This is a genomic window from Curtobacterium sp. PhB115, from assembly GCF_003752025.1.
GTDB lineage: Bacteria > Actinomycetota > Actinomycetes > Actinomycetales > Microbacteriaceae > Curtobacterium.
This window is the reverse complement of the sequence record NZ_RJKR01000006.1, coordinates 775,134-818,018: the sequence shown is the minus strand read 5'-3', so window position 1 is coordinate 818,018 and position 42,885 is coordinate 775,134. Positions and strand designations below refer to the sequence as shown.

Genomic DNA, 42,885 nt, shown 5'->3' with positions numbered 1-42,885 from the left:
GACGAGCTGCTGGACCTCGCGTCGACCAACGCGCGGCAGCTGCTGTAGACGCGACCGGATGACGGACTGGAGGCGCGGTGCCAGCTGGCACCGCGCCTCCAGTCCGTTCTGTGGTCACCACCCGAGCGGCTGGCCGTCCTCCAGGAACACGCCGGTCGGGCCCTCCGGGCCCACGCTCGCGGCGGCCCGGATCGTCGCCGCGCTGACGTCGACGGGGCGACCGTGCGGGTTCGGCACCCCACCCAGCTCGGTCGCGGTGTAGCCGGGCTCGAGCACGACGAACCGCACCTCGGGTGCGATGCGGGCGTACTGCACCGTGAGCATCGAGACGGCGGACTTGCTCGCGCCGTAGACCGCCGCCTGCACGGTCGACGCGGCACTGTCCGGGTCGTGCACCGCCGAGAAGGACCCGAGCGCACTCCCGACGTTGACGACGAGCGGAGCACCTGAGCGGCGCAGGATCGGCAGCGCGGCCTCGGTCGTGCGGACGATCCCGACGGCGTTCGTGTCGAACACGGCGAGCGCGTCCGGCCCGTTCAGTCCCCACATCGCGATGCCGGCGTTGTTGACCAGGACGTCCAGGCCGCCGTTCGCGTCGATGTGTGCGAACGCGGCGGCGACCGAGTCGTCGTCGCGGACGTCGAGCTGGACGGAGCGTGCGCCGATCTCGGCGGCGACGGCTGCTCCCTGGTCGGCGTCGCGGGCGCCGATCCAGACGGTGTGGCCCGCCTCGACGAGCTGGCGGGCGGTTTCCTTGCCGAGGCCACGAGTGGCGCCGGTGACGAGTGTCGTTGTCATGGGTCCAGCGTCGCGCTCGGCGTCCGCCCCAGGGAGTCACCCGGTTGTCGTAGGACTGGTGGGGCCAGGACGCGATCGGGGCGTGCGCGCAGACTGGTGGCATGGCGGACACGGACTTCGGGCACACCCTGCGACGGCTCCGCGACCACGTCAGCCCGGCGGCGGCCGGCCTGACCGTCGGACCTCGACGGCGGGCGGCGGGACTGCGGCGCGAGGAGCTCGCGGGACTCGCGGGGATCTCCGCCGACTACCTGACCCGGCTCGAGCAGGGCCGAGCGACGTCCCCGTCCGCCCAGGTCGTCGAGGCGTTGACGCGTGCGCTCCGGGTCTCGGACGCCGAGCGAGAGCTGCTGTACCGGCTCGCCGGACACGCGGCACCGGGCGCCGACGTCGTGCCGTCGCGGATCCCGCCGAGCGTGCAACGGCTCCTCGACCGGTTGGCCGACACCCCCGTCGCGGTGCTCGACGCAGCCGGGAACCTTCTCGTGGCCAACCGGCCCCACGAAGCCCTGATGGGACCGATCGACGGGATGCGCGGGATCGAGCGGAACACCGCGTGGCGCCACCTCGTCGGCTCAGGCAGCCGCGCGGTGCACTCGGCCCAGGAGCAGGCGGCGTTCGAGGAGAGCCTCGTGGCCGACCTGCGGATGACGGCAGCCCGGTACCCGCTCGACCGGCAGCTGCAGCAGCTCGTGCGGGAGCTGCGGGCGGCGAGCCCGCGGTTCGTGGAGCTGTGGGACTCGGGCACGGCCAGCGTCGGCGAGCTGGCTCGGCGGAAGGTCATCGACCACCCGGACGTCGGGCTCATCACACTCGACTGCGACACCCTCGTGGTCGGGTCGGACGACCTGCGGATCCTGGCGTACACGGCGGTGCCGGGCTCGGTGGACGCCGAACGGTTGGCGCTGGCGATCGTGGTCGGGACGCAGTCGCTGGTCGAGTAGCGTGGCCGCGCGGGCCGTCAGTGCTCGGCGCCGCCGACGGCCACCGCGTCCGGTGCGGGGTCGAGCGTGGCCAGCACGGCGATCGTCAGCGCGTCCGCGATCGCCGCGAGCTCGAGCGTCGGCACGTCGCCGGTCGCGGACTCCGGCGTCGCCGGCACGTGCACGAACCCGGCGCGGATGCCCTCACGACCGGCGATCGACATGAGGTCGTAGAAGACGTGGTTGCACGTGAACGTCCCCGCCGTGTTCGACACCGCTGCGACGCCGCCGGCCGCCCGGATGTCCCGGACGATGCGCTTCACCGGCAGCCCGGTCAGGTACGCCGTCGGTCCGTGCGGGTCGATCGGCTCGTCGATGGGCTGCGCGCCGACGTTGTCCGGGATCCGGGCGTCGTCGACGTTGATCGCCACGCGCTCCGGGGTGACCGCCGCGCGCCCCTCCGCGACGCCGGTGGCGATGACGATCTCCGGGCGGTGCCGCTGGATCGCCGCGGCGAGCGCCGGCCGGACCTCGGCGAACGCGACGGGGAGCTGCTCGACGACGACCGTCGCCGGGCCGTCCCACGTCTCGGCCACCCGCTGCACGGCGTCCCATGAGGGATTCCGCTCGGCGCCACCGAACGGTTCGAACGCGGTCAGCAGGACGGTGCGTCCACTCGGGTCGGTCACGCCCTGATCGTACGACGCGGATGTGAACGACATGTGACGCCGTCAGGCGGCAGCGTCGTCGTCCGCGGTGTCGAACACCACCACCCGGTCGCTCGCACCGCCGATGAACTCCGCCACCGGCCGGTGCTCCGGGTGCGGCAGGTAGCCCTCGAGTGCCGCACGGTCGCGGAACCGGACCGTCAGCATCCAGTGGAACCCGCCTTCGAGCCCTTCGGAGCTGATGCTCCGGCCGGAACGGACGGACTCGACCCCCTCGATCCTCGGCAGGTGCTCGCGGGACAGCGCATCGGCCTCGGCCGACCGGTCCTCCCCGCTCCACTCGACCAACACGACGTGCGTGACTCCGGATCCCATCAGAACGCCGGTGTCCCGCCGGCGATCGTGATCGTCGAGCCGGACTGGTAGCTCGACTCCGGGCTGACCAGGTGCACGTACGCGGCACCCAGCTCGGCGGGTTGTCCGGGGCGACCGAACGGCGAGCTCTCGCCGAAGTGCGACACGGTCTCGGCGTCGTCGGAGCCCGGCTGCAGCGGCGTCCACACGGGGCCAGGAGCGACCGAGTTCACGCGGATGCCCTTCGGCGCGAGCTGCTGCGCGACGGCTTCGGTGAAGAGCTTGATCGCACCCTTCGAGACCGCGTAGTCGATCTTGTCCGGCGAGGGCGTCGACGCCTGGATCGAGCCGGTCGTGACGATGGTGGAGCCCGGCTCGAGGTGCGGCACCGCTGCCTTGGTCAGCCAGAACAGCGAGTAGATGTTGGTCTTGAACGTCGAGTCGAACATCGACGTGTCGAGGGTCAGGATGTCGTCGTTGCTGTCCATGCGGCCGGCGACCATGACCAGGGTGTCGAGACCGCCGAACTCGTCGACGCCCTGCTGCACCAGGTCCTTGCAGTACTGCTCGTCGGAGATGTCCCCGGGGAACAGCACGGCGCGACGCCCCTCGGACTCGAGCAGGTCACGGACCTGTTCGGCGTCCTCCTGCTCGTCCGGCAGGTAGGACAGGACCAGGTCGGCGCCTTCGCGGGACAGTGCGATCGCGGCCGCGCGCCCGATGCCGGAGTCGGCACCGGTGACGATCCCGCGGTAGCCGGTCAGTCGTTCCCGGCCGACGTAGCTCTCCTCGCCGTGGTCGGGCTTCGGGTCCATCTTCCACGCGGCACCCGGCAGGGACTGCTCCTGCTCCGGGTACGGCGGGGCCGGGTAGAGGGTGTTCGGGTCGCGCTTGTCGTACTGGCTCATGCGCTCCATCGTGCTCGGAGGGACCTGCCCGGAGACCCAGCCCTGAGCCACGGAACGCAGCGCGCGCCGAACCGCCGTCCGCTGATGGGATGATGCAACTTCCCGCCCCCGCCGACCGAGAACGAGGCATGCATGGTCCCGACGGAGGAACACGACGCGACCACCCCGTTGATCGCCGACCGCTACCGGCTGGAGTCCGTCGTCGGACGGGGCGGCATGGCCGTCGTCTACCGGGCGCACGACGAGACCCTCGACCGTCCGGTCGCGGTGAAGCTGTTCCACCCGGGCACGGTCGACATCGCCCGGCAGGAGGCCGAGCAGGGTGTGCTCGCGTCGCTCGAGCACCACAACCTGGTGAGCCTGCTCGACGCCGGGGTCGTCGGTGGTCAGGACGGGCGGCGGCAGCGCTTCATCGTGATGGCGCTCGTGACGGGACAGGACCTCGAGGAGCGACTCGCGGCTGGGCCGCTCGCACCACGCCACATCGCCGAGGTCGGCTACGACATGGCCGAGGCCCTCGACTACATCCACACGCGCGGCGTCGTGCACCGCGACCTGAAGCCGTCGAACATCCTGCTCGTCGACTACGGCAACGGTTCGGACCGCGCCCGTGCGACCCTGACGGACTTCGGGATCGCGCTGGCCGAGGGCGTCGAACGCCTCACCGCCGACGGCGTCACGACGGGGACCGCCGCGTACCTCAGTCCGGAGCAGGCCCGCGGTGCCGAGGTCGGGCCGCCGAGCGACGTGTACTCCCTCGGGCTCGTGCTGCTGCAGTGCTTCACGCGGCGGCAGGAGTTCCCGGGGTCGATCGTCGAGTCCGCGGTCGCGCGGCTGTCGCGGGACCCCGTCGTCCCGGAGCCGCTCCCCGCGCACTGGCGGACCGTCCTGACCGCGATGACCGCTCGGGACCCGCACGAGCGTCCCGCCGGTGCCGATCTGGTCGCGATGCTCCGCGACGTCGTGATCACCGAGACGGCGGGTGAGGACCACCCGGCGCCGACACCGGGCGACCTCGGTCCCCGCGCCGTCGAGCCGGCACGTCCGGCCACCCTCGACCAGCTGCCCGACGAGGCCCTGCAGCGCACGACCGCGATGGCCGCACGACTCTTCGACGCACCGATCGCCCTGGTCGAGGTGCTCGACGACGACCGGGAGTGGTCGCACTCGTACATCGCGGAGGGCATCGACGAGTCGGCGCGGAGCATCAGCTTCCGGAACGGGTTCGCGCCGGTGCCGGAGCCGGTCGTCATCCCCGACGGTGCGGCGCACCCGGAGATGCGCAACAGCCCGCTCGTCACCGGTCCCCTCGGGATCCGCTTCTACGCGAGCGTGCCGATGGTCCGGCACGACGGCGCGACGATCGGGACCCTCGCGGTGCTCGACACCCGTCCGCGCACGGCCACCGACGCGGACCTCGCGAACCTGCGGGACCTGGCGGCGCTGGCCGTCACGCAGCTCGAGCTCCGTCAGGAGTCGCTGCGGACGACGAGCGACGCCCTGCCGCTGGGCGGGGCGGCCCGGACGGACCGGCCGGGCCGGCACGCGGCGGTCGACGACCTGGTCTGACGGCCTGGAGGCGCGGTGCGGGCTGGCACCGCGCCTCCAGTCCGTCGGGTGGTTCAGACGCCTGCCGTGGACCGGATCCAGGCGGACGCCTGCGACAGCAGCGCGTAGTTCGATCCGGCCGTGGTGTTCGCGCCGGGATCGGCGCTGTCGCCGGTGGAGCAGACGGCGACGACCTTGCCGCCGACGAGCAGCGGTCCGCCGGAGTCGCCGTGGTTCGAGGCGCCGGTCACGCCGGTGACGTGCTGGGCACGCCCGGAGTACGCGTCGGTGCTCGCGCCGGTGAGCGACACGGACGCCTGGTAGAGCGCGTCGGACTGGACGGCGTTCGCGCGGAGGCCGTAGCCCTCGATCGTGCCGGTGCCGCTCGACTTCGCCGTCGCGGTGAGGTCGAGCTGCGCGTAGGACGAGAGCGCGTACGCCGTCCGGAGGTGCACGAGCGCGACGTCACCGGCCGGTGCCGCACTGACTCGGTCGACCGCGACCGCGGCGCCCCGGTTGGTGGTGGAGTTCGAGTGGTAGACGTTCATCGCACCGATGCCGTCGATGCAGTGGCGGGCGGTGAGGATCCACGAGGCGGTGATCTGCTCGCCGGTGCAGTTGCTGACGTACCCGGACGGGATGGAGCCTCCGGAGGCCTCGAGCTGGACCGCCCACGAGGTCGCGGGGGCCTTCTCGCCACCGACGATCTTCGTACTGGCCGGCAGGGCCGAGGCAGGTGCGGCGACGAACACGCCCGCGGTGACGACGGCGACCGCGGCGAACGCGGCTGCGATGGACTTCTTCATGACGACTCCTCTGTCGGGGGAAGCACCTGACCCGTTGCGCTGTGCAACTGAGCAGTATCCTCACCCCCGTTCGGGGGTCGCGCCAGTCCGCACTTCGCAGGACGACGGGTGTGCTGCGGTGTCCCGTCGCCGCCACCTGCACACGCGGAAGGGCCCCGCGACCGGAGTCGCGGGGCCGTTCGTTCGTGCGGGTGCTACTTGACGACGATCGACTGCACCGGGCTGGTGCTCGTCGAGAGTTCGGTGGTCCCGGCGAAGACGGCGTGCAGCTTGTGCGTGCCCTTCTTCAGCGGGAGCGCCGAGGTGACCTTGCCGTTCTTCACGGTGACGGTCGCGAGACGCTTCGTGCCCTGGTAGATCCGGGCGGTGCCGTTCACGGTGAAGCCCGTGGCCTTGACCTGCACGGTCGCCTTGCCACCGGTGTACTTCAGCGCCGTGCGGGACGTCGCCTTCGTGACCGTGACGGTGGACGCCTTCGTGGTCTTCGAGTCGGTGCCCGAGAAGGTCGAGTCCGCGTTGACGAACGAGGCCGTGAGCGTGTGCTTGCCGATGGCGAGGGTGCTCGGCAGCGTCATGCTCGCCGTGCCGTCCTTCACCACTGCCGTGCCGAGCACCTTCGCGCCGTCCGAGACGGTGACGGTGCCCTGCTGCTTGCCGATGCCGCCGGCGACGGTCGCGGTGACCGTTGCGGGCTTCGCGGCCTTGTACGTCTGCGTCGCGGCGGACACGGCGAGGCTCGTGGTCGTCGCCGGCAGGGTGGCGTGCAGGTCGAACTCGTCGACCGTCGAACCGATCGCTGCCGGGTCGGCAGAGGCGGTCGGCTGGAGCGTCACGCCGCAGCTGTCGACGTTGCCGTGGGTGACGGCGGAGTTGAGCGTGGTGCAGTCGCTCGCGCGGATGTCCTGCACGGCCAGCTTGTCGTCGGTGACCGACACCTTCACGAAGGTGCGGACGTGCTCCTGGTTCTCGACCGAGTTGGCCCAGTGACGCTTGCCGGTCGGGTCGAGCGGGTCGGCGCCGTAGTTGCTCTTGGTGGCGTCCGGGGTGGTCAGGTCGTAGTACTTCGAACCCGACGCGGAGTTCGCGGTGATGTAGATGACGCCGCCGGGGCCGGAGAAGACCTCGGGAGCAGCGGGCTGCTCGTTGACGTTGGCCTTCTTGCCGTTCTTGATCGCGTAGCTGCGCGAGTAGGAGTGGTCGTGGCCCTGCAGGACGATGTCGACACCGAGGTCCGAGAAGGCCTTGGTGAAGTCGACGCGGCGCTGCTGGTTGTCGGTGTCGTTCGCGTGGTCGGCCGGCGAGTAGATCGAGTGGTGGTAGACCAGCGCGGTCCACTTCGCGTCGTCACCGAAGCGGTTGATCACGTCACGCACGTAGGAGACGTGGGCCGCGTCCGAACCGCCGGCGTAGGCGTTCGAGTTGATGTCGATGAACAGGACGCCCTTGTACTTGTACCAGTAGTCGCCACCGGAGTTCGTGGTGGTGTTGCCGGCCGGGTAGTAGTCGGGGGCCTTCAGCGAGTTCGGCACCTGGTTGTGCTGCTCGTAGGCCTTGCCGCCCACGTCGTGGTTGCCGATGGTCGATGCCCACGGGTAGCGCTTGAGGACGTCGCTGCTGTCGGCGAACGCGCTCCACTCGTACTCGTTGTTGGCGTGCTCGACCTGGTCGCCGCCGGAGACGAGGAGCTCGGCGTTCGGCTCGGTCGTCGTGGCGTACTGCAGCGTGTCCGCCCAGCCGGCGCCGTCGTCGTCGACGTAGCCCGACGAGCCGATCTGCGGGTCACCGAAGAACAGGAAGTCGAAGTCGCCGGAGAAGCTCTTCGTGGTGAACGTGTACGAAGCAGACCACGCCGAGCCGTCCGCCGCACCGACGTGGTACGTGTACGAGGTGTTCGGCTCGAGGTCGGAGATCGTCGCGTGCGCGTTGATGTAGCCCGACTCGGCGGCGATGCCCGCGATGTTCTTCGTGTTCGAGTCGGTCGCGCTCGTGTCCGCTGCGGTGTTCGCGGCCTTCGCCGCGGCGATGGTCTTCTTGGCGTCGGTGAAGACGCCGTCCGTCATCGACGCGGTCTTCTGGATCTCGAGCGACTGCGCCACGTTCGTGGGGAAGTACCACGAGGCGATGCGCTGGCTCTCGGTGGTGCCGACGCCCAGCAGGACGTGGAGCGGACCGCCGGTCGAGATGTTCGTCGTGGGGGTGTTCGTCGCGGCGGACGCGACGTTCGTGCCGACCATCGAGGCGCCGGCGATGAGCGCGGCCCCGAGGACGGCCCCGCAGACGCGGAGAGTGGTGGTTCTGCGCCGAGAGGCGGCGCCGGACAGGAGACTCATGGTGTTCCGTTTCTCAGACGTGGGATGTGCAGCACACGTGACTCTGCATGCACTGCAAAAAGTCTTGGTAAACGCTGAGTGACGAAACGTCGTCAGCCTGCTGCCAGCCGCTCGACGAACCAGATCATCCCCATCACGAACACCCCTGCGGTCACGGTGCCGGTCACCCAGAGCGAGACCCGGTGCGCCCTCCGACGCAGGAGCGACAGCGGCGGGAACACGATGACGACGATCGCGAGCTGCACCGCCTCGATGCCCACGTTGAAGATGAGGAGCGACACGAGCAGCTGCCACGAGAACGCCTCGTGGATGCCCAGGGCGCCGGCGAACCCGAGCCCGTGGATGAGTCCGAAGGCGAACACCACGGCCAACCGCGTCCACCCGGCACGGTCGAGCGAGAAGTGCCCGTGCGCCCCCACCACCAGCTCGTCCGCCTTCGACCGCCGCCGCCAGAGCCGCCACAGGTACCAGCCGGCCACGGCCGCGATCGACAGGGCGATGAGCGGCTCGACGACGATCGCCGGCGGGCTGACGACGCCGAGCGCCGCGAGGATGAACGTGATCGAGTGCGCGATCGTGAACGCCGACGCGGTGAAGACCACTTCGCGCAGGCGCCTGGACCCGGCGATGAGCGCGACGAGGAACAGGATGTGGTCGATCCCGGTCAGCAGGTGCTCGGCGCCGAGGCGGAAGAACTCCCAGAAGCGCTGGCCGGCGGACTGCTCGGTCGAGAACGACGGCTGCGCGGCGTCGAGCGTCGCGGAACCCTGCTTCGCGTCGACGTCGTAGGTGACGATCGTCTTCGTGTCGGTGACGAAGGACTCGCTGTCCGGGAACAGCGACGACGTGACGACGTGCCCGGACTCGGTGTGGCCGGCCTCGGGGCAGGTGAAGTCCGCCGACACGTGGGCGTACGGCACCTCGTCCTGCAGGTCGACCGTGATCTCCTTGCCGAGCACCCCGGTACAGGACTGCCCGCCGGAGGTCACCTCGAACCGGTCGAACACGTACTTCCCGAGGGCGGTGGCGTGTTCCTCGGCTGCGGACACCATGCCCGGGAAGTCACCGTCGTCCCAGGCCGCCTGGCCCTGCTCGTGGAACGGGTCGTCGTGCTCGCTCGTGGCGACGGAGACGAGCATGAGGTCGTACTCGAGCCCGAGTTCCGCGTGCACCACGGTCGGGTTCGTCGGCGTCTCACCCGTCGACGTCGTGTCTGACGTCACCTTCGCGTAGACGACGGAGCTGAAGCCGTGCGCGCTCGCGGAGCCCGCACCGCCGAGGGCGCCGACGACGACGGCTCCGAGCAGGACGAGGGCGGCGACGGTGCGCGCGATCCACGAGGTCGGGTGGGAGGGGCGTCGACGCACGGGCGCGCTGGTGGTTCCGGAGATCACCGAGCAGACGATGCGGCGTGCGGACGACCGGCAGGTGAACAGCCGGTGACCAGCAGTGGGACAGGTCCCGGACAGCCACGGGCACCGGCCCGGCGCACCCCGCCGACGTGTTTCGATGATCCGGTGAACCGCTCTGCCACCCGGACCACCGCCCTGTTGACCGCCGTCGCACTCGTCGGCGCCGGCACCGCGCTGCTGGCCGGCTGCTCCACCGCGGCGGGGACCGGACCGTCCGCGACGGCCTCCGCGCACGCGTCAGCGGGAGTCCTCGGTGCCGGCTTCTCCGACCCGGACCAGCCGCCGGCGCCCGAGGCGACCATCCACCCGGAGCCGGGCTCGTGGTCCGGGGTGCACGCGCCCGACGACTACGACGTCGTGCTCCTGTCGGACGCCGGCGACACCGCCGACGACGCACCGACCCGCACCCTCGTCGACGCCGTCGAGTCGTGGGCCGCTGCCGAGGACGTCCACGTCACCCGGGTGACGGCGGAGGACGTCGACGACCGGATCGCCGCAGTGACCCGTGCGATCGACGACCAGGCCGACCTGGTCATCAGCGTCGGCAACCACATGGTGGACCCGCTCGCCGCCGTGTCACCGACGGCGCTCCACCAGCAGTTCCTGGTCGTCGGTGCCGAGATCGCCGAACCGACGTCGAACGTCACGGCCGTGGACTGGACCGGCGGAGGCTTCCGGGGCGAGGGCCTCGGCCCGTCGAGCCACTACGACCCGGACACCTTCACCGACGAGCGCGCCGACCGCGCACTGCGGGCCGGCCTCGCCGCGGTCCTGCACGACCTGCGCGGCATCGTCGTCTGGGTGCGCTGAGGACGGTCGGCCCTACGCCGGCTCGGTCTCCGGCACCAGTGCCCGCACCTGCGCGGCCGCCCCGAGCGCCACGGCGTCCGACCCGAGGGTCGACTGCGCGAGCCGGATCGTCGCACCGCTCACCGGCGGCTCCGCGGCGATCGCCTCGGTGATGGCCGGCTCGAGCAGGTCCCAGGACCGCGCGATGCCACCGCCGATGACGACCGTCGTGACGTCGAGGATCCCCGCGGTGAGGAGCGCCGCACGGGCCAGCCCCCACCCGGCGGTCGCGAAGACGGCGGCGGCGTCGGCATCGCCCGCTCGTGCGGCGACGGCGACGTCGCGCGCCGACACCCGCCGCCCGGACCGTTCGGCGTAGCGGTCGGCGATCCCCCGCGCACCGGCGAGGGTCTCCAGGTGTCCGACCTGTCCGCAGGTGCACACCGCGTCGCCGAAGCCCGGCACGTGGCCGATCTCACCGGCGGCGCCGCGCGGCCCCGCGAACAGCTCGCCGCCCAGCACGAACGCACCACCGACCCCGGTGCCGAGGGTCATGCCGAGCACGTCGGACTCCCCCACGACGGCTCCGGTGGCGATCTCGCCGAGCAGGAACGCGTTCACGTCGTTGTCCAGGGTCGCAGGCACGCCGAGCGCGTCGGTGACCGCGCGGGTCACGCCGTAACCGGCCCAGCCGGTGAACGAGTTGCCGGTGACCAGGACGGTCCCCGTGGTCGCGTCGACCACGCCGGCCGCGCCCACCCCGACACCCGCCAAGGAGGCCCGGTGCGTCTCGAGCAGACCCGTCACCGCCCCGACCGCGGCCGTCACGATCGCCGCGCCACCCGCGTGGGCGGGCGTCGGCAGGTCGACACGGTCGATCACGTCGAGACCGAGGGTCGTCAGGACGACCTTCGTGTTCGTGCCGCCGACGTCGACGCCGGCGAGGACCCGGGTCACGCGGTCACCGCCGCGAGCGATGCGAGGCGCTCGGCCCGGCGTTGCCGTTGCAGGACCGGGTCCGGCACCGGGACGGCGGCGAGCAGACGTCGGGTGTAGTCGGTCGTCGGGTGCAGCAGCGTCGTGCCGGTGGTGCCCTGCTCCTCGACGACGCCCTGGCGCATCACGACGACGCGCTCGGCGAAGTGCTGCACGACGGCGAGGTCGTGCGAGACGAACAGGCACGCGAACCCGAGGTCGTCCTGCAGTTCGCCGAGGACCTCGAGGACGGTCTCCTGCACGCTGACGTCGAGCGCCGAGGTGGGTTCGTCGGCGACGAGCAACCGCGGCTCGAGCACGAGGGCACGGGCGAGCGAGACGCGCTGGCGCTGCCCGCCGGAGAGCTCCCGCGGCGCTCGGGTCGCGAGGGCGCGGGGCAACCGGACGGCGTCGAGGACCTCGTCGATCCGACGACGACGGTCGGCCGAGGACATGCCACGGCGGTGCACGGCGAGCGGCTCGGCGATGCACTCGGCCACCGACATCCGAGCATCGAGCGAGGCCACCGGGTCCTGCAGCACGACGCCGATGCCGGAGCGCAGTGCCCGCCGGTCCCGGCCACGGGCCGTCCGGAGGTCCTGCCCGAACAGCGCGACCGTACCGGAGGTGGGCTTGATCAGTCCGAGCGCGACCCGTGCGGCGGTGGACTTGCCGGAGCCGGACTCGCCGACCAGGCCGACGGTCTCACCGGCGTGCACGGCGATGTCGATGCCCTTGAGGGCGTGGACGGCTCGCGCCCCGCGCCCGAACGTCACCGTGACGTCCCGCAGGTCGACCACCGGGGCCGCACCGGGCCTCCCGGCTTCCTCGGCACCCGTGTCGACGACGGGAGCCGGCGGACGGTCCCCCGCCACGTCGAGCCGCGGCACCGCCGCGAGCAGCCGCTTCGTGTACTCGTGCTCCGGACGGAGCAGGACGTCTTCGACGCTGCCGGTCTCGACGATCTCGCCCTGGAGCATCACCGCGACCCGGTCCGCGAAGTCCGCGACGACACCCATGTTGTGGGTGACGAGCAGCACGCCGGTGCCCGACTCGACCGCGAGCTTGCGCAGGAGTTCGAGGATCTCGGCCTGCACGGTGACGTCCAGTGCGGTCGTCGGTTCGTCGGCGATGAGCAGCTTCGGCGCGTTCGCGATCGCCATCGCGATGACGACGCGCTGCCGCTGTCCGCCGGAGAGCTGGAACGGGAACGCCCGGGCGCGCTGCGCCGGGTCGGGGATGCCGACCCGGTCCAGCAGGTCGACGGCCTCGGCGTTGGCGGCCGCCGCGGAGACGTCGCGGTGGTTCCGGATGACCTCGGCGATCTGCGCACCGACGCGGGTGAGCGGGTCGAGGGCGGTCGCGGGTTCCTGGAACACCATCGAGACGGTCGAGCCCCGGAGGGCACGGAGGGCGGGTTCGGCGGAACCGACGACCTCGTGCCCGGCGACGACCGCGCTGCCGGTGGCGGTCGCGTTGCCGGAGAGCAGTCCCATCGCGGCCAGGGCGACGGTGGACTTGCCCGACCCGGACTCACCGACGAGCGCGAGGGTCTCGCCGGCGGCGACCGACAGGGAGACTCCGCGGACGGCGGAGACCGTGCCGGACTCGGTGCTGAACGCGACCCCGAGGTCGTTCGTGCGCAGGATGTCGGTCATCAGCGGCCCCTCACGTCGAAGGCGTCACGGAGCCCGTCGCCCACCGCGTTGAACGCGCAGACGACCAGGATCACGGCCAGACCCGGCGGCACGATGAGCCACCAGTGTCCGGAGTAGGCGGCGGTGAGTCCCGCCGAGAGCATGCCGCCCCAGTCCGTCGCGGGCGGCTGCACGCCGAGCCCGAGGTACGAGACGTAGGCGACGAGGAGGATCGCGTCGGCGACCTGGAACGTGGCCGCGACGACGATGGTGGACACCGAGTTCGGCAGCAGGTGCTTGCCGATCGCGCGGGCGTGGGAGCCCCCGATCGCGCGGAGGGTGAGCACGTAGTCCCGGTTCTTCAGCGTCAGGGTCTCGGCGCGGATCAGGCGAGAGGGCACGAGCCACGACACCAGGCCGAGGATCACGATGAGCCCGGCGACCCCCGGCGTCGTGATCGCCGAGATGACGAGCAGGATGAACAGCGCCGGTATCGCGATGCCCGCGTCGACGACGCGCATCATCAGGGCGTCGACCCAGCCGCCGACGTAGCCGGCGACCGATCCCCAGAGCGTGCCGACGACCGTGGCCAGGACCCCGGCGGCGATGCCGACCATGAGCGAGACCTTGCCGCCGTACATCAGGCGGCCGAGGACGTCGTGGCCGACGGCATCGGTGCCGAGCCAGTGCGCGCCGCTCGGGCCCTGGTTGGCCTGTTCGAGCAGGGTGTGGGTCTGGTCGGTCGGGTAGAGGAACGGTCCGACGAAGCAGAACAGCACGATCACGACGACCACGGCGAGGCCGATCACGGCGAGGGTGTTCCGGCGGAACCGGCGGGCGGCGAGCTTCCAGCCGGTCGCCGCGACGGGGTCGATGAGCGGTGCGCCAGGCGCTGACGGAGCGAGCTGGGCGGTCATGCGCGGCCTGCCTTCACACGGGGGTCGATGAGCGACTGCGCGACGTCGGCGAGCAGGGTGCCGATGACGGTGGCGATCGAGATGACGAGGACGCAGCCGAGCAGCGTCGGGTAGTCCGACGACTGCGCCGCGTTCCAGAACAACAGGCCCATGCCGGGGTAGTTGAACAGCTGCTCGGTGACGAGCGCGCCGCCGAACAGCACCGGCAGGTAGTAGCCGAGCATCGCGACGACGGGCGTCAGCGAGTTCCGGAACACGTGGCGGCGGAGGATCGCGGCCGTCGACGCCCCACCGGCGCGGGCGGTGCGGACGTAGTCCTCCTGCAGGTTCTCGAGCGTCGACGCCCGCATGTACCGGCTGAACACCGCGATCATCGCGAGCGCTCCGGTCACCACGGGCAGCACGAGTCCGGCCGGGTCCTGGAACACCTCGGCAAGGGTGTTCCCGCTCGGCGCCTGCGACGGCAGCCACGGCAGCTGCTGGCTGAAGACGATGATCAGGACGAGGCCGAGGAAGAACGCCGGCGTCGAGTAGAAGACGAAGGCCAGGGCGGTGGCGGCGTAGTCGACCGCGCCGTTGCGACGGATCGCCTGCCACATGCCGATCGGGATGGCGAGCACGATGCCGAGCACCGCGGACATGCCGGTCAGGACGAGGGTCTTCGGCAGGCGTTCCGCGATGAGCTGCGACACCGGTTCGTTGAGCGTGTACGAGGTGCCGAGGTCACCGGTCACCAGGCGACCGAGGAACCGGAGGTACTGCACGGGCAGCGGCTGGTCGAGCCCCTGCGCCTGGTTGAAGAGGGCGATCTGCGCGGGGGTCGCGGAGACACCGAGGACCCCGCGAGCGGGTCCTCCGGGCAGCGCGTGCAGCAGGCAGAACACCACGATCGTGACGATGAGGATCACCGCGAGCGCCTGCAGGACGCGCCTGGTGAGGTAGAGAGCTGTGGTCATGCGGCTTCCGTCGTCTGGGTTGTTGCGTCGGAGCGGACGGGAGGCGCGGTGCGGGTCGGACCCGCACCGCGCCTCCCGTCCGTGGTCACGGTCTTAGTTGTTCCACTTCCACTGGGCCGGGTGGAAGTTGGCGAGCGAGTCCTGGTCGAACCCGGACAGGCCCTTCTTGACGACCGAGATCTGGTAGTCGGGGCTCGGCAGCCAGATCACCGGCAGGTCCTTCGCGACCGCGGCGCTGTAGTCCTGCACGGCGGTGGCGTCGGTCGAGGTGGTCGTCGCGTCGATCAGGGAGTCGACCTCCTTGTTCGAGTACGAGCCGAAGTTCGCCGAACCACCGGTCGAGAAGAGCGACTCACCGGTCGGGTAGGCCGGGAAGTACCAGCTGCCCGCGGTGCCGAAGAAGGACAGGTCCCAGTCGCAGCTGGCCTCGTCGGACGTGCACGTCGGGGTCTGCGACAGGACGCTCGACACCGGCGCGGTCTTGATCGTGAAGCCGATGCCGGTCTTCGCGAGCGAGGACTGGATCGCGCTCATCATGTTGTCGGTCACGGTCGAGCCGGACTGCGACAGCACGCCCATCGTGAACTTCGTGCCGTCCTCGACGCCCTCGCCACACTGATCCGCCGACGTGCCGGGGTCGGTGCAGACCATGGTGCCGCCCTGCTCCTCCCAGCCGTGGCTCGTCAGCAGCGCCTTGGCCTTCTTCGTGCTGAACGGGTACGGGTTGTCCTTCTGCACGTCGGAGACGTAGTCGGACTCCTGCGCCTGCGGGATCGGACCGTAGGTCGAGGTGGCGGTGCCGTTGAAGACGACCTTCGACAGGGACTTCTGGTCGATCGACATCTGCACGGCCTGGCGTGCGTACAGCTGCTTGAAGACCGCACCCATGTCCGGGTTGTTGAAGTTGTACGGCATGTACGTGATGGCCCAGCCGGTCCACGGCTCGACCTCGTAGCCCTTCGCCGTGAACGAGGACTCCTGGTCCATGTCCGTGGCGTTGATGTAGCCGTAGTCGACCTCGCCGGAACGGACCGCGTTCACCTCGGCGTCGGCCGTCGTGAAGGGCAGCAGGTTGACCGTCGCGATCGAGGGCTTCTCGCCGCCGTCGTACTTCTTGTTCTCGGTCAGCGTGACCTTGCCGGCGGTCGTGAACGCCTTGACGCCGTACGGACCGGAGATGGTCTTCCACAGGTCGTCACTGGCGTAGTCGGAGATCTTGCCCGCGGCGGTGTTGAGGTACTTCCAGACCTGCTTCGCGCCGGCGGTGGTCTCGTCAGCGTCGGTGACCTTCGCGCTCGCGCTGGTCTTGTCCCAGGCGTGCTGCGGCAGCGGGATGATGTGGCTCAGCTGGTTGGCGAGCATCCAGTCCGAGTTGTACGCCTTGTCGAACGTGATCGTGAAGTGCGTGTCGTCGACGGCCTTGAACGAGGTCCAGTTGTCCGGCGCCTTGCCCTCGGAGTACGAGCCCCACTGGTCCTTGTTCGCCTTGATGAGGTTGAACCAGAACTCGACGTCACGGCTCGTGATGGCCTCACCGTCGGACCAGTGCCGGTCACCGAGGGTCACCGTGACGCTCTTGCCGTCGTCCGCGAAGTCCGCGTCCGTGGCGACCGAGCCGTCCTTGTTCCAGGCGATCTTGCCGGTGGAACCGTCGTAGGCGATGAGCGGCTCGTACAGCGACTGGGCGATGGAGCCGTTGTTCGTGTTGAGGTGCGCGGCCGTGCCGATCGGCAGGATCCAGTTCGGCGTGAAGTTCGCGGGGAGGGCGTAGTCGATCTCGTCCGGGTTCGCGTTCGAGGTGGCGGAACCGCCCCCGGAACATCCGGCGAGCAGGGCGCTCACGGCGATCGCGGCTCCGGTGAGGAGCGCCCAGCGACGGGGCTTGGTCATGCGGTGTCTCCTAGTGCGGGGGACGTCGGTTCGGCGTCGGGGGTTCGGGGAGGTGGAGCACGAGACGTGCCGAGCGGCACGGACACAGTCAATGGCCAAAGCCGTCGAAAAAACAAACATCTTCGTGTAAAAACTGCGTTTCTGCCGATTGGGCGAAAGGGTGAACGGGCCATTCCGCCGGTTAGGCTCCGGGTGTTCGGTCGGTTCGGCCGTCGTTTCCCCCGGATTGGAGAAAGTCGTGACGGACCTCTCTGCTCGCGTCCTCGAACTCGTCGCGTCCGGTCAGGCCGCGAGCCGGACCGAGATCGCCACGCTGCTCGGCGCCGCTCCCTCGACCGTGTCGCACGTGGTCGCCCAGCTGCTGTCGCACGGGCTCCTCGCCGAAGAGGGCACCGACGTCTCGACCGGCGGCCGCCCCCGCAAGGTGCTCCGCATCGGCGGCGTCGACGAGTACGCGGTCGCCGCGGACGTCGGCGGTGGGCACGCACGGGTCGGGATCGTGCTGCCCGGAGGCGCGCTCGAGTCGGTCGCGAACGTCCCGTTCGCGCTCTCGGACGGCCCGACGGCCGGGCTCCAACGGCTGGCGACGATGCTCGAGCGCCTCGCCGACGAACGCGGACGTGCCGGACTGCGCGGCGTCGGGCTGAGCCTGCCGGGTCCCGTCGACGTCGAGGCCGGCGTCGTGGACCTGCCGAGCCGGATGCCCGGGTGGAACGGCTTCCCCGTCGCACGCTGGTTGAGCGAGCGGTTCGGCCTGCCGGCGATCGTCGACAACGACGCGAACTGCATGGCCGCCGGCGAGCAGAGCGTGCAGCCGGCCGGACGGCGACAGACCATCACGATCAAGGCCGGGTCAGCGATCGGGGCCGGCATCGTCATCGACGGCCGGCTGTACCGCGGGTCAACGGGGTCGGCCGGGGACATCACCCACGTGCGGATCGACGCCGCCGGGGACACCCCGTGCTCGTGCGGGAACACCGGGTGCCTCGAGACCGTCGCGTCCGGCGCCGCTCTCGTGCGGATCCTGTCCGGCGCCGGGGTCGACGTGTCCTCCACCGCGGACGTCGTCCGGCTCGCGTCGGACGCCCACCCGGAGGCCACCCGCGCTGTCCGCCTGGCCGGCCGGTACCTCGGCGAGGTGCTCGCCGCCAACGTGAACTTCTTCAACCCGGACGCCGTCTACCTCGGCGGCATCCTGTCCACACTCGACCCGTTCATCGCCGCCGTGCGCAGCCAGCTGTACGAGAGCTGCCACCCGCTCATGACGCAACACCTGGCCATCGAGCCGGTGTCGCTCGGCGCGGACGCCGGGCTCGTCGGCGCGGGGCAGTTCGCGCTGCAGCGTGGACTCGCGGCGTCACTCGAGGAACTCTCCACCCCCATCCCGCAGTCCACCACCAGGAACAGGAGCGTCCGTGTCTGACACCGTGCCCGCCACCCCCGCCGTCCCCGCCGACCCCGCCGGTGCCCGCCGTCCGGTCGTCGCCATCGCCGGACTGGCCATCGAGACGTCGACCTTCACCCCCACCCGCACCCACGCACCGGCGTTCCACCCGGACCGTGGCGACGAGGTCGTGGCGCGGTACCCGTTCCTGTCCGCGATGTCGGACGCGGCGGACTTCCGCGGAGCACTCATCGGGCACGCCCTGCCCGGCGGCATCGTGGACCGCGACTCGTACGAGTCGCTCGCCGCGGAGATCGTCGACCGCCTGACCGCGATCGTCGAGGCTGAGCACGTCGACGGCCTCTGGTACGACATCCACGGGGCCATGGTCGTCGAGGGGCTGGACGACGCCGAGTCGGACCTGCTCGGCCGGATCCGTGCGGTGATCGGTCCGGACGTCATCGTGTCCGCGTCGATGGACCTGCACGGCAACGTCACGCGCGAACTCGCCCACCAGGTCGACCTCGTCACCTGCTACCGGATGGCCCCGCACGAGGACGCCATGGAGACGAAGGAGCGCGCCGTGCGCAACCTGGTCGACGTGCTCACCACCCGGCCGGTCGGCGCGCAGCGCCCCGTGAAGGCGTGGATCCCGATCCCCGTCCTGCTCCCCGGCGAGCAGACCTCGACCCGCATCGAACCCGCCGCCTCGCTGTACGGGCAGGTGCCGCTCGTCGAGCAGACCGATGGTGTGCTCGACGCCGCGATCTGGGTCGGGTACGCGTGGGCCGACCAGCCCCGCGACCAGGCCGTCACCGTCGTGACCGGGTGGGACCAGGCCGCCGTGGCCGCCGGCGCCGAGCGACTGGCCCGAGCGTTCTGGGATGCCCGCGAGGACTTCGTGTTCGTGGCGCCGACCGGCTCGTTCGACGAGTGCCTCGCCGCCGCGCTCGCCCCGGGTGCCGCGAAGCCGTACTTCATCTCCGACTCGGGCGACAACCCGACCGCGGGCGGCTCCGGCGACATGACCTGGGGCCTGACGCAGGTGCTCGCGAACCCGGCGTTCGCCAGCGCCGACGGCCCCACCGTGATCTACGCCAGCGTCCCCGGAGCGGCCGCCGTCGCCGCGGCGGTCGAAGCCGGCGTCGGCGCGACGATCACCGTGACCGCCGGTGCGTCGGTCGACTCCGTCCACGCGGGCCCGATCACCATGACGGGCCGCGTGCACGCGATCAAGCACGGCGACCGTGACGCCGAGACCGAGGTCGTGCTCCAGGTCGGCAGCGTCTTCGCCATCCTGACGAAGCTCCGCAAGCCGTACCACCACGAGCACGACTTCACCGATCTCGACCTGGCACCGCGGCAGGCCGACATCGTCATCGTGAAGATCGGGTACCTCGAACCGGAGCTGTTCGACATGGCGGCCGACTGGATGCTCGCCCTGACACCCGGCGGTGTCGACCAGGACCTCCTGCGACTCGGGCACCACCGGATCGAGCGGCCGATGTTCCCCTACGATCGAGTGTTCCCCGAGGCCCCGGACCTGACCGCCAGGATCATCCCGGCCTCGGACCAGCCACTCGGAGCCTCTGCATGACCCCTTCGCCCGTTGCACTCGAGATCGCGGTCACCTCGCCGCAGGGTGCGGTCGTCGCACGGGACGGCGGGGCCGACCGGGTCGAGCTCTGCGTCGGGCTCGAGCTCGGCGGGCTGACCCCGTCGCAGGCCCTGGTCGAGACGACCCACGAGACCGGGATCCCCGCGCACGCGCTGGTCCGGTGTCGCCCCGGCGGGTTCGTGCACACCCCCGACGAGGTCGAGCTCATGGTGCGCGAGGTCCGGACGGTCCTGCGCTCCGGTGCCGCCGGCGTCGTCGTCGGTGCCCTGCGCCCGGACCGGACCCTCGACGAGGACGCCCTGCGCCGCTTCGTCGACGCCGCCCGCTCGGTCAGCACGACCGCCGAGATCACCCTGCACCGGGCGATCGACCACGCGGTGGACCCCGTCGCCGCAGCAGCCACGCTCGCCGCGCTCGGGTTCACCCGCGTGCTGACGTCCGGCGGTGCCCCCACCGCGGGAGCCGGCGCTGCCACGATCGCCCGGATGGTCGACGCCGCCGGGCCCGTGCAGGTCATGGCCGGTGCCGGCGTCACCCCGGCCGACGTCCCGGCGCTCGTCGCGACCGGCGCCGCCGCCGTGCACCTGTCGGCGAAGCGTGCGGCGCCGGACAGCGCCCACGCGGGGGTCCCGATGGGCGGCGCCGACGACGGTTCGGCGCACTTCGTGACCGATGCCGAGGTCGTGGCGGCCGCCCGACGCGCCCTCGACGCCTGACACCGAACCCGCGTCAGCCGCGACGCCCGGCGAGGAACGACACGACACGCGGGAATGGCCCGCGACCGGCGCTGCTTGACGAACCCATGACCTCGTCAGCAGAGCGCCGCGGGTGGCTCGGTGTCACGTCCGTCGCACTCGGATCCTTCGTCCTCGTGCTCTCCGAGTTCCTGCCGATCGGGCTCCTGCCCGCCATCGCCGCCGACCTCGACGTCGGGATCGGCACGGCCGGGCTCATGGTCGTCGCCACCGGGCTCGTCGGTGCCGTCGCGGCGCCGGTCGTCACGGTCCTGACCTCGCGCGTGGACCGCCGTGTCGTGCTCGTGTCGTTGACCGTGCTGCTCGTGCTGGCGGACGGGCTCGCGGCGATCGCGCCCTCGTTCGGTGTGCTGCTCGTGGCGCGCATGCTCCTGGGCGTCGGCATCGGCGGGTTCTGGGCGATCGGCGCCGGCATCGCCGGTCGACTGGTCCGGCCGGCCGCCACGATCCGGGCGACCTCGCTCATCACCGCCGGCGTCTCGGTCGCGACGGTCGTGAGCCTGCCGCTCGGCGCCCTCGTGTCGTCGCTCGCCACCTGGCGGCTCGCGTTCGTCATCGGCGGCGTGCTCGGCCTGGTCGCGCTCGTCCTGCAGCTCGCGATGCTGCCGCGCATCCCCGCGCAGCAGCAGGTCCGGTTCGCGACGCTCGGCTCGCTGCTCCGCGTCCCCCGTGCCCGTGTCGGCCTGATCGCCGCCGCGTTCCTGTTCGCCGCACAGTTCGCCGCGTACACGTACATCGCGCCGTACCTGCAGGACCTGGTCGGGGTCGGCCCGGACACCGTCACGCTCGCGCTCCTGGTGTTCGGCGTCGCGGGGATCGTCGGGAACTTCGCCGCCGGCTTCACCCTGGGACGGAGCGTGCTCGGGACGATCAGCGTGTCCAAGGTCGCCCTCGCGGTCGCCGTGGTCCTGCTCCCCCTGCTCGCGCACTCCGTCGTCGGGGTGTTCGTGCTGCTCGTGGTGTGGGGGCTGGTCTGGGGCGCGTTGCCGCTCGGCATGCAGACGTGGATGTCCACGGCCTCGCCCGCCGGGTCCGAGACCGGGCTCGCGCTGTTCGTCACGACCATCCAGCTCGCGATCGCCGCGGGGTCGGTGCTCGGCGGCACAGCGGTGTCGTCGTTCGGTCTCGCTGCGGACTTCTGGTTGTCCGGAGGGGTCGCCGTCGTGGGTGCGATCGTGCTCGTCTCCCTCGGGCTGCGCCGCTCGAGCGCGGTGCCGGTCGCCGACGAGGCTCCGGCACCGGTGCCGGTGCCGACCTCGACGGGTTCCGTCGCCGTCGCCTGCCCCTGATCGCCACCCGCGCCGTCAGGGCGCGGGGAGCGTGACCACGGCGTCGGCTGCGGTGATCGCCACCGGATCGTGTGCGGCGTGCACGACCACCACGCCGTCGGCAGCCTCGGCGGCGAGCACCGCCACCACGAGCGCAGCGGACGCCGCGTCGACGCCGGCCGTCGGTTCGTCGACGAGCAGCACGCGCGCCCGCTGCGCCAGCCCGAGTGCCACGAGGGTGCGCTGCCGTTGGCCGCCGGACAACGCGTCGAGCGGGCGGTCGGCCAGTTCGGCGATCGCCATCCGCTCGAGCTGCGCGTCGACGACGGCGCGGTCGTCGCGTCCGAGCGGTCGCCACCAGGCCCGGTGACGCCACCGGCCCATCGTGACGGCCGCGCGGACCGTGAGCGGGAGTGTGGTCGGCGGGACGGACTGGCTCACGTGGGCGACGCCGCTTGACGGGAGGCCCGTGATGCGCCCGGCGGTCGGCCGCAGCACGCCCGCCACCACGTCGAGCAGCGTCGACTTGCCGGATCCGTTGGGTCCGGTCAGCGCGGTGACCCGGCCGGCCGGGAAGGCCGCGTCGAGGCCGTCGAGGACGGTCCGCTCCCCGCGCAGGGCGCTCACCTGCTCGAGGCGGACGGCGGGCATCGGATCGGTCGCTGGCACCTGAACACGCTATCAGTATCGATAGTCGTTTTCATGTAGCGTCCTGGATCGTGACCTGGCTGACCGACCCCTTCACCGTCGACTTCATGGTGCGTGCCCTGACCGGTGGCGCCCTGGCCGCGGTGCTGTGCGCCGTCGTCGGGACGTGGGTGCTCGTGCGTGGGATGGCGTTCCTGGGCGAGGCACTGTCGCACGGCATGCTGCCCGGCGTCGCGATCGCAGCGCTCACCGGCGTGCCCGCAGTGCTCGGCGCCGCCGTGAGCGCCGGCGTGATGGTGTTCGGCGTCGGGGCGCTCCGACGACGCGGTGGCTTGTCGTACGACACCTCGATCGGGCTGCTCTTCGTCGGGATGCTCGCGCTCGGGGTCATCATCGTGTCGGCATCGCGGTCCTTCGCCACCGACGTCACCGCGATCCTGTTCGGCGACGTGCTGGCCGTCACCCGCACCGACCTCGTCGGCCTGGCGATCGCGGTCGCCGTCGCCCTGCTCGTCGCAGCCGTGTTCCACCGGCCGTTCACGGCACTGGCCTTCGACGTCCGCAAGGCCGCGACGCTCGGCCTGCATCCCCGGCTCGCCGAGGTGGTCCTCATCGGCCTGGTCACCCTCGCCGTCGTCGCCTCGTACCGTGCCGTCGGCACCCTGCTGGTCGTCGGGCTGCTGCTCACGCCCGCCGCCGCGGCCCGCGCCTGGACGAAGCACGTGGCCTCGACGATGCTCCTCGGCGCGGTGCTCGGTGTCGTCGCCGTCCTGGTCGGCCTGCTCGTCTCGTGGCACGCCGGCACCGCCGCCGGCGCCAGCATCGCGGCCGTCGCCGTCGCCGGGGTCGCCCTGTCCCACGGGCTGGCAGCCATCGCACGCAGCACCGCGCGCGCGACCACCAGGCCCGTCGAACACCCCGTCCGAGCACCAGCACGAGAGGCACCATGAACCACGACCCGACCACCGACCGCCCACGCACACGACTCCCGCGACTCCTGGGAACCCTGGGCCTGACGACCGGCCTCGCGCTGACGGCCACAGCGTGCTCCACCGCGTCGACACCGCCGGCCGACGACGCCAACGCGACCGCGGCCCCGCACGGCTGGGTGGCGGGCGCGACCGAGTCCCAGGAACCCCAGCTGGGCCTCCTGGCCGTCTCCGCGACCGGCGAGACAGCGCTGCACGACCTGCTCACCGGCGAGACGACCGACCTGGAGCGCGTCGGCGCAGCCGAGCACTCCGCGACCGACGGTCGGTTCCTGGTGACGAGCGACGGCGACCGCACCACGGTCGTCGACGGGGGCTCCTGGACCGTCGACCACGGTGACCACACGCACTACTACGCCGCCGAGCCGCGCATCGTCGGGACGCTCGAGGGAGGCGGTCCGGTCCAGGTGCACTCGTCGGAGACGATGACCACGATCGCCTGGCCGGAGCGCGGCGAGGCGGTGGTGCTCGACCGCGCGGCGCTCGGGCAGGGCGAGCTCGACGAGACCGCACGACTCGACGCGACCGTGCTGCTGCCGCTCGGCGAGCACCTGGTGGCCGCCGCGGGCGACACCGTCCGCGTCCTCGATGCCGACGGAGAGCAGACCGGGTCGACCGGGTCGACCGAGCCGACCGGGTCGACCCGCGCCGGACGGGCTTGCACCGACCCCGCTGGTGGGATCGTCACCCGCGCCGGCGCCGTGGTGGGCTGCGCCGACGGAGCGGTCGTCGTCGACGATGCCGGTGCGACCTCGTTCGTCGAACTGCCGGACGACGCCGAGCGTCCGACCGCCTTCGCCGCGCGGGCCGGCCGCCCCACGGTCGCCGGACTCGCGGGCGACACCGGCTTCTGGTTGCTCGACGTCCGACGGGGCTCCTGGCAGCACGTGCCGAGCGAACGGCCGCTGCGTGCGGTGGTCGCCGTCGACGACCAGGACGAGCACGTGGTCGGGGTCGACGACGCCGGCCGGGTGGTCGTGGTGACCGCATCGACCGGCGCCGTCGCGACGACCGAACCCCTGGTCGCCAACGACAGCGACACCGCGCCGCTGCTGCAGCTCGACGCGCAGCGCGCCTACGTGGCCGACCCGACGGCCGCCGTCGTCCACGAGGTGGACTTCGCGGACGGCGCCCGCGTGGCCCGGACCGTCGCGCTCCCGTTCGGGCCCGTCGCGTTCGCCGAGGTGGGACGGTGAGCGGGAGCACGCCCGTCCGGCACACCGCGCGGGTGGTGGCAGCGGCCCTCGTCGTCGCAGCGCTCGCCGTCACGACAGCCGGCTGCACCACGACCGGGTCGGACCGTCCACTCGTCGCCGTGACGACGAACATCCTGGGCGACGTCGTGGCCGAGGTCGTCGGCGACGACGTCGACGTCATGGTGCTCATGCCCCCTGGCGGAGACCCGCACTCGTTCGAGGTGTCCGCGCAGCAGGCGGCGCGACTCCGGAGCGCAGACCTGGTGGTCGAGAACGGCCTCGGGCTCGAGGAAGGCGTGGCCCACCACGTCCGCGCGGCGGCCGACGACGGCGTGGCCGTCTTCACCGCCGGGGACGCGATCGACGCCCTGGAGTGGACCACCGACGACGACAGCGGTCCCGATCCGCACTTCTGGACGGACCCCGCGCGCATGGTCGACGTGGTCGAGGCCCTCGACGACGAGCTGGACGCCGTCGGCATCGACGCTCCCGGCACCGAGGCGTTCACCGACCGACTCACAGCCCTCGACGACGACATGACCGCCGCGTTCGACACCATCCCTGCCGATCGCAAGGCCCTGGTGACGAACCACCACGTGTTCGGCTACCTCGCCGACCGCTACGGGTTCCGGGTGGTGGGTGCCGTGATCCCGAGCGGCACGACCCTGGCGTCCCCGAGCGCCGCCGACCTGCGTGACCTGGCGGACGCGATCGAGCAGGCGGGCGTCCCGACGATCTTCGCCGACGCCTCGCAGCCAGCACGCCTGGCCGAGGTCCTGGCGGACGAGGTCGACGTGCAGGTGGCGATCCGCTCGCTGGCGACCGAGTCCCTGACCGAGGACGGCGCCGCGTCGACCTACCTCGGGATGATGCGCTCGAACACCGACTCGATCGTCGACGGCCTGACGGCTCCGATTTCTTAATGAGAATGAGAATCAGTACAGTGTTGCCCATGACCAGAACCAAGACCCTCCGCGCCGCGGCACTGCCGGCCGCGCTGCTCGGCACCGTTGCCCTGGCCCTGACCGGATGCGCCACGAACGCCGCCGACGCCGAGAGCACCTCGGCCCCGAAGGCCGACAGCACCCGCATCACGTTGACCTACGACGGCGGCCTGCTCGTGCTCGACCAGGACCTGCAGGTCGTGGCCGACGACGCCGTCGACGGCTTCACCCGCGTGAACCCCGCCGGCGACGGCCGCCACGTGCTCGTCACGGTGCCCGAGGGCTTCCGGGTGCTCGACACCGCGGCGGACCCGGCCCTGACCGACGCGGTGTTCCCGGCCGACACCGGTGGGCACGCCGTCGTGCACGGCGACCGCACAGCCCTGTTCGACGACGGCACCGGCGACGTGACGACGTTCGACAACACCGAGCTCGACGGCGAGGCCCTGCCCGACGTCCGGACCACCGAGTCCGAGGCGGCGCACCACGGCGTCGCGATCGAGCTCGAGGACGGCACGCTCCTCACCACCATCGGCACCGAGGAGAGCCGGAGTGGCGTCCGAGCCCTGGACGCCGACGGCGAGGAGCTCACCCGCTCCGAATCGTGCCCGGACGTGCACGGCGAAGGTGCCGTCCAGGGTGAGGTCGCGGTGTTCGGCTGCACCGACGGCGCCCTCGTCTACGCCGACGGCGCGTTCGAGAAGCTCGACGCCCCGACCGAGTACGGCCGCACCGGCAACCTGTTCACCACGGACACGTCGTCGGTCGCGGTCGGCGACTACAACGACGACCCGGACAGCGAGGGCTACCTGCTCGACCAGATCGCCCTGATCGACGCGGCGTCGGGGAAGTACACCGTCGCGGACATGCCCGACGGCGTCGGCTTCACGTTCCGCGACCTCGCACGTGGCCCCGGCGACGAAGCGGTGGTCCTCGGTGACGACGGCGCCCTGCACACCTTCGACGAGACCAGCGGGGAGCATCTCGACTCGTTCCCCGTGATCGACGCGTGGGAGGGCCCGGCCGAGTGGCAGGACGCCCACCCCGCCGTGAAGGTCGCCGGCGACATCGCCTACGTCACCGACCCCGCCGAGCGGAAGGTGCACGCCGTCGACCTGACCACCGGGAAGGTCCTCGCCTCGAGCGACGCGCTGCCGGGCGTGCCCAACGAGATCGCGGTCGCGTAGCGCTCTGCAGGCGACCACGCGCAGACGGGCGCGCCCCGCTCAGCGGCAACGCGAAGCGTTGCGCGGGGCGCGCCGACCGAGCCTGCGAGGGAGGCGTGGCGACACCGCACCGGCCCTTCCGTCCGTCCTGGGGTCGCGTCAGCCCTGCGGCGGCGCGTAGAACTGCAGGTCGTTGCCCTCGCTGTCCTTGAAGGGGACGATCTTGCCCCACGGGTGCTCACTGATCTCGCCCTGCACGTCCGCACCGCGCTCGCGGATGCTCGCCAGCTCGTCCTCGATCGAACCGTCCGGCTGGAACGTGACGACCGCTCCCCCGCCGCTCGACGGGCTCGCCGACTCGCGCCCGTTCAGCCCGATCATCAGGCCGTTCGCGTCGATCTCACTCCAGTCGTCGGACTCGTCCGTGACCGTCAGTCCGAGGGTGTCACGGTAGAACGCGACCGCCCGCTGCATGTCGGTGACCGGGACCCATACCGCTGCGACTCCGCGTGCCATGGTGCTGCCTTCCGTCGGTGTTGCCGTGCTGCGGAGCGTAGGCAGCCGTGTGTGCGCACCGGTCCAGGGTCGGTGTCCCCCGGTGCTCGCGAAGTGGACAACTGCCATCCGACTGCCGGACGGCTTCGAATGCCCTGTGCGCCGCAACTGCGACGCGGACGAGAAAAGGGGTCACACCATGACCAGCAACGCAGCAACCGCTCGCAACCGCACCGGCTCGACCTGGACCCAGAAGGGTGCGCTCCTGTTCGGTGTCGTCTTCCTGATCGTCGGCGTCGCCGGCTTCATCCCGGGGCTCACCATGGACATGGGTTCGATGTCGATGGCGGGCCACGGTTCCATGGCCTTGCTCCTCGGCCTGTTCCAGGTGTCGGTCCTGCACAACATCGTGCACCTGCTCTTCGGCATCGTCGGGCTCGCCGCGGCACGTTCAGCCCGAGGTGCTCGGCTCTACCTGGTCGTCGGCGGCATCGTCTACGCGGTCCTGTTCGTCTACGGCCTGTTCACGGCCGGCATGGCAGACCCCGCGAACTTCGTCCCCCTGAACAGCGCGGACAACGTCCTGCACGCGTTCCTCGCCGTCGCGATGATCGTGCTCGGCTTCGTGCTGCCGCGCGTCGGCGCGCGCACGCGCTGACAGTCGGAGTGGACCTGGAGGCCCGTGGCGACACCGCCGCAGGCCTCCAGTCCGGCGTCTGACGGGTTCGCGCCCCCTGGCGGGCATCGCGCCCAGGTGAGTCGGGGCGCGATGCCCGCACGGGGGCGCGGTGCGCGGCGGCACAGCGTTGCGTCCCGTGACCGCCCCCGGAACCGGGCGGCGTATCGTCCGTCGCATGCCCGCACTCATCGACACGTTCACCCTGTCCAACGGTCTGCACATCCCGAAGATCGGCTTCGGCACGTGGCAGATCCCCTCCGGGTCCGAGGCGTACGACGCGACGAAGACCGCGCTCGACCTCGGGTACCGCCACATCGACACCGCGCTGGCGTACGGCAACGAGGCCAGTGTCGGCGAGGCCGTCCGTGACAGCGGCGTCCCGCGCGACGAGGTGTTCATCACCACGAAGCTGCCGGCGGAGATCAAGACCGCGGACGGCGCACGCCAGGCGTTCGAGGAGTCGAGCGCCAACCTCGACCTCGGCGTGATCGACCTGTACCTGATCCACGCTCCCTGGCCCTGGAGCGCCATCGGCTCCGACCACGGGGACGAGAACGTCGCGGTGTGGAAGGTGTTCGAGGAGCTCTACGACGCCGGCCGGACGCGCTCGATCGGCGTCTCGAACTTCGCCGTCTCCGACCTCGAGTACCTGCTCGGCAGGACCGACGTGGTGCCGCACGTGAACCAGATCCGGTGGTTCATCGGCAACACGCAGGACGAGACGACCGCGTTCGACCGCGAACACGACATCCTCACCGAGGGGTACTCGCCCCTCGCCACGGGTGGCCTGCTCGAGAACGAGCAGATCGCCGAGATCGCGGCGAAGTACGACAAGAGCGTCGCGCAGGTCGCGATCCGCTACCTGCTCGAGAAGGACGTCCTGCCGCTGCCGAAGTCCACGACCCCGTCGCGCATCGCCGCGAATGCCGACGTCGACTTCACCCTGTCGGCCGACGACGTGGCCGCACTCGACGCGCTCGAGGGCACCACCGACTGACACCATCCGGGAACACGACACCCCCGTTGCTGGTTGCACAAGACGATGCCGCAGCCAGCGGCACGACGACCTCAGGAGGCCACCATGACCACCACCGAAACCGCCATCCTCGCCGGCGGGTGTTTCTGGGGAGCGCAGCAGCTCCTCCGTCGCCGGCCCGGCATCATCAGCACGCGCGTCGGCTACTCGGGTGGCGACACCCCGAACGCGACGTACCGCAACCACGGTGACCACGCCGAGGCCGTCGAGATCGTCTTCGACCCGTCCGTGATCTCGTACCGCGACCTGCTCGAGTTCTTCTTCCAGATCCACGACCCGTCGACGAAGGACCGTCAGGGCAACGACGTCGGTCGCAGCTACCGTTCGGCGATCTTCTTCACCTCGCCCGAGCAGGAGCAGGTCGCGCGCGACACGATCGCGGACGTCGACGCTTCGGGCATCTGGCCGGGCAAGGTCGTCACCGAGGTCGAGCCCGCCGGCGACTTCTGGGAGGCCGAGGAGGAGCACCAGGACTACCTCGAGAAGTACCCCGCCGGGTACACGTGCCACTTCGTGCGCCCGGGTTGGAAGCTCCCGCACCGCGACGAGGCGACCGCGGCGGTCTAGGGGCAACCCACTGACGGACGGGAGGCGCGGTGCCAGCTGGCACCGCGCCTCCCGTCCGTGGTTTCGGGCTCAGCGACAGTCCACGCGGTCCCCCGCCCGTGACGTGTCGCTCAGCGCGAAACGTCGCACCGCCTGCGCTCCGCGCGCCGCATCCGACACACGTCAGCCGCGCGGCACCAGCGCGTCGATCGCCGCGAGCTCCTCGTCGGACAGGGGCGCGCCCGCGAGCGAGTCGAGCGTGCCGTCCAGCTGGCGGACACTCGAGGCCCCGACCAGCGCCGACGTCACGGCCGGCTGCCGGAGCACCCACGTGATCGCGAGCTGCGCGAGCGTCTGCCCGCGCGCCACAGCGATGTCGTTGAGCGCCCGCGCCGTCGTCAGGTACTCGTCGTCGATGCGGTCCGCCCCGAACCAGCGGCCCTCGGCGGCACGCGACCCCACCGGGACCGTCCCGTCCAGGTACCGGTCCGTCAGCAGCCCGCCCGCCAGCGGCGAGAACACGATCGCACCGGTGCCGAGTCGCATGAGCTCGTCGAAGAGCCCGTCCTCGGGGACCCGGTCGAACATGTTGTAGCGCGGCTGGTGGATGAGCAGGTGCATGTTCTCGTCGGCCAGGGCCTTCGCCGCCGCCGCGGTCTGCTCCGGGTCGTAGTTCGAGATGCCCGCGTACAGCGCCTTGCCCGACCTGACCGCGGTCACCAGGGCGCTGACCGTCTCCTCGATGGGCGTCTCGGGGTCCGGACGGTGCGAGTAGAAGACGTCGACGTAGTCGAGCCCGAGGCGCCCGAGCGACTGGTCGAGCGACGCGAGCATGTACTTGCGGGAGCCCCGGTCGCCGTACGGGCCGGGCCACATGTCGTATCCGGCCTTCGTCGACACCACGATCTCGTCCCGGTACGGGCGCAGGTCCGATTCGAGGATGCGGCCGAACTGCTCCTCGGCCGATCCGGGCGGCGGGCCGTAGTTGTTCGCGAGGTCGAAGTGGGTGATCCCGCGGTCGAACGCGTGCAGCACGATGTCGCGCTGCGTGGTGAGCGCGCGGTCGGCGCCGAAGTTGTTCCACAGACCGAGGGAGATCCGCGGCAGCATCAGGCCGCTCCTCCCCACGCGCTGGTACGGGAGCTGCTCGTAGCGGTCGTCGGCAGGCAGGTGGACGTCAGGCATCGTTGCTCGATCCGGATCGGGGACAGGCCGTCGAGAACGCTACCGGGACCAGACGCGTCCGGCGATCTCCACCACGCTGCGGACCTTCGCCCACTGCTCGTCCTCGGACAGCGTGTTGCCCTCCTCGGTCGAGGCGAAACCGCACTGCGGGCTCAGCGCGAGCTGGCCGAGGGGTGCGTACTGCGCGGCGTCGTGGATGCGCTGCTCGATGACGGCCGGGTCCTCGAGCTCGCCGGTCTTCGAGGTGACGAGCCCGAGCACGACGACCTGATCGCCCTCGGGCAGGAACCGCAGCGGCTCGAAGCCGCCGGCCCGGTCACTGTCGTACTCCAGGAAGAAGCCGTCGTAGCCGGTGTGCCCGAGGAGCTGCTCCGCCACGGGCTCGTACCCGCCGGACGCGATCCACGTCGAGCGGAAGTTGCCGCGGCAGACGTGGGTGGTGACGACGAGGTCCTCGGGTCGACCGTCGAGCACCCGTCGGATGATCGACGAGAAGCGCTCGGCGATGCCGTCCGTCTCGATGCCGCGCTCGCGAGCCTTGGCCATCTCGTCGTCGGAGCACGCGTACGCCCACGCCGTGTCGTCGAGCTGCAGGTACCGCACCCCCACGTCGTACAGGGCGGCGATCGCGTCCCGGTACGCCTGCACCAGGTCGTCGGTGATCGCGTCGCGGCCGTCGTAGTGGTCGGTGCGGACCTGGTCGGCGTCGAGGCGGAAGTCGAACACCGTCGGCGCTGGGATCGTGAACTTCGGGGTGAGGCCGCGCGTGGTGGCCTCGGCGACGACGAACGCGGCGTCGGCCACGAACGGGTGGTCCGCCGGGAACGACACCGGACCCGTGACCCGCATGCCCTTCGGCGTGGTCGTCACGCCCTGGAACGCGATGCCGTGGTCGAGCTCGACCACCTCGACCCCGTCGAGGCCGCCCCAGAAGTCGAGGTGCCACCAGGCGCGGCGGGCCTCGCCGTCGGTGGCGAGCTGCAGGCCCGCCGCCCGCTGGTCATCCAGCAGCGTGCGGATCGAGTCGTCCTCGACGGCCCGGAGTGCGGCCGCGTCGATGCGCCCCGCGGCGGCGGCCGAGCGGGCCTCCTTCACGGCGTCGGGGCGGAGGAAGCTGCCGACGACGTCGGCACGGAACGGCGGGTGCTGGGACATCCCGCGATGATACCGGCGCGGAACGACCGGTCGGGTGCTCTGGTGACCAGTGCTCGGCCGCTCCCTTCACCTGCGCGACACGTCCGGTTGGGGACCTGTCGGGGTACGGGGGACAGGATGGACCCAGCCGACCGATCGGCTGGCAGAGGAGACACCGTGGAGACAGCGCCCTACTCGCAACCCCTCCGGGAGTACATCGAGCAGCTCAGGACCGAGGGCTACAGCGTCGCGGACGGGCACACCGCCGACCCGGACCTCATCGACCCGCACGGCAACCCCGTCCTGACGTGGCGCGACGACTACCCGTACGACGAGCGACTGCCGCGCGAGGAGTACGAGTACGCGAAGTACCAGCTGCAGATCGAGCTCCTGAAGTGCCAGTACTGGCTCGAGGACACCGGGCAGAAGGTCGTCGTGCTGTTCGAGGGTCGTGACGCGGCCGGCAAGGGCGGCACGATCAAGCGGTTCACCGAGCACCTCAACCCCCGGACTTCGCGCGTCGTGGCGCTGAGCAAGCCGAGCGAGCGGGAGCGTGGCGAGTGGTACTTCCAGCGCTACGTGCAGCACCTGCCGTCCGCCGGCGAGATGGTGCTGTTCGACCGCTCCTGGTACAACCGCGCGGGCGTCGAGCGCGTGATGGGGTTCTGCGGGGACGACGAGTACGAGTCGTTCATGACCCAGGTGCCGCAGTTCGAACGGATGCTCGTCGACTCCGGCATCCACCTGACCAAGTTCTGGTTCTCGGTCACCCGCCGCGAGCAGCGCACCCGGTTCGCGATGCGGCAGCTCGACCCCGTGCGCCGGTGGAAGCTGTCGGACATCGACCTGCTGTCCCTCGACCGCTGGGACGACTACACCGAGGCGAAGAACGCGATGTTCACGCGGACCGACAAGCGCTACGCCCCGTGGACCATCGTGCGGTCGAACGACAAGAAGCGCGCCCGTCTCAACGCGATGCGGTACTTCCTGACGCAGTTCGACTACCCGGACAAGGCGGTCGACGTGATCGGCAAGCCGGACCCGCTCATCGTGCGCCGCGGCAAGCGGGACGTCGACATCGAGTGATGCCGGACGGGCTCGGCCGGAAGTGAGGGAGGGGCACCACGGGGCGGGGTCCCCCTCCCCCGGAGCGCGCTCGTCCCCCACCACAGGAGTCTCCACAGAGGAGCGCGCTCGTCGCGATCAGGTCGTGATCGCGAGTTCTCGGCCGTCGGGCGCCGGCGACGGCACCGGTACGGGGCGGGCGCGACTCATCGTCTCGAGCACCCGCACCACCTGGTACGAGTAGCCGAACTCGTTGTCGTACCAGACGTAGACCACGACGTCCTCACCGGTCGCCTGGGTGGCGAGGCCGTCCACGACGCCGGCGAACCGGGACCCGAGCACGTCGGTCGACACGAACTCCGGCGACTCGACGTAGTCGACCTGCGACCGCAGCGCGGACCCCAGCGACACCCCGCGGAGGAAGCCGTTCAACGCGTCCCGGTCGACCGGTCGTGCGAGGCGCAGGTTGAGGATCGCGAGCGAGACGTCCGGCGTCGGGACGCGGATCGCGTTCGCGGTGAGTCGTCCCTCGAGGGCGGGGACGGCCTGCGCGACGGCCCGGGCCGCTCCGGTCTCCGTGATGACCATGTTCAGTGGCGCGGCACGGCCACGGCGGTCGGCCCGGTGGAAGTTGTCGGTCAGGTTCTGGTCGTTCGTGAACGAGTGCACCGTCTCGATGTGTCCGCGCACGACGCCGTACTCCGCGTCGAGGGCGGCCAGCACCGGCGCGACCGCGTTCGTCGTGCAGGAGGCCGCAGCGACGACGTCCGACTGCTCAGCATCCGCGCTGTTGATGCCGTGCACGACGTTCGGGATCCCTCCCTTGCCGGGTGCCGTGAGCAGGACGCGTGATGCGCCTGGCGACGCGAGGTGGCGGCGCAGTTCCGCCTCGCTCCGCCACCGACCCGTGTTGTCCACGACGATCGCGTCGTCGATCCCGTACGCGGCGTAGTCGACGGCCGAGGGATCGGCGGCACGGATGACCGTGATCACCGTCCCGTTCGCGGTGATCGTCTGCGCGTCCTCGTCCACGCTGATGGTGCCGTCGAACGGTCCGTGCACGGAGTCCCGGCGGAGCAGACTCGCACGCTTGACGAGGTCGTCCGCGCCGGTCGCTTCGCGCACGACGATCGCCCGGAGCCGCAGGCCGGTCGAGCGGGACTGGTGCGAGATCAGGATGCGGGCGAGGAGCCGCCCGATGCGACCGAAGCCGTACAGGACGACGTCCGTCGTCGGCAGCGGGCTCTGCGCGCCGGCGGCGCGGAGAGCATCGGCGACCATGTCCGCCGCGGCGCGCTCCGGATCGGACCGGAGCCGTGCGGCGAACGCGCCGAGGTCGAGCGACGCCGGGCCGGTCCGACCGGCGTCGAACGCGCGGAGGATCTCCAGCGACTCGGCGAGCGGCAGGGGTGCACCGTCGACGTGCCGGGCGAACCGGTGCGCCTTCACGATGTCGATCGCGGAACGGTTCACGAGCCGACGGCCGTGGACGCCGGCGACCACGCCGTCCCGCCGGTGCAACCGCCCGATGAGCGGGATCATCTCCTCGGCGAGCTCGAGCTGAGCGTTCCAGTCGGCCCAGACGTCGTGTTCCGTCACGCCGCGTCCCCGAGCCGACGGACGAGCTGGTCCAGCCGCGCCCGCAACCGAACCGGCACCCGGTCGCCGAACCGGTCGAAGTGCGCCCGCAGCTGGTCGGCCTCGGCCGACCACGCCGCCGGGTCGACCGCGAACAACTCGTCGAGCGCGAAGCCGTCGAGGTCGAGTCCGGCCAGGTCGAGTCCGCCGACGGCGGGCAGCCCGCCGACGGGGCTCCAGTCCACGTCCGCCGAACCGTCGAGCCGGCCCGCGATCCACTCGAGCACGCGGACGTTCTCGCCGAACCCTGGCCAGAGGTAGCCGCCGTCCGAGGACTTGCGGAACCAGTTCACCCGGAAGACGCGCGGCGCCTTCGAGCCGAGCCGGTCACCGATCTCGAGCCAGTGCGCCCAGTGGTCCGCCATGTTGTAGCCGCAGAAGGGCTGCATCGCGAAGGGGTCGAGGCGGAGTTCGCCGACGGGGCCCTCTGCTGCCGCGGTCTGCTCGCTGGAGATCGTGGAACCGAAGAACACGCCGTGTTCCCAGTCCTCGGCCTCGGCGACGAGCGGGACGTTGGTGGCGCGGCGACCGCCGAAGACGATGGCGTCGATCGGCACGCCGTCGGGGCTGTCCCAGTCGTCCGAGATGGTCGGGCACTGGTCCGCGGCGACCGTGAAGCGCGCGTTGGGGTGCGCGGCCGGCGTCGCACTGCCCGGCTCCCACGGCTGTCCGCGCCAGTCGATGAGGTGCCGCGGCGGTTCCTCCGACGCGCCCTCCCACCAGACGTCGCCGTCGTGCGTCATCGCGACGTTCGTGAAGATCGTGTTCGAGCGGACGGTGGTCATCGCCGCCGGGTTCGTGTCCGGGCCGGTCCCGGGCGCGACGCCGAAGAACCCGGCCTCGGGGTTGATCGCCCACAGACGGCCGTCGGCACCGGGGCGGAGCCACGCGATGTCGTCGCCGATGGTCTCGACCTTCCAGCCGGGCAGCGTCGGCGTCATCATCGCGAAGTTCGTCTTGCCGCAGGCGGAGGGGAACGCGGCCGCGACGTGCAGGACCTTCCCCGCGGGCGTGGTGACGCGGATGAGGAGCATGTGCTCGGCGAGCCAGCCGTCCTCGCGGGCCATCGACGACGCGATCCGGAGGGCGAAGCACTTCTTCGCGAGCAGCGCGTTGCCGCCGTACCCGGAGCCGTACGACCAGATCTCGCGGGTCTCCGGGAAGTGCGCGATCGTCTTGGTCGAGTTCGACGGCCACGGCACGTCCGGGGTCCTGGTCCCGTCGTCGTCCACGAGCGGCATGCCCACGGTGTGCAGGGCCGGGACCCAGACGGTGTCCGGCCCGATCTGCGCCAGGGCTTCAGCGCCCATCCGGGTCATGATCCTGGTGGACACCACGACGTACGGCGAGTCCGTGATCTGGACACCGACCTGCGAGATCGCCCCGCCGACCGGCCCCATCGAGAACGGCACGACGTAGAGCGTCCGCCCGCGCATCGCGCCCCGGAAGCGTGCCGTGAGCTCGGTGCGCATGACGCCGGGTTCCCGCCAGTTGTTGGTCGGGCCGGCGTCCGCCTCGGTCGCGGAGCAGATGAAGGTGCGGTCCTCGACCCGTGCGACGTCCGCGGGGTCGCTCCTGGCGAGGAAGCTGCCCGGGCGCAGGCCCTGGTCCAACGCGATGAGGGAGCCGGCGGCGACCATCTCGGTGAGCAGCGTGCGGTTCTCGGCCTCACTGCCGGAGCACCAGACGACCTGGTCCGGTTGCGTCAGGGCGGCGACCTGGTCCACCCAGTGGTGGAGGGCCTCCAGGCCGGGTCCTGGCTCGATCGTCGATCCGATCGTCTCGGTGGTGGCAGTCATGCTGATCCTTCGAGGTCGGGCGGCCCGCGGGGTCCTGCGGACGGCGTCAGCCGGTCGCGGCGAGCGAGTCGACGCGCAGCCAGGTGGAGTGGTCGGTGTGGTGGGGTGCGCGGGACGGCGGAACGCCGTCGCCGCGGCTGGCCGGGGTGGCGCGGAGTGCAGCGCCCCGCTGGGCAACCGCTGCCGCGCCCCAACGGACTGCGAGTCGTGCAGCGGCCGACGGCGTCGCACCGTCCGACTCGGCGGCGAGGTACCCGGCGAGTGCCGCGTCACCGGCCCCGGTCGTGTCGACGCAGTCGGTCGCGACCCCGGGGACGAGTTCGTGTCGGTGGGCATCGACGAGGAGCGCCCCGGCGGCGCCCATCGTGACGAGCGCGCGTCGTGCGCCCCGCGAGAGGAGGGCGCGCGCTGCACGCACCGTCTCGTCCACGGTCGTGACAGGGTGTCCGACGGCCTGCGCGAGTTCGTCGACGTTCGGCTTCACGAGGTCCACCGGCGCGAGCGGGTCGAGGACCGCCGTCAGCTGGTGCCCGGGGACGTCGAACGCGACGGACAGTCCGATGGTGCGGGCCGCGACGACGAGCGGGAGCACGTCGACGAGGTGGTCGCCACCGGCGACGGCCGGGAGGCACCCGGTCACCACGAGCCATCGGGCGTCGGTCTCCAGCGTGGTGCGGAGCACCGCCACGGTCAGCGTCGTCCACTGCGCACGTGTCAGCGGGGCCGGGGCCTCGTTGACGTTCGTGGTGACGCCGTCCGCCGCGGTCACGACGGTGTTGACCCGGGTGCGCACGCCGAGGTCCACCGGCGTCAGGCCGGAGCGTGCGTCGTCGTCGAGCGGCGCGAGCGCCTCCGGCGACAACGGGGCGACCGCCTGCGACGCCGCGCCGTGCGCGAGGAGCGCACGGGTGACGTTCACGCCGTTGCCCCCGAGCGTCTCGGTGACGGTGTGGGCGCGGTGCACGGCCCCACCCCGCAGGGTGTCGACGGAGTACGTCCGGTCGATCGCGGGCGCCGGGGTGAGCGTGACGATCGTGCGTCCCGTCCGGGTCCCCGTCCGCGCCGCGGCGTCCGGACGCAGCGTGCTCATGCGGCGACTCGCTCCCCGAGGACGGCACGGATGCGGTCCGCGACGCGCTCGACCGACAGTCCGTACTTGTCGAGCAGGAAGTCGTTGGGGCCCGACTCGGCCCAGGAGTCGGCGAGCCCGACCTTGTGCAGTCGGGCTCCGCTGGCGTGGCCGGCGAGGACCGCCGCGACGACGTCACCGAGTCCGCCGACGACGTTGTGCTCCTCGACCGTGACGACCTGGGCCGCACCGTCGAGCAGTACCCAGAGGGCGTCCTCGTCGAGGGGCTTGATCGTCGGCAGGTGCACGTGTCGGACGCGGTGTCCGTCGGCCTCGACGGCGGTGATGGCCTCGACGGTGCGGGAGGTCTGGACGCCGGTCGAGACGACGGTGACGTCGGGGCCGGTCCCCGCCTCGCGTCCGTTGCCCTCGCCGTCGCTGCTGTCTCGCAGCAGCACGGGCGCGCCGATGCGGAACGCGTAGCTGCCGTCGAAGACGTCGGCGACCGCGTCGCGGGCGAGCCGGAGGTACACGGGGCCGTCGTGGTCGGCGGCCCAGCGGATCATCGCGGCGGCCTCGGTCTCGTCGGCCGGCGCGAGGACGGTCATGTTCGGCAGCGCACGCATCACCGACAGGTCCTCGATGTCCTGGTGGGTCTTGCCGCTCGCGCCGTTGAGCAGCCCGGTGTACGCGGCGGCGAGCCGGACGGGGGCCTTGGTCTGGGAGACGAGCATGCGCACCTGGTCGAGCGCACGGTTCGTCAGGAAGACGCCGAACGACGACAGCCAGGGGCGGTAGCCGAGCGTCGACATGCCGAACGCGATCCCGACCATGTTCTGCTCGGCGATGCCGGCCTGGACGAACCGGTCCGGGTGGGCCTCGGCGAACGTGACCGCCATGGTCGAGGTCGCGAGGTCGCCGTCGACGACGACGATGCGGTCGTCGGTCCGTGCGAGTTCGGTGAGGGTGTCGCCCCACACTGCGCGCTGCGCCTTCATGCCAGGGCCTCCGTCTTCTGGTCGATGAGCAGTTCCGTGCGGGCGGTGTCGAGCTGCTCCGCGGTCGGGACGCCGTTGTGCCACTTGAACGTGGCGCGGGTGAACGAGACACCGTTGCCCTTGACGGTGTGGGCGATGATCGCCGTCGGCTTGCCGGTCGTGCCGCGAGCGGCGTCGACCTCGGAGTACGCGTCGAGGATCTCCTCGAAGTCGTGGCCGTTGATCTCGATGACGTTCCAGCCGAACCCGCGGAACACGGCGGGGAGGTTCACGTGCCCCATCGGTTCGCTGCGGTCGTAGCGGTCGTCGTCGCCGGCCGGCCAGCCGTACTGCTGCAGGCCGTTGAGGTCGACGATCGCGGTGAGGTTGTCGAGGCCGTAGCGGGGGGCGTGGATCACGGTCTCCCAGACCATGCCCTCCTCGATCTCGCCGTCGCCGAGCACCACCCAGGTGTGGAAGTCCTTGCCCTGCATCTTCGCGGCGATCGCCATGCCGGAGCCGGCGGAGAGCCCCTGCCCGAGGGACCCGGTGGAGGAGTCCACCCCCGGCGTGAGCTTCATGTCGGGGTGTCCCTGCAGTCGGGAGTCGCCGTGGTCGAAGGTGGCGAGTTCCTCGACGGGGAAGTACCCCCGGAGGGCCAGGACCGAGTACAGCCCGATCGCCGAGTGCCCCTTGGACAGGATGAACCGGTCGCGGTCGGGGTCCTGCGGCTGCTCCGGGTCGATCCGGAGCTGGTGGAAGTAGAGGGCGACCATCAGGTCCATGGCGGACATCGGGCCACCGATGTGCCCCGCCTTGCTCGTCGCGACCGTCTCGAGGACACGCCAGCGTCCTTCTCGGGCGACGGTCTCCAGGTGTTCGACGTCTCTCGCGTCGTTGCGTGTCACGGCGACTCCTTCGTTCTGCGGTGGTGCCATCAAACTATCACTCTGTGAACGGTGTGTCTACTGAGTGAGATTAGCGGGGCAGGTCGACGAAGTCGACGAGGTCGACGTGGGAGGATGACGACATGGCAGACGGCGCCTCCGACGACGGTGGGATCGAGATCCTCAGCAAGGCCGGCGCGATCATCGACGCGCTGGCCGAGACCGAGGCCCTGACGGTGAGCGCGCTGGCGGACGCGGTCGGGGAACCCACGTCTTCCACCTACCGCCTGCTGCAGAGCCTCATCGCGATGGGATGGGTCGACGCCGCCCCGGTCCGCGGCACCTACCGGCTCGGGCTCGCCTGCATGCAGATCGGCGGTGTCCTGGAGGACTCGCTCGACGTGCGCGGGCTCGCGCTGCCCCGGATGCGCGAACTCCGCTCGAGTGCCGGCGTGGCTGCACTGCTCTGCTACCGCCGGGGAACGCGAGCCGTGTGCGTCGAACGCCTCGAGGGCCACGACGTCCGCTCGGTCGCGATGCAGGTGGGCGACTCGCTCCCGCTCCACGTCGGCGGGGCGCCCCGCGCGCTCCTGGCGTTCCTGGCCGCCGGCGAACAGCACGCCGTGGTCGACGAGCTCCTGGCGACGCCCGACCTGCCGTACGCCGTCCCGCCGCGGGGCGCGCTGCAGGCGGAGCTCGAGGCGACCCGATCGCGCGGGTACGCCCGGTCCGACCAGGACGTCACGATCGGCATCGCCGCCTTCGGCAGTCCCGTCTTCAACCACCGCGGCGAACTCGTCGCCGCGGTGTCCATCAGCGGGCTGCGAGAACGGCTCGTCGACCGCGAGCCCGAGCTCGCGGACCTGGTGATGTCCACCGCCGCCGCGATCAGTGCGGACCTGGGGTACGACGGAGGTCGACGTGGCTGACCGGAAGCCGATGCGCGTGCTCGCCAACTCGATGGCGGTGGTCGAGGCCCTCGCCGAGCGTGGGGACCTCTCGCCCGCCGAACTCGCCGAGGCGACGGGGCTCCCCCGCCCCAGCGTCTACCGGTTCATCGACGGACTCCGGGCCGTCGGGATGGCGACCACCACGGACGAGAACCGTGCGCGCCTCAGCGTGAAGTGGTTGCACCTGGCCGACGCCGCACGGGACGCCATGACCGAGTGGTCCGGCGCCCGACGGATCCTCGACGCCCTCGCCGAGCGCACCGAGCAGACCGCGTTCCTGACCGTGCCGCGCGGCGACGAGGCCGTGTGCGTCGACTGGGCACCCGGTCGAGGCATCGGCGTCCTCACCCTGGCACCGGGCCGTTCCCTGCCGCTGTACGCCGGGGGCGCCGGTCGCCTCGTGCTCGCGTACGCCCGCGACGTCGACGAGTACCTGGCCGACGGGCCCGAGCGTCGACCGCTGACGAGCGCGACGATCGTGGACGCCGACGCGCTGCGCGAGGACGTCGAGCGCACGCGGTCCCAGGGGTACACGCTGTCGCTCGACGACGCCACGATCGGGATCGGCGCGCTCGCGTTCCCCGTGCTCGGGGCCGACGGGGCGCTGCTCGGGTGCCTGTCGGTCGCCGGCCGGTCCGTCGACGTCCGCGAGCGGCAGCAGGAGTTCACCGACGCCGCGCGTGCGGCCGTCGCGGAGCTGACGAGCGGGGCCACCAGCGAACTGGCGACCCCGCTGTCCTGACGCGCACGCCGTGCGGTCGGCGGGCCCGGGCCGGGCCCGCGGTGGCGCGAGCGCTACCAGCTCACGGCGATGTACTGCGACTCCATGTACTCCAGGAGCCCCTCGGCACCGCCCTCGCGGCCGATGCCTGATTCCTTCATCCCGCCGAACGGCGCCGCCGGGTCGGACACCAGACCACGGTTCAGCCCGACCATGCCGGACTCGATCCGTCCGCTGACCCGCAGGCCCCGCGCGAGGTCCTGTGTGTAGACGTACGACACCAGGCCGAACGGGGTGCCGTTCGCCAGTCGGACGGCGTCGTCCTCGGTGCGGAAGGTGACCACGGGCGCGACCGGCCCGAAGATCTCCTCCTTGAGGATGCGCGCGTGCTCCGGCACCCCGGTCAGGACGGTCGCCGGGTAGAACCAGCCGGGGCCGTCGGGGGACGCTCCGCCGGTCAGCACCGTGGCGCCGTCCTCCTTCGCGCCGTCGACCAGCCGGGCGATGTCGTCGCGGGCGGTCTCGTTCACCATCGGGCCGAGCTGGACCTCCGGGTCGAGCCCGTCGCCGGTCCGGAGCGCGCCCATCGCCTGGGCTAGTCGTGTGGAGAACGCCTCGGCGATGCCCTCCTGCACGTAGAAGCGGTTCGCCGCGGTGCAGGCCTCGCCGCCGTTCCGCATCTTGGCGATCATGGCGCCGGCGACCGCCTCGTCGAGGTCGGCGTCGTCGAACACCACGAACGGCGCGTTGCCACCGAGCTCCATCGACGTGTTCACGACGGACTCCGCGGCGAGCTTCATGAGCTTCACGCCCACCTCGGTGGACCCGGTGAACGAGAGCTTCCGGGCACGAGGGTCGCGCACCATCTGCTCGACCACGGTGCCGGAGGACCGGCTCGGCAGCACGTTGAGGACACCGGCCGGCAGGCCCGCCTCGGCGAAGAGCGCTCCGATCGCCAGGGCGGTCAGCGGGGTGTCGCTCGCCGGCTTCAGGACCGTCGTGCACCCGGCGGCGAGCGCCGGTCCGATCTTCCGGGTCGCCATCGCCGCGGGGAAGTTCCACGGGGTGACGAGGATCGCGATGCCGATCGGACGGTGCTCGACGAGGATCTTGTTCGTGCCACCCGGTGCGGTCTGCAGCGCACCCGGGATCCGGACCGCCTCTTCCGCGTACCAGCGCAGGAACTCGGCGGCGTACAGGACCTCGCCGCGGGCGTCGGCGAAGACCTTGCCGTTCTCCGCCGTGATGAGCCGCGCGAACCAGTCGGCGCGCTCGACCATCAGGTCGTAGGCCCGCGACAGCACCTCGGATCGCTTCCGGGGCGGGGTCGCGGCCCAGCCGGCGGCAGCGTCCGCCGCGGCGTCGACGGCCGCCTGGGCGTCGTTCCGGGTCCCGCTCGAGACGGTGGCGATGACGCTGCCGTCCACGGGGTCGTGGACGTCGAACGTCGCACCGTCGGACGCTGCGCGTTCCACCCCGCCGATCAGGAGGCCCGTGGGGACCCCGGCGGTGATGCTCGCCCGGTCGATCGTCGTGTCCACGGCGTCGGTGGCGTCGCGGACGTCGGTCACGTCGGTCATGAGTGCTCCAGTTCTCGGACGCGGGGTGCGGACTGCGCCAGGTAGAGGCGCTGCTCGCGCTTGTGCTCGTCGTAGGTGGCCCGGGCGTCCTTCGTGCTGTCGAGCGTCGAGACCTCGGCGACCGGCACGTCCCACCAGGCGCCGGAGCCGCCGAAACGGCCCTGGGCGTCGACGCGGACGTACACGACGCTGGTGCCGTCGTACGCCCGGGCCGCGTCGAGTGCGGAGCGGAAGGTGTCCGCGGT

At 71.5% G+C, this 42,885-nt stretch carries 40 protein-coding genes (1 of these 40 cut by a window edge); 17 read left to right on the top strand and 23 right to left on the bottom strand.

The window, feature by feature from the left end:
- Positions 1–114: 114 nt before the first annotated feature.
- Entirely contained in the window at positions 115–798 is a 684-nt protein-coding gene (locus tag EDF19_RS09525) for an SDR family NAD(P)-dependent oxidoreductase (RefSeq protein WP_123680616.1), read from the bottom strand.
- Between the two features lie 101 nt (positions 799–899).
- Between EDF19_RS09525 and EDF19_RS09520 the strand changes: the two genes are divergently transcribed.
- The gene (locus tag EDF19_RS09520) at positions 900–1,742 is read left to right on the top strand and encodes a helix-turn-helix transcriptional regulator (RefSeq protein ID WP_123680615.1); all 843 of its coding nucleotides are present in this window, start codon (positions 900–902) and stop codon (positions 1,740–1,742) included.
- Positions 1,743–1,759: 17 nt separating this feature from the next.
- On the opposite strand, the gene pcp is transcribed toward EDF19_RS09520, so the two are convergent.
- The 3 genes from pcp to EDF19_RS09505 are packed head-to-tail and all read right to left on the bottom strand — an operon-like array spanning position 1,760 to position 3,651.
- Positions 1,760–2,410 (bottom strand): pyroglutamyl-peptidase I, encoded by a 651-nt coding sequence (gene pcp / locus EDF19_RS09515; RefSeq protein WP_260217057.1) that lies wholly within the window; start codon positions 2,408–2,410, stop codon positions 1,760–1,762.
- Between the two features lie 42 nt (positions 2,411–2,452).
- Positions 2,453–2,764 carry a Dabb family protein gene (locus EDF19_RS09510; RefSeq protein WP_123680613.1) on the bottom strand — a complete coding sequence of 104 codons (312 nt, stop codon included), beginning with the start codon at positions 2,762–2,764 and terminating at the stop codon, positions 2,453–2,455.
- Positions 2,764–3,651, bottom strand: coding sequence for an SDR family oxidoreductase (locus tag EDF19_RS09505; protein ID WP_123680612.1), 888 nt, complete (start codon positions 3,649–3,651; stop codon positions 2,764–2,766). The genes EDF19_RS09510 and EDF19_RS09505 overlap by 1 nt, the downstream gene beginning before the upstream one ends.
- Before the next feature lie 132 nt (positions 3,652–3,783).
- Between EDF19_RS09505 and EDF19_RS09500 the strand changes: the two genes are divergently transcribed.
- Complete coding sequence (locus EDF19_RS09500; protein WP_123680611.1) at positions 3,784–5,220, top strand: GAF domain-containing serine/threonine-protein kinase; 1,437 nt, start codon at positions 3,784–3,786, stop codon at positions 5,218–5,220.
- A gap of 53 nt (positions 5,221–5,273) precedes the next feature.
- On the opposite strand, the gene EDF19_RS09495 is transcribed toward EDF19_RS09500, so the two are convergent.
- The 3 genes from EDF19_RS09495 to EDF19_RS09485 all read right to left on the bottom strand — a co-directional run bounded on the left by EDF19_RS09495 (position 5,274) and on the right by EDF19_RS09485 (position 9,729).
- The gene (locus EDF19_RS09495; protein WP_123680610.1) at positions 5,274–6,005 is read right to left on the bottom strand and encodes a trypsin-like serine protease; all 732 of its coding nucleotides are present in this window, start codon (positions 6,003–6,005) and stop codon (positions 5,274–5,276) included.
- A 194-nt stretch (positions 6,006–6,199) separates the two neighbouring features.
- On the bottom strand, positions 6,200–8,335 hold the full coding sequence (locus EDF19_RS09490) for an Ig-like domain repeat protein (protein WP_185022760.1): 2,136 nt from the start codon (positions 8,333–8,335) through the stop codon (positions 6,200–6,202).
- A gap of 92 nt (positions 8,336–8,427) precedes the next feature.
- Entirely contained in the window at positions 8,428–9,729 is a 1,302-nt protein-coding gene (locus EDF19_RS09485; RefSeq protein ID WP_123680609.1) for a HupE/UreJ family protein, read from the bottom strand.
- A 123-nt stretch (positions 9,730–9,852) separates the two neighbouring features.
- On the opposite strand from EDF19_RS09485, the gene EDF19_RS09480 reads away from it, so the two are divergent.
- The gene (locus EDF19_RS09480) at positions 9,853–10,557 is read left to right on the top strand and encodes a hypothetical protein (RefSeq protein ID WP_123680608.1); all 705 of its coding nucleotides are present in this window, start codon (positions 9,853–9,855) and stop codon (positions 10,555–10,557) included.
- A gap of 12 nt (positions 10,558–10,569) precedes the next feature.
- On the opposite strand, the gene EDF19_RS09475 is transcribed toward EDF19_RS09480, so the two are convergent.
- The 5 genes from EDF19_RS09475 to EDF19_RS09455 form a co-directional block, all read right to left on the bottom strand.
- The gene (locus tag EDF19_RS09475) at positions 10,570–11,493 is read right to left on the bottom strand and encodes an ROK family protein (RefSeq protein WP_123680607.1); all 924 of its coding nucleotides are present in this window, start codon (positions 11,491–11,493) and stop codon (positions 10,570–10,572) included.
- Entirely contained in the window at positions 11,490–13,169 is a 1,680-nt protein-coding gene (locus tag EDF19_RS09470; protein WP_123680606.1) for an ABC transporter ATP-binding protein, read from the bottom strand. Before EDF19_RS09470 ends, EDF19_RS09475 begins: the two co-directional genes overlap by 4 nt.
- A complete protein-coding gene (locus EDF19_RS09465; protein ID WP_123680605.1) occupies positions 13,169–14,065 on the bottom strand; it encodes an ABC transporter permease in 897 nt (298 codons plus the stop codon). Before EDF19_RS09465 ends, EDF19_RS09470 begins: the two co-directional genes overlap by 1 nt.
- Positions 14,062–15,021: an ABC transporter permease gene (locus tag EDF19_RS09460; RefSeq protein ID WP_123680604.1), complete on the bottom strand. Its 960-nt coding sequence runs from the start codon at positions 15,019–15,021 to the stop codon at positions 14,062–14,064. Before EDF19_RS09460 ends, EDF19_RS09465 begins: the two co-directional genes overlap by 4 nt.
- A 93-nt stretch (positions 15,022–15,114) precedes the next feature.
- Positions 15,115–16,911, bottom strand: a complete 1,797-nt coding sequence (locus tag EDF19_RS09455; RefSeq protein WP_123680603.1) for a peptide ABC transporter substrate-binding protein — start codon at positions 16,909–16,911, stop codon at positions 15,115–15,117.
- A gap of 238 nt (positions 16,912–17,149) precedes the next feature.
- Here EDF19_RS09455 and EDF19_RS09450 point away from each other — a divergent pair, with 238 nt between their 5' ends.
- The 4 genes from EDF19_RS09450 to EDF19_RS09435 all read left to right on the top strand — a co-directional run bounded on the left by EDF19_RS09450 (position 17,150) and on the right by EDF19_RS09435 (position 21,957).
- Positions 17,150–18,334, top strand: a complete 1,185-nt coding sequence (locus EDF19_RS09450) for an ROK family protein (RefSeq protein WP_123680602.1) — start codon at positions 17,150–17,152, stop codon at positions 18,332–18,334.
- Positions 18,327–19,892: a M81 family metallopeptidase gene (locus EDF19_RS09445; RefSeq protein WP_123680601.1), complete on the top strand. Its 1,566-nt coding sequence runs from the start codon at positions 18,327–18,329 to the stop codon at positions 19,890–19,892. Before EDF19_RS09450 ends, EDF19_RS09445 begins: the two co-directional genes overlap by 8 nt.
- Positions 19,889–20,629, top strand: coding sequence for a copper homeostasis protein CutC (locus EDF19_RS09440; protein ID WP_123680600.1), 741 nt, complete (start codon positions 19,889–19,891; stop codon positions 20,627–20,629). Before EDF19_RS09445 ends, EDF19_RS09440 begins: the two co-directional genes overlap by 4 nt.
- A gap of 86 nt (positions 20,630–20,715) precedes the next feature.
- Positions 20,716–21,957 (top strand): MFS transporter, encoded by a 1,242-nt coding sequence (locus tag EDF19_RS09435; RefSeq protein ID WP_123680599.1) that lies wholly within the window; start codon positions 20,716–20,718, stop codon positions 21,955–21,957.
- Between the two features lie 15 nt (positions 21,958–21,972).
- Here the strand turns inward: EDF19_RS09435 and aztA are convergent, their stop codons facing one another.
- Positions 21,973–22,605, bottom strand: a complete 633-nt coding sequence (gene aztA, locus EDF19_RS09430; protein WP_260217054.1) for a zinc ABC transporter ATP-binding protein AztA — start codon at positions 22,603–22,605, stop codon at positions 21,973–21,975.
- A 50-nt stretch (positions 22,606–22,655) separates the two neighbouring features.
- Between aztA and aztB the strand changes: the two genes are divergently transcribed.
- The 4 genes from aztB to EDF19_RS09410 are packed head-to-tail and all read left to right on the top strand — an operon-like array spanning position 22,656 to position 26,900.
- On the top strand, positions 22,656–23,534 hold the full coding sequence (gene aztB / locus EDF19_RS09425; RefSeq protein WP_123680597.1) for a zinc ABC transporter permease AztB: 879 nt from the start codon (positions 22,656–22,658) through the stop codon (positions 23,532–23,534).
- Positions 23,531–24,769 carry an ABC transporter gene (locus EDF19_RS09420; RefSeq protein ID WP_123680596.1) on the top strand — a complete coding sequence of 413 codons (1,239 nt, stop codon included), beginning with the start codon at positions 23,531–23,533 and terminating at the stop codon, positions 24,767–24,769. Before aztB ends, EDF19_RS09420 begins: the two co-directional genes overlap by 4 nt.
- Complete coding sequence (locus EDF19_RS09415; protein ID WP_260217052.1) at positions 24,766–25,692, top strand: metal ABC transporter substrate-binding protein; 927 nt, start codon at positions 24,766–24,768, stop codon at positions 25,690–25,692. Before EDF19_RS09420 ends, EDF19_RS09415 begins: the two co-directional genes overlap by 4 nt.
- A gap of 29 nt (positions 25,693–25,721) precedes the next feature.
- A complete protein-coding gene (locus EDF19_RS09410) occupies positions 25,722–26,900 on the top strand; it encodes a hypothetical protein (protein WP_123680595.1) in 1,179 nt (392 codons plus the stop codon).
- Between the two features lie 138 nt (positions 26,901–27,038).
- On the opposite strand, the gene EDF19_RS09405 is transcribed toward EDF19_RS09410, so the two are convergent.
- Positions 27,039–27,395, bottom strand: a complete 357-nt coding sequence (locus EDF19_RS09405; protein WP_123680594.1) for a VOC family protein — start codon at positions 27,393–27,395, stop codon at positions 27,039–27,041.
- 178 nt (positions 27,396–27,573) lie between these two features.
- Between EDF19_RS09405 and EDF19_RS09400 the strand changes: the two genes are divergently transcribed.
- From EDF19_RS09400 to msrA, 3 genes are all read left to right on the top strand, one after another.
- The gene (locus EDF19_RS09400) at positions 27,574–28,032 is read left to right on the top strand and encodes a DUF4383 domain-containing protein (protein WP_123680593.1); all 459 of its coding nucleotides are present in this window, start codon (positions 27,574–27,576) and stop codon (positions 28,030–28,032) included.
- A 196-nt stretch (positions 28,033–28,228) separates the two neighbouring features.
- Entirely contained in the window at positions 28,229–29,050 is an 822-nt protein-coding gene (locus tag EDF19_RS09395) for an aldo/keto reductase (RefSeq protein WP_123680592.1), read from the top strand.
- Positions 29,051–29,134: 84 nt separating this feature from the next.
- Complete coding sequence (msrA, locus tag EDF19_RS09390) at positions 29,135–29,656, top strand: peptide-methionine (S)-S-oxide reductase MsrA (protein WP_123680591.1); 522 nt, start codon at positions 29,135–29,137, stop codon at positions 29,654–29,656.
- Between the two features lie 162 nt (positions 29,657–29,818).
- On the opposite strand, the gene EDF19_RS09385 is transcribed toward msrA, so the two are convergent.
- Together EDF19_RS09385 and EDF19_RS09380 are read right to left on the bottom strand one after the other, a co-directional pair.
- Complete coding sequence (locus tag EDF19_RS09385) at positions 29,819–30,820, bottom strand: aldo/keto reductase (protein ID WP_123680590.1); 1,002 nt, start codon at positions 30,818–30,820, stop codon at positions 29,819–29,821.
- A 39-nt stretch (positions 30,821–30,859) separates the two neighbouring features.
- Entirely contained in the window at positions 30,860–31,975 is a 1,116-nt protein-coding gene (locus EDF19_RS09380; RefSeq protein WP_123680589.1) for a 5-methyltetrahydropteroyltriglutamate--homocysteine S-methyltransferase, read from the bottom strand.
- A gap of 117 nt (positions 31,976–32,092) precedes the next feature.
- On the opposite strand from EDF19_RS09380, the gene ppk2 reads away from it, so the two are divergent.
- Positions 32,093–33,040, top strand: coding sequence for a polyphosphate kinase 2 (gene ppk2, locus EDF19_RS09375; protein WP_123680588.1), 948 nt, complete (start codon positions 32,093–32,095; stop codon positions 33,038–33,040).
- A gap of 117 nt (positions 33,041–33,157) precedes the next feature.
- On the opposite strand, the gene EDF19_RS09370 is transcribed toward ppk2, so the two are convergent.
- Genes EDF19_RS09370 through EDF19_RS09350 form a run of 5 tightly spaced genes read right to left on the bottom strand, consistent with a single transcriptional unit; the run spans position 33,158 to position 39,410 of the window.
- Positions 33,158–34,618: a glyceraldehyde-3-phosphate dehydrogenase gene (locus EDF19_RS09370; protein WP_123680587.1), complete on the bottom strand. Its 1,461-nt coding sequence runs from the start codon at positions 34,616–34,618 to the stop codon at positions 33,158–33,160.
- A complete protein-coding gene (locus EDF19_RS09365) occupies positions 34,615–36,456 on the bottom strand; it encodes a phosphoenolpyruvate carboxykinase (GTP) (protein WP_123680586.1) in 1,842 nt (613 codons plus the stop codon). Before EDF19_RS09365 ends, EDF19_RS09370 begins: the two co-directional genes overlap by 4 nt.
- Before the next feature lie 46 nt (positions 36,457–36,502).
- The gene (locus tag EDF19_RS09360) at positions 36,503–37,546 is read right to left on the bottom strand and encodes a 1-phosphofructokinase family hexose kinase (protein WP_123680585.1); all 1,044 of its coding nucleotides are present in this window, start codon (positions 37,544–37,546) and stop codon (positions 36,503–36,505) included.
- Positions 37,543–38,523 carry a transketolase family protein gene (locus EDF19_RS09355; protein WP_123680584.1) on the bottom strand — a complete coding sequence of 327 codons (981 nt, stop codon included), beginning with the start codon at positions 38,521–38,523 and terminating at the stop codon, positions 37,543–37,545. The genes EDF19_RS09360 and EDF19_RS09355 overlap by 4 nt, the downstream gene beginning before the upstream one ends.
- Positions 38,520–39,410, bottom strand: coding sequence for a transketolase (locus EDF19_RS09350; RefSeq protein WP_260217048.1), 891 nt, complete (start codon positions 39,408–39,410; stop codon positions 38,520–38,522). The genes EDF19_RS09355 and EDF19_RS09350 overlap by 4 nt, the downstream gene beginning before the upstream one ends.
- 122 nt (positions 39,411–39,532) lie before the next feature.
- Between EDF19_RS09350 and EDF19_RS09345 the strand changes: the two genes are divergently transcribed.
- Together EDF19_RS09345 and EDF19_RS09340 are read left to right on the top strand one after the other, a co-directional pair.
- On the top strand, positions 39,533–40,318 hold the full coding sequence (locus tag EDF19_RS09345) for an IclR family transcriptional regulator (protein ID WP_123680582.1): 786 nt from the start codon (positions 39,533–39,535) through the stop codon (positions 40,316–40,318).
- A complete protein-coding gene (locus EDF19_RS09340) occupies positions 40,311–41,081 on the top strand; it encodes an IclR family transcriptional regulator (RefSeq protein ID WP_123680581.1) in 771 nt (256 codons plus the stop codon). The genes EDF19_RS09345 and EDF19_RS09340 overlap by 8 nt, the downstream gene beginning before the upstream one ends.
- 53 nt (positions 41,082–41,134) lie before the next feature.
- Here the strand turns inward: EDF19_RS09340 and EDF19_RS09335 are convergent, their stop codons facing one another.
- Both EDF19_RS09335 and iolD read right to left on the bottom strand, forming a co-directional pair.
- Complete coding sequence (locus tag EDF19_RS09335) at positions 41,135–42,640, bottom strand: NAD-dependent succinate-semialdehyde dehydrogenase (protein WP_123680580.1); 1,506 nt, start codon at positions 42,638–42,640, stop codon at positions 41,135–41,137.
- Positions 42,637–42,885 carry the 3' end of a 3D-(3,5/4)-trihydroxycyclohexane-1,2-dione acylhydrolase (decyclizing) gene (iolD, locus tag EDF19_RS09330; protein WP_123680579.1) on the bottom strand. The gene runs 1,668 nt beyond the window's last position, so the window shows 249 of its 1,917 coding nt (coding positions 1,669–1,917); its start codon lies off the right edge, out of view — the gene reads right to left on this strand; its stop codon occupies positions 42,637–42,639. The genes EDF19_RS09335 and iolD overlap by 4 nt, the downstream gene beginning before the upstream one ends.

Coding starts and splice junctions, on each gene's coding strand:
- EDF19_RS09525 (WP_123680616.1), bottom strand. CDS start 798: ATGACAACGACACTCGTCACCGGCGCCACTCGTGGCCTCGGCAAGGAA.
- EDF19_RS09520 (WP_123680615.1), top strand. CDS start 900: ATGGCGGACACGGACTTCGGGCACACCCTGCGACGGCTCCGCGACCAC.
- EDF19_RS09510 (WP_123680613.1), bottom strand. CDS start 2,764: ATGGGATCCGGAGTCACGCACGTCGTGTTGGTCGAGTGGAGCGGGGAG.
- EDF19_RS09505 (WP_123680612.1), bottom strand. CDS start 3,651: ATGAGCCAGTACGACAAGCGCGACCCGAACACCCTCTACCCGGCCCCG.
- EDF19_RS09500 (WP_123680611.1), top strand. CDS start 3,784: ATGGTCCCGACGGAGGAACACGACGCGACCACCCCGTTGATCGCCGAC.
- EDF19_RS09495 (WP_123680610.1), bottom strand. CDS start 6,005: ATGAAGAAGTCCATCGCAGCCGCGTTCGCCGCGGTCGCCGTCGTCACC.
- EDF19_RS09490 (WP_185022760.1), bottom strand. CDS start 8,335: ATGAGTCTCCTGTCCGGCGCCGCCTCTCGGCGCAGAACCACCACTCTC.
- EDF19_RS09470 (WP_123680606.1), bottom strand. CDS start 13,169: ATGACCGACATCCTGCGCACGAACGACCTCGGGGTCGCGTTCAGCACC.
- EDF19_RS09465 (WP_123680605.1), bottom strand. CDS start 14,065: ATGACCGCCCAGCTCGCTCCGTCAGCGCCTGGCGCACCGCTCATCGAC.
- EDF19_RS09460 (WP_123680604.1), bottom strand. CDS start 15,021: ATGACCACAGCTCTCTACCTCACCAGGCGCGTCCTGCAGGCGCTCGCG.
- EDF19_RS09455 (WP_123680603.1), bottom strand. CDS start 16,911: ATGACCAAGCCCCGTCGCTGGGCGCTCCTCACCGGAGCCGCGATCGCC.
- EDF19_RS09440 (WP_123680600.1), top strand. CDS start 19,889: ATGACCCCTTCGCCCGTTGCACTCGAGATCGCGGTCACCTCGCCGCAG.
- EDF19_RS09435 (WP_123680599.1), top strand. CDS start 20,716: ATGACCTCGTCAGCAGAGCGCCGCGGGTGGCTCGGTGTCACGTCCGTC.
- EDF19_RS09420 (WP_123680596.1), top strand. CDS start 23,531: ATGAACCACGACCCGACCACCGACCGCCCACGCACACGACTCCCGCGA.
- EDF19_RS09410 (WP_123680595.1), top strand. CDS start 25,722: ATGACCAGAACCAAGACCCTCCGCGCCGCGGCACTGCCGGCCGCGCTG.
- EDF19_RS09405 (WP_123680594.1), bottom strand. CDS start 27,395: ATGGCACGCGGAGTCGCAGCGGTATGGGTCCCGGTCACCGACATGCAG.
- EDF19_RS09400 (WP_123680593.1), top strand. CDS start 27,574: ATGACCAGCAACGCAGCAACCGCTCGCAACCGCACCGGCTCGACCTGG.
- EDF19_RS09395 (WP_123680592.1), top strand. CDS start 28,229: ATGCCCGCACTCATCGACACGTTCACCCTGTCCAACGGTCTGCACATC.
- msrA (WP_123680591.1), top strand. CDS start 29,135: ATGACCACCACCGAAACCGCCATCCTCGCCGGCGGGTGTTTCTGGGGA.
- EDF19_RS09385 (WP_123680590.1), bottom strand. CDS start 30,820: ATGCCTGACGTCCACCTGCCTGCCGACGACCGCTACGAGCAGCTCCCG.
- EDF19_RS09380 (WP_123680589.1), bottom strand. CDS start 31,975: ATGTCCCAGCACCCGCCGTTCCGTGCCGACGTCGTCGGCAGCTTCCTC.
- ppk2 (WP_123680588.1), top strand. CDS start 32,093: ATGGACCCAGCCGACCGATCGGCTGGCAGAGGAGACACCGTGGAGACA.
- EDF19_RS09365 (WP_123680586.1), bottom strand. CDS start 36,456: ATGACTGCCACCACCGAGACGATCGGATCGACGATCGAGCCAGGACCC.
- EDF19_RS09360 (WP_123680585.1), bottom strand. CDS start 37,546: ATGAGCACGCTGCGTCCGGACGCCGCGGCGCGGACGGGGACCCGGACG.
- EDF19_RS09355 (WP_123680584.1), bottom strand. CDS start 38,523: ATGAAGGCGCAGCGCGCAGTGTGGGGCGACACCCTCACCGAACTCGCA.
- EDF19_RS09345 (WP_123680582.1), top strand. CDS start 39,533: ATGGCAGACGGCGCCTCCGACGACGGTGGGATCGAGATCCTCAGCAAG.
- EDF19_RS09335 (WP_123680580.1), bottom strand. CDS start 42,640: ATGACCGACGTGACCGACGTCCGCGACGCCACCGACGCCGTGGACACG.